The following is a 57,671-nucleotide window of genomic DNA, read 5'->3' as shown; positions in this document are numbered from 1 at the left end:
ACAGGGTTGCAAATTGTTCTGTGCGTGGCATGCGTGCACCTAGTTGGTAGTCTGCTTGATTGGTCGCTGCAGCGAATCGTGTTACTGGGCTTTGTTCTGAGCTTGAGCAGCACAGCTGTAGTGCTTAAATTGATGCAAGACAGCAACGAGTTGCACAGTGAGCAGGGGCAGCACGTGCTAGGCGTGTTACTGGTGCAAGATTTGGCTGTGATCCCCATGGTTATTGTGATTGGCATGATGGATGAAACAGGGGTGCAATCCGATGTGATAGCCATGCAGGTTGGGGCGGGCATAGGTGTATTGTTACTAGTGCGCTGGCTGCTGAATCAAGAATACATTGAATTCACGTGGTTGAATAAGCTTAAGGTGAACCACGAACTTCAAGTTTTTGGCGCACTTTTATGTTGTTTTGGCTTGGCCTTGTTGTCTGGTTTGATGCATTTATCCACTGCACTAGGTGCCTTTGTTGGCGGCATGTTGGTAGCGAAGATGAAAGATTCGATGTGGATCAGAAGCAGTTTACAAGCCTTTCATGTGGTGTTTATTGCGCTATTTTTCATGTCTATCGGAATGTTGCTAGACGTGCAGTTTATCGTGCAAAACAGCACCTTGTTAACGTCACTGCTGCTCATGGTGTTGGTGGGTAACACCTTAATTGCGACCTTTACACTACGCTTATTGCACGTCAGTTGGACAAAAAGCCTTTATGCTGCGGCGATGCTTGCTCAAGTTGGGGAGTTTAGCTTTATATTGGCTACGCTTGGCCGCCAATCAAAGCTTATCAGTGATTATGGTTACCATGTGACCGTGGCGGTGATTGCCCTAAGCTTATTTGCCAGTCCGTTTTGGGTGGCATTAGCACGCAAGATTTTACCAACACCCCTTGTCTCTATTGAGGAACGCCGGAATAAGTAAAAGTAGCGCTTTCACATTTTTTACGTGCAAATGACAGGGAGCAAAGGCTAAACTAGCCCTGTTAGGCCTAGATGATGTTCATTTGCGTCTTGGTGGGCAATCTTCATTTTTATAGCATTAAACGAGTATGTGTATTTCATGAGCCATAAATTTACATCCTACCTTTTGATTGTGTTGCTTCTTGTAGTGTAGTCTTTTGGGGTAAATGGAATGACATGTATCACCATGCAAATGGGCGCTGAAGAAGCTTCTATGACGCGCTTGCATACTCAAAATCAAACGCTAAATGCTTCCCAAAGTGATGACGATACGCCATGTTTGATGCAGATGACGCATAAAATGGCCAAATCAGGCATCGCCACCAATGACCACGCTCAGGCCAGTGATATGCAAATGGCGTGCTGCGACGAAGACACTGCAGATTCTTGCTATTGTCCCGAAGGCGCATGCGGTGCAGGGGCGATGATTGTCTCTAATACTGATATGTCCTTCTCTCGCTCAGACGACAAAATCATCAGTGTTTTGTTCTCTACCGCAACCCCCTTCCAATCGAGAGTAAAACGCCCTCCTATAAGCGGTTAACACAATCTAATTGGGCTTAAATTTGCTCAAGTATTGTTTTAATCGAGAAAGCGAGGTGAATGACTCACTCTTTCTCTTCGAAATAACGCAAGCGATGTGAAACTGACTCTGAGCCCTGTGCTATGCACGGCGTAAAAAGCTCAGAATAAAAGCTCAGAATAAAGAGCTCGGATCGCATCGCTTGAAAATGTTTGTTGAGACACATCATGACGTTGACTATTTTAGTGCACCCTCTACGTTTCAAGGTATTGGGTCAAGTCAAAAACAAAGTGCTGCTTAGGGTTTGCTTGCTATTACCCCTAGTGTTTACATCCCCCTTAAGTTGGGGAATGTCCTTATCCCAAGCCATTTTACAAGCCCAGCAGCAAGACCCATGGTTAGACGGTAGCCAACAAAAAGAATATGCGCTGCGCGCCCAAGGGGAGGCCAGTGATTCTTTACCTAATCCTGAATTGTCATTTGGTTTATTGAACGTACCTAGCGATGGCTTTGCGCTAGGCCAAGAGCCCATGACCCAGTTTAAAGTGGCGGTGAAGCAATCATTCACCCGAGGTCAAAGTCGCCGTATTACCCGCCAGCGGTTCCAGCAACTTGCTGCTGTTCAACCTTTTCTGCGTGACGATCGTTTGAAGCAAGTCGCGTTAACTGTGACTTTGTTATGGTTAAGCTTATATCGAGCAAATCAAGAGATTGCACTCGCTTTGCAGCTGCGAGAGACGTTGCAGCAGCTGATTGATATTAGTCAAGCGAATTACGCGACCACGTTTGGCAATAGCCGCAACAGAACCACCCAAAATGACGTGCTGGTGGCACAACTAGACTTAGCCAAAGTGGACGACAGAATTGTTGAAATCAATACCAGCAAACGTTCAACTCAAGCCAAGTTGTGCCAATGGTTAGCTCCGCAAGACGGATATGATGACAAACCCACTATTGCCCATGACGAAGTGCGGCCGTCGTTGCAGTTACGAGCCTGCCATTTAGATGAGACTGCTAAACAGCACCTGCCATTATTTGCTGCTGTGCCTAGCTTCGTTGAACAAGAGCCCATAAGCGAACAAGCGACGCTGAACACATTACAGCCGCTTGTATCACAACACCCCCGAGCTAAAGCAGCACTGCAATCTATTAGCGCTAGCGAAGGAGGCGTTAAGTTAGCTGCAGCACAATATGATCCTTTGTGGGGCGTAAATATCGGTTACGCCTATCGACAAGACGATGCTTTTAATCAAAGTCGCGCTGACTTCTGGTCAGTGAGTGTAAGTATGGACATGCCGCTTTTTTCTCGTACTAAACAAGATAACGCTTTGGCTGCTGCACATCATCAAAAAGAAGCCTTGCGAACAGAGTATCGCTTGGTCATGCGTGAAATGGTGGGGCAATTAAATGACTTAGCTGTGCAATACCGCCAATACCAAAAGCGCGTAGCCCATTATGAGGAGGTTATTCTGCCGAACATTGCTGAGCAAAAAGAGATAAGTGTTGCGAATTTAAGTCACGACTACGGCAGCTTAGCACAGGCATCAGAGGTATTGATCACACGCAACGAGGCGGAGTTTGAACGTCTTGCCTTAGTGGTAAAACAGCAAAAAGTGCGCGCTAAAATTAACTATTTTCTACCTAGACAGTCATTGCTGTCTTCTCCTTATCAGGAAAATCGCCCATGAGAACGTTTTTCAATGTGACTATTTCGTTTGTTGTCGGTGCAGTTATTGCCCTGGCTATTTACACACAGTTAAACGAGCAAGAATCGAATACCGATATGGGTCACTCAAGTGATGCCGCGCAAAGGCAATCTAAAAAAACGCCTTTGTATTGGGTGGCGCCAATGGACGCAAACTTCCGCCGTGACAAGCCTGGTAAATCCCCCATGGGGATGGATCTTATCCCATTTTTTGGTGCTGGTAGTGGCAATAGCAGTTCGCAAAGTGAGCAGGCAGGAAGGGTCAAAGTGTCACCCAATGTGGTGAACAATTTAGGTGTGCGTACTGACTTTGCGCGCATTGCACCCCTTGAAAACACTATTCAGACCGTGGGTTATGTGGGCTATAACGAAGATAAGATTGTGCATATGCACCCAAGAGTTGAAGGTTGGGTTGATGCTTTGTATGTCAGCACCGCAGGTGAATCTGTTACTAAGGGGCAAAAAGTCTACGGCATCTATTCACCCCAGTTGGTCAGTGCGCAAGAGGAGTATTTGCTAGCGAAAAAACGTAACAACCCAGCTTTGATAAAAGCGGCGCGTCTGCGTTTACAGTCGTTACATATGCCCAAAGAAGCACTACTACAACTTGATAGTCGCAATGAAGTAATGCAAAGCGTGACGTTCTACGCCCCTCAATCTGGGGTGCTGGAACACCTTAAAATACGCCACGGGTTTTATGTGGAGCCGGGTACAACCTTGATGTCGATTGCCAGTTTAGAAGAGGTCTGGGTAGAGGCTGAAGTATTCGAGCATCAAGTTGATTTAATTGAAGAAGGGCTTGGGGTAACGATGAGCGTGGGGTACCTGCCAGGACGACAATGGCAAGGGAAATTGGATTATATTTATCCGTCGTTAGACGAAACAACCCGGGCCTTGCGTGTACGTCTTCGTTTCGAAAATTCCGAACGCCTGCTAAAACCGAATATGTTTGCGAATGTCACTATCGAGGCAAAGCCAAGCCTGCCCGTCGTACTCGTACCACGCAACGCCGTTATTCGAACGGGTGTTCAGGATCGCGTGGTGCTCGCCTTAGGCGATGGCTATTTTAAATCTATAGAAGTCAATCTAGGTCGCATGAACAGAGAGTTCATCGAGATACAAAGCGGGATCCATGCGGGAGACGAGGTGGTAGTTTCAGCGCAGTTTTTATTGGATTCACAGAGCAGTATTTCGTCTGATTTTAAGCGTTATGAGCACCACGGCGCACAAAACATGCAAGGCATGACTGATACGCAAGACATGCCTGATATGAACACCCACTCCAGTGCTAACAAGCCGAATATTCAGCAAGCAAGTGTTCGCGGTGTGATTAATAGCGTTGATGTGACTACCAGACAGGTAAATATCAGTCGCGCCGGGATTGAAAAATGGAACCGCGGGCCTGCGACGATGGACTTTGTGCTAGGTAGCGAGCTTGAGCAGGCAAAAATTAACAGGCTGCAAGAAACCAAGGCGATTCAATTTACCTTCGAAATACGTGACGGTGACTTTGTAATCACTAAGCTGTGTGTAGTCGACGAGGAAACACCATGATTGTCCATGTCATTCGCTGGTCGGTGAACAATCGGCTATTGGTGTTGTTGTTAACTGGGATGATGATTGGCATGGGGCTTTTTAGTCTCAAGCATACGCCTGTGGATGCGATCCCTGATTTATCTGACGTGCAGGTCATCATCAAAACCAGCTACCCCGGTCAAACACCGCAAGTAGTGGAAGACCAAGTAACATATCCACTCACCACGGCTATGTTGTCTGTGCCTGGAGCAACGACCGTTCGAGGCTTTTCATTTTTTGGCGACTCTTATGTATACGTCATTTTTAATGACGATACCGACCCATATTGGGCCCGAACGCGGGTACTGGAATATTTGTCTCAGGTGAGCCCCAATTTACCGTCACAAGCCAAACCGCAATTGGGCCCTGATGCTACAGGCGTGGGCTGGGTGTATGTTTATGCCCTTAAGGATGAAAGCGGGCAACATGATTTAAGCGAGCTGCGGGCATTACAGGATTGGTTTTTAAAATTCGAATTGCAAACCGTACCGGGCATTTCCGAGGTGGCTGCTATTGGCGGCATGATCAAACAATATCAAGTGGTGGTCGACCCCAATAAACTGCGTGCTTACAATATTCCCTTAAGCCTAATACAAACCGCGATACAGCAAGGCAACCAGGAAGTTGGGGCGTCAGTGGTTGAAATGGCCGAAGCTGAGTATTTGGTTTCAACCAATGGTTATGTACAACAACGTGACGACCTTGCTCTCATTCCACTTGGTGTTAACAAGCAGGGAGTACCTGTGTTGTTGCGCGATGTGGCGAGTATTGAGCTAGGCCCTCAGATGCGCCGAGGCATTGCCGAGCTAAACGGTGAAGGGGAGGTCGTTGGCGGTATCGCCGTTATGCGTTTTGGCGAAAATGCGCAAAAGACCATTGAAGCCTTTAAAACAAAACTTGAGGTGCTAAAGCAAGGTTTACCTGAAGGCGTAGAGGTGGTGCCGGTATACGACCGCTCAGAGTTGATTAACAGCGCTGTCACGCATTTATGGTCCAAGCTGCTAGAAGAGCTGTTAATCGTGGGCCTAGTGTGCGCGCTATTTTTATTTCATGTGCGCTCATCTTTAGTGGCAATTGTCAGTTTACCCTTGGGTATACTCGTGGCGTTTGTGATCATGTATTGGCAAGGGATTAACGCCAATATTATGTCCCTTGGAGGGATTGCTATCGCTATAGGGGCGATGACCGATGGGGCGATAGTGATGATAGAGAACATGCATAAACATATGCAAGACACACCACTGACAGACGCCAATCGGTGGGAGATTGTGATCAAGTCTGCTTCTGAAGTCGGGCCCGCATTGTTTTTCAGTCTGTTAATTATCACCGTCAGCTTTTTACCGGTTTTTATGCTTGAAGCACAAGAAGGGCGAATGTTTGCGCCGTTGGCATTTACTAAAACCTACGCGATGGCAGCTTCGGCTGGCCTAGCTATTAGTGTGGTGCCTGTGCTTATGGGGTATGTCATACGAGGAACAGTCATAAGCGAGCACAGAAACCCGATAAATCGCGGCTTAGTTGCCTTGTACATGCCCGCATTAAAAACCGTTCTGGGCTATCCAAAAACAACCCTAGTGACAGCGGGTTTGATTACGGTTGTTGGTTTTTATCCGCTTAAACACATTGGCTCTGAATTTATGCCGCCCCTGGATGAAGGGGATTTGATGTATATGCCCAGCACGTATACCGGTATTTCTATAGGCAAAGCGCGAGAAATATTACAACAAACCGACAAACTCATACGCACCGTGCCAGAGGTAAAAAACGTGTTTGGTAAAATAGGCCGTGCCGATACCGCGACAGACCCTGCGCCGCTGACCATGATTGAAACCTTTATTCAATTTAAACCTAAAAGTGAATGGCGCAAAGGCATGACAAAGGACGATATTCGCCACGCTCTGGATGACGCATTGCAGCTTCCAGGCATTACAAACGCTTGGGTGATGCCGATTAAAACTCGCATAGATATGCTGGCGACCGGTATTAAGACCCCGGTGGGCATCAAAGTCGCCGGTGATGACTTAGACGTCATTCAACGAATAGGGCAAGACATAGAGCGGTTGTTAACGCCTATGCAAGGCTCAGCATCGGTATACGCCGAGCGGGCAGTGGAAGGGCGTTATATCAAGCTTGATATAGATAGAGAAGCCGCTGCCCGATATGGCTTGAGTATCCGCGCTATACAACAGTATGTATCAATGGCGATAGGCGGCGTCAATGTAGGTGAGTCGGTAGAAGGCTTAGCGCGTTATCCTATCAATGTTCGCTACCCAGAGGCCTATCGAGATTCACCAGAGCAAATTAGCTTGCTGCCTATTGTGACAGCAGATGGGCAGCACATAACATTGGGTGAGGTTGCTCGGGTTTATATCGACTATGGTCCAGGGGCAATCAAAAGTGAGAATGCTCGTCTTAATAGCTGGATATTTATCGATATCAACGATATCGACGTCAGCCACTATGTAAAAAACGGTCAGGCATTACTTGCACAGAAGCTAGACTTACCTGCTGGCTACAGCGTCACTTGGGCCGGTCAATACGAATACATTGAGCGCGCAAAAGACAAGCTAAAGTATGTCGTACCGCTGACGTTGGCGATCATCATTTTGCTGTTATATCTTAATTTCAAGCGCTTTGCCGAGGTTGCCATCATCTTAGGTACGTTGCCACTGGCGATGATAGGTGGCGTGTGGCTACTGTATTTAGCGGGGTACAATCTGTCTGTGGCGGTTGGCGTTGGTTTTATTGCGCTGGCCGGGGTGGCGGTTGAAATTGGCGTCATTATGTTGGTGTATCTGAATCAGGCATATGCGCAGTTACAAATAAATGCAGCTCGCGATGCCAAGCATATAACCTTAACGGCTCTGCGTGAGAGTGTTATGCACGGAGCGGGATTAAGAGTACGCCCTGTTATGATGACAGTGGCAACGGTAGTGATTGGTTTACTCCCTGTGATGTATGCCAGTGGCACCGGATCTGAGGTGATGAGTAGAATTGCTGCGCCCATGGTGGGCGGCATGGCAAGTGCGCTGATATTAAGTTTACTGGTGGTGCCGGTCGTGTATTTCTTGTGGCGCAAACACGACCTTAATAAATAACTGCATGGGCGAGTGATTTAGTATCGAGGGGCCTAACGTTGTGCCCTTAGGCAGATAGCTTAAGGGCGCGATGCTGCATCGCCAAGCGCTTAGCGCTTTAAAACAATGCGATATTTCACATCCCCTGTACGCAGGTGATCGAGTGCCTGATTTATCTCATCGAAAGAGTAGGTTTCGATAACGGGCTTAATGTCATGCAGCTTGGCGAATTCGAGCATTTTTGCAATGGTCGCCGGGCTGCCAACGGGCGAGCTGGACACACTACGCTGTTGTGACATCAGTGAAAAAACACTTATGTTTAATGGCTCAGTGATTGCGCCAACAAAATGCAGTCGTCCTCGAGGCGCTAGGGTGCTTATATATGCTTCCCAATCCAGTGTGACTGCCACGGTTGAAATAATAAGGTCGAATTGCCCTGCGGCTTGTTTGATGTCGGTTTTGTCTCGGGAGTTGATAACGTGGTGAGCGCCTAATGACAGCGCTTCTTTTTGCTTTGATTCACTTGAGGTAAACGCGGTGACCTCACAGCCCCACGCGTTCAAAAACTGCAAGGCAAGGTGACCCAAGCCGCCGATACCAATAACCGCCACCTTATCCGTGGGTTTGATATTAAACTCGCTTAGGGGGTTAAAAACCGTAATGCCGCCACAAAATAGTGGGCCCGCTGATGCGAGATCGATTCCATCAGGAATAACCACCACAGCGGTTTCTTGGGCACGAACTTTATCGGCAAATCCGCCGTGATGACCAACGATAGTCGGTCGTGCTTTGGCGCATAAATTGTGATCCCCAGTGTCACATTGCTGACAGTGAGTGCAATAGCCAGCATGCCAGCCTAAGCCCGCAACTTGGCCAACTTTCAAGCCTTTTACCGCACCGCCGATTTGGCGAATTCTCCCCACCACTTCATGTCCACCTACCGCTGGGTATTGACTGATCCCCCATTCGTTATCAATGACGCTTAAATCACTATGACACACGCCGCAATACATAACGTCAAGTTCGACTTCGTTCGGTCTTAGTTCGCCCGGGTCATATTCGTAGGGCTTGAGTTCACCTTTGGGCTCATGTGCAGCGTAAGCAGTTATCATGGGTTATCCTTTTCATTTTTTGATTGATGTTATCCCTACACAGTGTGCTTTACAGCGCAGGGATAACAATCAAAATGTGTATCATAACCATTGATAAACGTTAACCTATGTCACTTATACCTGTGCTTAGCGTCATAAAAACGCCTACTAAGCGGCTTGGTGTTCAGCTTGTTTTACATACTGGCTTACCTGATAAAGGTACTGACTGATTTCAGTGTCTTTTAACCATGAAACTTTGAAGGCATTTTCCACTAAGGTGACCATCTCTTGTGCGCTAAATTGCCCTTCTTTTTGCAGCTCGATAAAGTTTTCATTTAGGTAGGCGCGAAAGTATGCAGGATCATCAGAATTAATGGTGACCAGCAATTCATGCTCAAGCATTTGGCGAACCTCATTAGAGGTTAATGATTGCACCACGAACCGGTTAGAGATAGGGCATACGGTTAAACCTAGTTGCTTTTGCTTAATCTTTTCAAGCAAAGCGGGATCTTGTAGGGCATTTACCCCGTGGTCGATACGGTCAACCTGAATGTCGTCCAAACACTGCTTAATATGTGTCAGGGTATTGTGCTGATTTACGTCACAATGCATCGTTAACTTTAGATCCAACGCTCGGGCATGTTCGAACACTTCGGCAAACTTAGCTGGTGGGTTATCGCGCTCATTAGAATCTAGCCCCACACCGACTAACCACGGAAGATAGGGCATAGCGAGTTTAAGGTGCTCCATTGCTGACTCAGCACTAAGCTCGCGCAAAAAGCACATAATAAGCTGACTTCTAATGCCAAGCTTTTGCTCTGCATCTAACTGCGCTTTATGAATACCTGTAATGATGGTTTCAAAACTCACCCCGCGGCATGTATGTGCTTGGGGATCAAAAAATAGCTCTGCGTAGACGATATTTTCGCTGGCTGCTTTGGTTAAATAGTCCCAAGTAAGCTGGTAAAAATCTTCTTCCTTTATCAGTACATTCATGCCGGCGTAGTAAATTTTTAGAAATGAAGGCAGGTCGTGGAAATCATACGCGGTGATGAGCTGTTCTGGGGTCTCAAACTCCAGGGGAATATGGTTCTTTACGGCTAAGGCAAAACTTAATTCAGGCTCTAGTGTGCCCTCAAGGTGCACGTGCAGTTCTGCTTTTGGCATATCCGAAATGAACTGCTGTATATCAAGTGGTTGTGTTTGCAATGGACTTGTCCTTTTTATCATTTTGAATAAATAGCAAATTAACAATGCGCTAATCTATACAGCAAAGTTCATGCCCGAGAGATATTCGGGTATGACCTTCATTTAAAAGACAATTATAAAGTACGGCTGGGATAAAGCAGTGATACCTGCACCAAATTTGCCAGCAAAGCAGTCAAATGTACAAAAATGGTGCAGTGGTCATGATGAACAACGTTTCTATCTGATTTTGCTGCCCTAGCGATGCATACCATCGCCATGAGTACAGCATTTTAGTTGCTCTCAGGTAGCCAGTTTTTCAACTTTTGCGCATCCGACACGGTCAAGTAAATAGTATCTAACAAGGCATTGTCTACAGTGAGGCTAAGGTGTTTAAGCCGTTGATGGCGCAAAACCGTAACCGTGACATTAGTTTTAGGGGCATATTGATTATAAATTGTCAGTAAGTTAGCAGCGGACACTTGCCAATCATCAAGGCTGATCAGCTGATCGCCCACTTGTAGTCCAGCGTTATAGGCTGGTGTATTTTCACTGACTTGGGTCACTAATACCCCTGTATCTGCTGCTTTAAAAGCTGCACCGAATTGAGTCTTTTGGACACGAGGAGCTGGCTTTCCGCCTACATCGCTGGCGTCAATACGAGGGCGCTTATGTAATGTTACCCCGAAGTCATGCAGTAGCTCGCTGACTGTGAGCTCTTTGGTTGTGTTTAATGCATCCTGCAGGAATGCAGCGAGTGGTAAACCCATTTCGTTGAGTACGATATGTTGAATAATGTCATCTGGCGTACCTATATTCATTTTTCCATGGCGCTGCCATAAGTAACGCATGACATCGTCTAAGCTCTTTGTATGTTGACTCGCTGCGCGTATGTGTAAATCAAGACATAGTGCGATAACGGCCCCTTTGACATAATAACTGACGATGTTGTTGATGGCGCTGGCATCCTGCTGATAGAACTTGGTCCAGGCATCAAAACTTGAGGCTGTAACGGTTTGTTTAAAGCGACCCGCATTACGCTCTAATCGCGTAAGCGTTTGGCCTAGTACTTCTAAGTAGCTCTCATTGTTCGTCACCTGACTGCGGGTAAGGCTTAAATCGTCGTAGTAACTGGTGAAGCCTTCGTAGATCCATAGTTGAGGAGTATACGCTTCATGACTTAGGGTGCTGGCCTGCAAAGCAGCTGGTTTGGTTCGTTTTACATGCCAAGTATGCAGAAATTCGTGGCTGCATAAACTTAGAAAAGTACGATAACCATCAGGCATGTGATCTGCTTGGGCGGTACTGGGTAAATCATCTCTGCTGTATAGTAGTGCTGTAGAAGACATATGCTCAAGACCGCCAAAATCTTTGCCTGTTAGCATAGTGATAAATAGATAGCGCTCAACGGGCGGCGTATCGCCGAACAAAGCGAAATGATGGGCGCATAGTTTACGCAAGTCTGCCGCCATGCGCTGGGTATCGCTGCGATGACCGCCCGCCAGAATTAACTCAAAGTGACAGGTATGTTCAGCGTTTTGTTGCAAAGACGTGCTGGCTATTGGGGTAACAACGTCAAAAGGCACGATATCGTAATTTCCCATTAAAATGGGATGGTCTATCAAGTCATTGTAATTGTCAGCGCAGTAGTCCCCGAAATCGTGATGCTGGGTGGCTTTAGCAAGGGGCAAGGTAGTTGCCACGCGCCAATGTTGGCATTGTGCTAGTTCAGGCTTGATAAGAGTCACTAACACTGGTGCTTCACGATGCTCTTTGATCGCTAGAAAGGTACTTGTGCCGTTAAAAAAGGAAAAATCGTCAAACACGTAAGCGCTGCGTACCGATAAATCAAACGCGTAAACACAGTAGTTTACGGTTATAGGGCCGGAATTTGCTGGCAGCTTCCAGGTTTGTTTATCTAGTTTATGTATCGATAATGGCTGACATTGGGCGTCTTGTGCGGATATTTCAACGATATTTTTCGCGAAATCTCTGATCATGTAACTGCCGGGTATCCAAGCGGGTAACGTCAGTTCATGGCCATCTTTAGAGGGCATATTAATCTGTAATGAGATGTCTAGCGTATGCCCGGCAAGAGAAGAAACGTTGAGGGTGTAGTGGATATCAGCAGAATGTTGAAGCATGAACTAAAACCTTAAAAAACATGGGGATGACTGAAGCCAATTCGAATTGAATAAATTCAATTTGAGGATGAATCTTTACGAAAACACTTTATATTAAAGTAAATTTTACGTTAAATGGACAAAGTACAGTTTACTTTGTTTTTGATAATACAGGATATTTGACTTTTGCCACACAACAGCGGGCTATCAAGTGATGATTTATTTAAGCTGCGATCGATGCGACCGGGCATGATTGTAGACTTACAAATTCACTCGCCAACATTAAAAAGACGGGTAAAAACCGAATTCGTAGGCATAGATGGAAGCCGAAATTTGATCTTCCGTTTTCCGGATAAAAACAAGTGGGCAGGTCTTGATGGCGCAATTTACATGAATAATACCATGATTGTGCGCTGCATTTTAGAAGACGAAACGGGCGAGATAGTCGCATTCAAAGTCAAAATAATCATCGTGATCACCAGACCATCTAAGTTGGTGTTTACTTCATTCCCTGAAAGTATTCAAAGTCACGGTTTACGGGCTGAGCAGAGAGCCCAAACGCGCATCGCTGCTTTGCTAATTGATAGCCAAGAGCGCAGCCACATTGTACCTTGTTTGGTGCGCGATATTTCAAATCAGGGGTGCATGATCAGTATTGGGCGTGACGCAAAAGGGGTCAAGCCGAATGTGGATCAGGAGCTTGAGTTACTGATCCCGAATTCAGAAGGGGATGACATCAGTTTGTCGGGTCATGTGCGAAATAAGAAAGAGGATGATACTCGGCATTATTTCGGGATCCAATTTTGCGATGACGAAAATGACGTGGCCAAGCTGCTGACCCAGCTGTTAATTAATACCGAATAGCCTTGGCAAAAAGGCGAATAGACGAGACATTAGGTTTTAGGTATCCTCAAACCAACTGTTAAATCATTGTTAAAACAAGAGCGAGAGTACCCATGCGCCGCATAGAAGTTCTGTTGAACGAGTATGGTCACAGCCATACCAATAAGCTCAATATCTTGATCCACGCGATTGCCGTGCCGGCAATTTACTTTGTTACGTTAGGGTTACTGTGGTCTATTCCTCGCCCTGAATTGTTGATGCACTTTGATGTGACGTGGGCGCACATAGCGGTCATTCCAATGTTGGTATATTACTTTCGATTATCAGGCCCAATTGGGGCCGCTATGACCCTATTAAGCGTTGTGTCTTTATACGGGATCATGCTGATTGAAAGCTCAATATACGAAGTATGGATTGTCTGTTTGGCTATCTTTGTGGTGATGTGGATCCTGCAGTTTGTGGGTCACAAAATCGAAGGCAAAAGCCCATCTTTTCTCAAGGATGTACAGTTTTTGCTCGTAGGGCCTGCTTGGTGGTGGGTACATTGGCTTAAGCGCATGAATATAGCGTACTAAACACGTCATTCCCGTTTTGAGCAATAATAATCCTCAAGATGCGATAAACGGGGAAGGGCACACGCCCAACAGTCAGCACTTGCTTTTCCTTTCCCGTATAATCGTGATTTCATTGAATTTTAATGGTATTTCTTAAATGAAGTGGCAGGCGTTGTTTGACACCCGTGAACGAATGTTTTGGACTCTACACACGCTTGGGTGGTGTGGTTTCGCGGTAATTTATTATATAGGTTCATTCCTGCACGATATGCGCAGTATTTGGTTGTTCGTGATTATCTTGAATGCCTATGCCGGTTGGTTGTTGACTATTCCGTTGCGTTACATTTACGCCCGGGCTATGAAGCTCAGCCCGTTAAAAATGTTGATGGTGGTGTTAGTTAGCGTGTATATCATTGCGCTGATGTGGGCGTTAGTGAAAAACATCAACTATTGGGAAATCTATAAAAAGGGATATCGTCCTGAAGAATGGTATATGTATTTTACCAATACGGTGAATTCCTTAATCATGATTGGCTGTTGGACTGGGCTGTATTTTGGTATCAAAAACTACCAAATGTTGCTCAAAGAAAAACAAAATAGCTTGAGAGCATCCACCATGGCGCATCAAGCGCATATTAAGATGTTACGCTATCAGCTTAATCCGCATTTTCTATTTAATACCTTAAACGCCATTTCGACCCTGATTTTAATGAAAGACAACAAGACAGCTGAGTCTATGGTGACTCGCCTTAGCGACTTCTTGCGCTATTCCCTTGATAAAGACCCTATTAAAAAAGTGCCATTGCGCCAAGAAATTGAGGCATTGACCCTTTATTTAGCCATCGAAAAAGTGCGCTTTGAAGACCGGCTGACCGTTATTTGGGATATTCAACCCAGTGCAAATGAAGCATTGGTGCCTAGTTTGATACTGCAGCCATTAATCGAAAACTCTATTAAATATGCTATTTCAAAATTAGAAGAGGGTGGCTGTATTGCGGTTTCAGCCAAAGTGTTTGGCCGGGATCTAATGCTAGAAGTGACCGATAATGGGCCGGGGGCGGATATTGAGGAAGGCCAAATGTACCGCGAAAATGGCGTGGGTCTGCAAAACATTCAAGAGCGTTTGGACTCGTTATACAAAAATGATTTCTCATTTAGTATTTCTAATAGCCAGCCTTCTGGTATAAAAGTGTTTATTCGTATCCCATTTGAGACACAAGAAGCACTGCATGAAAATTAACACTATTGTTATCGACGACGAGCCTTTAGCGCGCAAAGGCTTAGCCATGCGCTTGTCTCAGTTCGAAGAAATTAATCTCGTCGCCCAATGTAAAAACGGCCTTGAGGCGGTGACCCTTATTCCGCAGTTACGCCCAGACCTCATCTTCCTTGATATTCAAATGCCGGGCTTGAACGGCTTTCAAGTGATCAACAAGTTGCGTGAGCTTAACCAGCCCGTACCCATGATTATATTTGTGACTGCTTATGATACATACGCAATAAAGGCTTTTGACGCTCATGCATTGGATTATGTGCTCAAACCCGTTGATGAGAAACGTTTACGCGCAGCGGTAGACAAGGTCATCAGTCACGTGACGTTACACAGTGAGTCGGATCATAAACAAACGTTGGCCAAGGTAGTGGCTGATTTTACCGGGGATGATTGCGAGGACATTTTGCGCCGGTTAGCCAGTGGTGAAGCGCTTAATACCACGCAATATGGTGATGTGTTAGCGATTAAAGATGGCACAGAAGTAACGCGTGTCGCCGTCGCTGAAATTCAATGGATAGATGCCGCTGGCGATTACATGTGTGTGCATGCCCTAGAGCAAACGCACATTATGCGCCGCACCATGAAAGAGTTAGAAGAAGAGTTAGACCCTCGCATATTCGTAAGAGTGCATCGCTCAGCCATAGTGAATATCAAATATGTGCAAAAACTAGTGAGTCACATCAGTGGCGAATACCACTTAATTTTATCGAACGGTACCGAGTTAAAGGTCAGCCGAAGCCATAGGGATAACGTTAAGAACATGATTAATAGCTAATATTTAGTAACAATCAGAGCAGAGTGAGTAGACGAAAAGGTCACGACTTCGAGTGACTAAATGGTTATATTCGGGTATTGGTTCACGGGAGTAATGTTTTTCCGGTTTAGTTCACCAGCGTGATTGAGACAGACATGAATAAATTAATTGCGGTAGTTTTTACCCTTAGTATCCTACTTACAGGGTGTAGTTCAAAGTTCGCTTATAACAATATAGATTGGCTAATGTATTGGTACATAGACGACTACGTGGAGCTGGATAAAAGTCAGAAATCGCTGCTAGATGGTCACGTTGAACAGTGGATGCATTGGCACCGTCAAGACGAATTGAGCGAATATAAGACCCACCTAGAAACGGTTTATCAACAGGTTTCTGCGGGTCATGTTAGCAAGGCTCAATGGCTGAACCATTTTGAAGAAGGCAAACAGCATTGGGTGCGCTTTAGAGATCATGTAAGCCCTGAACTGGTTAATTTAGCCCCTAAATTGACCGATGAACAAGTCAACGATTTGTTTGCCAAAATACAGAAACAAAATGAAGAGCGTATCGAAAAACGCGCAGATCGCACATTTGATGAACGATTAGAAAAGAACATTGAAGATACTCAGGATAACGTTAAAGAGTTCATAGGAAAGCTAAGCAAAGCGCAGAAAGAGATAGTGGTGAATTATGCTGATGACTTTAAGAGTAGCTTTGATTTATGGATGGATTATCGTCAACGGATCCAGCTGGCTGCCTATGACATGTTACTCAATTCGCGTCATGAAGAAGGCTTTAAGTCGAGCTTTTTAGCGCTTTTGTCCCACCCTGAGCGCTATCAAAGTGATGAACTGACGGCTATTTCAGCCCATAATAATCAAGTATATGCTTCTATGCTTGAAGCATTAGGCCAATCGCTAAGCCCAAAGCAAAAGAAAAAAGCCCTTAATGAAATCGAAGATTTAATTGAGGACATAAGCGACTTGCAAGAAGATTGATAGCCGTTGCCGTGCGCAGAGATGCTGTGAGTAATACTATAGCGCGCACTGCAATGGCCCATATTGATTTTACTGATTAGCGTTACCGAGATGATTTGTCGCTAAAACATTTCTTCTTGGGGTAACCAAGCGCCAGCATTAACCAGTTCACTTATTAGCTGTACCCAAAAGTGATTGATCGTGAGAGCGGAGCCTTTATCAGTCATCAAGTCATATTGCCACGAAGAACATTGAAGAAGTGCTCGCACTGCTTCGGTATGTTCTGGTGGAGCAAAAAATGCTTGGCCTTCAATAAAAAACTCCAATGATATGTCCTGTCCCGACTGCGCTAAGTAAATAGGGCGTATGCCAGGTTGGCGCTCAAACACTGTTTGTTGTTGGAATAATACTAGTATTTCTTGCAATGAATAATCAGGGTTGTGTTGCTCATCGTAACCTTGATTTAGTTGAGTATCACTGAAGTGTGAAGTCAGCCAACGCGTGAAGTCGGGGGAGTCGATGGCGTCATGCAGCATATTCCTGAAACTGTGTATTTCCTCTTCTGCTAACTCACTGGGATCAGATCGTGGGGTTAATCCTTTGTCTTGGTAGCGTTTTTTGAATAAGCCTAAATCAATACTGTAATCAGCTAGTGAAGAGAGTAAATCTTGTTGTGTTGGGGCGCGAAAGCCTACTGAATAATTCATGCAATCTTCTAAAGCGACGCCATTATGCGGGCAACCTGCAGGGATGTATAGCATATCTCCCGAATGTAGTACCTTATCTATGATGGGGTAAAATCCCTGTATTTGACTGAGATCTGGGTGGGGGTGGTAAGTTGAATACTCGCCTCGTTCTCCCACTTGCCAGCGCCTGCTGCCCTTACCTTGGATAATAAATACATCGTATTGATCCAAATGAGGGCCTACGCCGGCGCCGGCATTTGAAAAGCTCACCATCAGATCGTCTAAGCGCCAATAGGGGATGAAATTAAACATGCGAATAAGGGCGTCAGCTTCATCAACATGTTGATCAACACTTTGCACTAACAGACTCCAGCTGCCTTGACAGGCATTTTCGAAGTCAGTGATTGGTCCGTGTTGAACGTGCCAGTTGGCATTTTCAGCTGACACTACTCGCGAATCTATTCGTGGGTCTTGGGCTAAGCCCGCGAGCTCGTTTTCATCAAGAGGATCTACAAATTGCGAGAATGCCCCTTTGAAAACGGCTGGGCGTTTTTGCCAGTGAGAGTCTAAAAATAGTGTTGGATCAAACTTGTCAAATACGTACATCGTGTGGAAAACCCTTGTGCCTTATAAAATTGTAGTGCGCTGAAAATAGGATGAATGAAGAAGGGGTTATTCGATTTTCCCGACTAGCCAATAGGTTTTAATTTGCCCTAATCCTTTGATCTTGACTTTACCTCGAGGCTCGAAAAAATACTCATGCTTTGCCATTTCGTAGGTAGACTGGGTCACTTGAATCTGGTCGATTCGACCGTGGCTCTCCATTCTGGCTGCTAGGGTAACAGCTTCCCCCCACAAATCGTAACAGAATTTACTGCGGCCAATAACGCCAGCCACCACTTCCCCTGAGCCAATACCAATACGTAACCCAGTGGTTAAGTGATATTTGCGTTGTAGCGCGCTAAAGGCCTCTTTTACCGCTAATGCATAAGCGCAACACTGCACCGCATGAGCGTTGTTGATGTCAGGCACACCAGCTGCTGCCATATAGCCATCGCCAATGGTTTTTATTTTCTCCAGACCATGGTGTTCGCTTAACTGATCGAATTGACTAAATACGTCGTCGAGTAAGTCTACCAATTCGTGGGCCTTAAGGGTTTTTACCAGCAAGCTGAAATTCTCGAGATCGAGGAAGCATATTGAAGCTTGATCATATTGGTCAGCGATTTTACCTTGTACGTTTTTTAAACGTTGAGCGATGGGGCGTGGCAAAATATTAAGCAGTAGCGCATCAGAGCGTTGATTGGCCATGGAAAGCTTTTGCTGAGTTCGCGTCATGTTTCGTCCAATATGCATACTGGCTAAGGTACAGGATAATGCGAGAAAAACGGTGCTGGAGAAACTGACGACCTGATGATATTCAGATAAATATTGTGGGTTAACTTGCCAAATATAAAATCCATCAATCAATAGAAAAACAATGACATGAGACTCAATACATACCCACATGGCGATAGTTTGGGTGTTAAAGATAAAAGGACATATGAACACGCCCAACAGCAAATAGTAATGTACGTTCATATTAGCTTGCCAGACAAAACATGACCACGCGATGTAGCTAATAAAGACACCAACTAAGATGAATTTTGCCTCGCGTTGCAGACCAGTACGATTCAGAAGAGGAACGAGGCAAAAAAGCGCGCTGTGACTCACAACTAAGGTTACTTTATAACCGCCACCGAAGTGCCAATAATAAAGAATAATGGGCACTTGCAACAAAAGTACGAATATCACCATTAAGCTGATGATATTGCTTATCCGCGTCGGATTAATGTCAGCCGTTGTATTATGAGGAATGCCACACCAAATCCATGCGTGCAATAATCGAGTGACCATAAGGTCTTCCATTTGACCGTGAGGAATTGAGTATAGGCTAAAAAGTTGGGGTGTAAATTTCGGCGTTCAGGGGGGGCGTAATAGAGCAGTGGGGCACACAAGAGGGGAATGAATCCCCTCTGATAATCTACATCTTAAATCTGGTTTACAAGCTCAACAGCTTGGCCAATGTAATTGGAAGGCGTCAGTGCTTTGAGCTGCGTTTTCGCTTCGTTTGGCAATTCGAGTCCATCGATAAACTCAGCCATGATTTGCTGATTAACCTTCTTGCCACGGGTTAATTCTTTGAGTTTTTCATATGGTTTTTCAATGCCATAACGACGCATAACGGTTTGAATCGGCTCTGCGAGTAATTCCCAGTTGTTTTCTAATTCATCCAATAAACTTTGCTCATTCACTTGTAGCTTGCTGATCCCTTTAAGGGTGGCTTGATAGGCAATGATCGCATAACCCACACCAACACCTAAGTTTCTTAGCACTGTTGAGTCTGTCAGGTCTCGCTGCCAGCGCGATACAGGGAGTTTAGTGGCTAAGTGACCGAACAAAGCGTTAGCTAAGCCCAAGTTACCTTCGGAGTTTTCAAAGTCGATAGGATTCACTTTATGGGGCATAGTGGAAGAACCAATTTCTCCCGCGATGGTTCTTTGCTTAAAATGACCTAGTGCAATATAACCCCAAACATCACGATTAAAATCAATCAGTATGGTGTTGAAACGTGCGATGGCATCGAATAACTCAGCGATATAATCATGGGGTTCAATTTGCGTGGTGAACGGGTTCAATGTCACGCCTAGGCTAGACACGAACTCTTCTGCAAATTGCGCCCAATCAAGGCTAGGGTAAGCGGACAAATGCGCATTATAGTTACCTACGGCGCCGTTCACTTTACCCAGCACAGCGACGTTAGCAATTTGATTACGTTGGCGCTCTAAACGATACGCAACGTTGGCCATTTCTTTGCCCATAGTGGTGGGTGAAGCGGGTTGACCGTGGGTACGTGCCATCATCGGAATATTCTGATATTCCTTGGCAAGGCGTTTAAGCTCGCTAATTAATTTGTCACTGTAGGGCAAGATAATGCTATCGCGCGCTTCTTTAAGCATCAGTGCGTGTGACATATTGTTGATGTCTTCAGAGGTACACGCAAAATGAATGAATTCATTCACTGCATTAAGCTCTGCGTTATCCGCTACCTGTTCTTTTAGAAAGTATTCAACCGCTTTGACATCATGATTCGTGGTGCGCTCAATTTCTTTGATGCGCCCCGCGTGGCTTTCATCAAACGTGGCCACTATGTTATCGAGTAATGCATTCGCCTCAGCGCTAAACGCTGGTACTTGCTCGATAGATGCAGTTGAGGCTAACTTTTGTAACCAGCGAACTTCAACTTGTACCCGATACTTTAGTAAACCGAACTCACTGAAGATGCTGCGTAACTCTGATGTTTTTTCAGCGTAACGCCCGTCAATGGGGGATACGGCGGTTAATGCGGATAACTGCATGAAATGTGTGCTCCTAACGTGATTGGTTAATTTGCGCTAATGCTTGTTCAGCGCACTCTAAAATGCGCTGTCGGTTGAATAATACTTGTCGTCGTTTCCCGCCGAGCTGTCGCCACAATACGGCCGAGCGCAGACCTGCTAATAACAGAGCCCGCACCTTATGTTGATTATCACTTTGCTTAAGTAACTGTGGGTCGCCAGATACTTGAATTTTAGCGGTAACAGGGCTCACAACATCACTGTATATACTGGCTAAGTTAGACAGCATTTGCCCTTCAAATAAATCTAAGTGAAGTTGTTGGCGTTTTATATGATTTATTCTGTCGCCCAATTCATTCATACGCTTAGCTGAGCGGGCTAACTTGCGTTCAATACTCAGCAAATTAGCGATATAGCGAGTGATTTCTGTGTCTTTTGGGGTTGTGCTATTACCTAGCTGCGCACGTAGCATGTCAAATCCGATTTTTAAATTGCCGATTTCGCCATATACTTGTTCGGTATTATCTGGTTCGGTGATGATGATGCTTTCAATGCTCGCTTTGAATGCTTGCTCGTCGCACATTCCATGTTTAGACACTTGTTTAACTAGTGCTGCCGCTTGGCATACACCTGCTAATGCAAGACTTCTTTCTATTTCACTGGTGTTTAAATTTTTCTTGTTCGAGTTTTGCATTAACGAATATAGCTCTCTATTATCCCGCCACCTAAGCAGACTTCATTTAAGTAAAACACGGCAGATTGCCCTGGAGTCACTGCTTTTTGTGGTTCATCGAACATAACACGCATGTTGCCGTCAGATTCTGGAGTTAGTGTGCAGGCAATGTCTTCTTGGCGATAACGTGTCTTAACACTGCATTTCATTGGCGAAGTGGGGCCCTTTCGGTCGACCCAATGCAATTGATTGGCGATTAAACCGTTAGAGTATAAGCGAGGGTGGTCTGCACCTTGTCCAACAATCAAAACGTTGCGCGTCATGTCTTTGTCAACCACATACCACGGATCATCACCGAACTCTTTCATACCACCTATCATTAGGCCTTTGCGTTGACCCAAGGTGTGATACATCAGCCCCTGATGTTGGCCAATTTCTTGGCCTTCTGGTGTTTCAATAACGCCGGGCTGTGCAGGAAGGTACTGAGATAGAAAATCTGTGAACTTACGCTCGCCAATAAAGCAAATGCCGGTGCTGTCTTTTTTATCGTGAGTGATAAGCCCCTGTTCTTGCGCAATTTCGCGTACTTGTGGTTTTTCTATATCGCCAATTGGGAATAACGTCTGACCAACGTGCTGCTCACCAAGTGTATACAAAAAGTAGCTTTGGTCTTTGTTGTCATCCATACCGCGAAGCATTTGCCAATGGCCATTCACTTCACGGCGGCGCACATAATGCCCTGTCGCGATGTAATCGGCTTCAAGCTCTTCTGCGGCGAATTCAAGGAATGCTTTAAACTTAATTTCTTTGTTGCACATGATATCTGGGTTTGGCGTACGTCCTGATTTGTATTCCTCAAGGAAATATTCAAATACGTTGTCCCAGTACTCTGCGGCAAAGTTAATTTGGTGCAGCTCTATGCCAAGTTTATCTGCAACCGCTTGAGCGTCTTTTAGATCGTCAGCCGCTGCGCAATATTCATCATTGTCGTCTTCTTCCCAATTCTTCATGAAAAGGCCTTCAACTTGATAGCCTTGCTGCAGCAAGATGTAGGCAGAAACAGAAGAATCGACACCACCTGACATACCAACAATAACCTTTTTTTGGCTATTACTGGCTAACTCGGCAGCACTAAGAGAATGAATATAAGGCATGATAAATAGTAAAGTCTCAGTAAAAATGGTGGCGAATTCTAGCAAACAACCGCGCATAGATCATCTGCATTGTAAGCATAATATGTGACATTATGTTGTATGGGAGATGCTAATCGAGTTCCACATATTGACCAGTGTCGATGCCGTCTAGGGTCCAATTTCCAATTCGATATCGAACTAATCTGAGGGTAGGGAAGCCGATATGGGCAGTCATACGCCTAACTTGACGGTTTTTACCTTCGCTAATGGTAATAGATAGCCAGCTTGTGGGAATGGACTGCCGGAAGCGTACAGGCGGTGTGCGAGGCCATAAGTCTGGTTCGGGCATTGATTCAACCTTAGCTGGGCGAGTCAAACCATCTTTTAGCTCTACCCCATCACGCAACGCTTGTAACTGTCCTTCTTGTGGGATCCCTTCTACTTGTACCCAATAGGTTTTTGAGGTTTTCTTTTTAGGATCGGTTAGTTTGCTTTGCAATTTACCGTAGTTAGTGAGGACAAGTAGACCTTCGCTATCTTTATCTAATCGTCCGGCTGCGTAAATATCTGGAATAGGGATAAAATCCTTCAGGGTTTGTCTGCCGGTGGCATCAGTAAATTGGGTTAAGACGTTAAAAGGCTTATTGAATAGGACGATTTTTGAACGACTATCGGTCACTTTTGGCTTTTTATATTGATCAATGTTCATTTCTTGTAACTTATTATGAATAAAACAGCTGAGTTATTTTGCACTCTGGCACGAATTGTTTATTATCTTCGGGCGAAATTTTCAATCTAACCTTACCTGATGTCAGGATCGGATGTGTTAATTCCTGATAAATTTACTAAATGACCGCTATTTAGCAGCAGCCAATGTGCTTTATATCAGTCTACACTAATCCGGTAGCTCTCTACCGCAACATTTGAGGTATATAATGACAACTCAGAAGTCAAAGATTATCTATACGAAAACTGATGAAGCTCCAGCGCTGGCAACATATTCATTGCTGCCAATAGTTGAGTCGTTCGCTTCATCTGCTGACATCGAAATAGAACTTAGCGATATTTCATTAGCAGCGCGTATTTTGGCCAATTTTGCTGATTATTTGAGTGACGAGCAGAAAGTACCTGATGCCCTAGCAGAGTTGGGCGAGCTCACACAAGATGCAGCAACGAATATCATTAAGTTACCTAATATCAGTGCTTCTAAGCCACAACTTAAAGCCGCCATAAAAGAGTTGAACGATAAAGGGTTCAACATACCGGCTTATCCTGAAGACCCAGCGACTGATGAAGAAAGAGACATCGAAGCGCGTTACTCAAAAGTATTAGGCAGTGCCGTAAACCCAGTGCTTCGCGAAGGTAACTCTGACCGCCGTGCCCCTAAAGCAGTAAAAAGCTATGCACGCAAAAATCCTCATTCAATGGGGCCTTGGAGCCAAGCGTCACAAACTCACGTTGCCCATATGCGCGGCGGTGATTTTTACTCAGGTGAAAAGTCTGTAACGGTGAAAAATGCCGGTCATGTGCGCATCGAATTCACTGACAATAATGGTGAAGTAAACGTATTAAAACCACGCGTTGATTTGCTTGCTGGTGAAGTGATTGACGGCATGTTTATGAGTAAGAAAGCCCTTTGTGATTTCTTCGAAGAACAAATTGAGGATGCAAAGCAAACCGGTATCCTTTTCTCGCTGCACGTTAAAGCGACCATGATGAAGGTGTCTCACCCAATTGTATTCGGTCACTGCGTTAAAGTGTTCTACAAGAAATTATTTGAAAAACACGCTGCTTTATTTGAAGAATTAGGTGTTGATGCAAACAATGGGTTGGGCAGTGTTTATGACAAAATAGCCACTTTACCTGAGTCTCAGCGCGCTGAGATTCAAAAAGATATTAATGCCTGCTACGCTGACCGTCCTCCTATTGCGATGGTTAACTCAGATAAAGGTATTTCTAACCTTCACGTACCAAGTGACGTAATTGTTGATGCTTCTATGCCTGCAATGATCCGTTCTTCTGGGCAAATGTGGGGCCCTGATGGAAAACTGCATGATACTAAAGCGGTTATTCCAGAAAGTACTTACGCGACTATCTATCAAGAGATGATCAACTTCTGTAAAACTCACGGTGCATTTGATCCTACCACTATGGGGTCTGTCTCAAACGTTGGTTTGATGGCGCAAAAAGCAGAAGAATACGGCTCTCACGACAAAACATTTGAAATGACAGGTGCTGGTACAGTACGGGTGATTGATCAAGACGAAAACGTGTTGATTGAGCATAACGTTGAAGAGGGTGATATTTGGCGTATGTGTCAGGCGAAAGACGCGCCTATCCAAGATTGGGTTAAATTAGCAGTCAACCGCGCTCGTCAATCTGGCGATCCGGCAATTTTTTGGTTAGATGATGAGCGTGCTCATGATGCTCAGCTAATCGAAAAAGTGAATACCTACTTGAAAGATCATGATACAGAAGGCTTGCACATTGAGATAATGGCGCCGGTACGTGCTATTCGTTATTCAATGGAACGCGCCCTTCGCGGATTAGACACGATTTCAGTAACGGGTAACGTTTTACGCGACTACCTAACAGATTTGTTCCCTATTCTTGAATTGGGTACCAGTGCAAAAATGTTGTCTATTGTGCCTTTGATGGCCGGTGGCGGCTTGTTTGAAACAGGCGCAGGCGGTAGTGCTCCTAAGCACGTTCAGCAGTTTGTTGAAGAAGGTCACCTACGTTGGGATTCACTCGGTGAGTTTTTAGCGATTGCCGTGTCCATTGAAGATTTAGCAATCAAAAATGACAATACGAAAGCGAAAGTATTGGCTAAAGCATTAGACGCAGCAACCGAGAAATTGCTAAACGAAGGTAAATCACCTCAGCGTAAAGCAGGTCAACTAGATAACCGTGGTAGTCATTTCTATCTTGCGATGTACTGGGCAGAAGCGTTGTCAACGCAAACTGAAGATGCGTCACTAGCGGCTAAATTTGCTCCATTGTTCAATGCCCTTAGCAGCAACGAAGCTAAAATTGTTGCTGAAATTGATGCAACTCAGGGTTCGCCAGAAAACATTGGTGGGTATTACTACCCAGATGATGCATTGCTAACCCAAGCAATGTGCCCAAGTGCAACATTGAACACTATCCTAAAAGATTTTAAATAAAAATTTTTAATTAGGCATAAAAAAGCAGACCTTCAGGTCTGCTTTTTTTATGACCAATCTTTTATTGCTCCGGCTCACCGTTAAAGTCGATGTTTTCAGCGTGCAGACCCTTGGGCCCTTGCTGCACATCATACTTAACTTCTTGCCCGGCTTTTAACGAGCGGTAACCTTCCATTTGGATAGTTGAGTAATGAGCAAAAATATCATCACCACCATCTTCTGGAACGATAAAACCAAACCCTTTTGCGTTGTTAAACCATTTTACTTTGCCAACAGCCATACTTCTGCTTCCTTTTAATCCCTTGAACTGACGCGTATTTATCCCCACAATGAACTATGGGAAAGGCGAAAATGTTAAAATAACAGATGTCGCATTAGAAAATGTAGATTTTTTAACCTGTTTTTGTCAAGGGTAAATTGATAAATAAACGAATGTTAATAAAACTGCAAAATTTGCACTAAGGGCACTATTCTTCTTATTATGAGCAAAGACAACACAATAAACATAGAGCGCGAAAAGCAGCTAGACACGGTTAAGCAAAAGTTAGCGCCACCACCCATGTATAAAGTTTTGCTGAATAACGATGATTACACACCGATGGATTTCGTGATCGAAGTATTGGTTAGGTTTTTCAACTTGGACTCAGAAAAAGCCCATCAAATTATGTTGACTGTGCACTATCGAGGTCGAGCAGTCTGCGGGGTTTACACCGCTGAGATTGCTGAAACAAAAGTAATGCAAGTCACCCAGTATGCCAAGAAGCATCAACACCCGTTGATGTGCACTATGGAACAGGTTTAGCGCAGTAAGAGGGTCTAAAAATGTTAAATAAAGAATTAGAACAAACGTTGAATGAAGCGTTTATCTTTGCTCGAGAGCATAGACACGAGTTCATGACAGTCGAGCACCTTTTGTTGGCTTTACTCGATAATAGCTCCGCAACTGAAGCACTACAGGCGTGCGGTGCAAATGTCGATATTATCAAAAAAGAGTTAACCGATTTTGTAAAGGACACTACGCCATTATTACTTGAGGACGCAAATAACGAACGCGAGACTCAGCCCACTTTGGGTTTTCAGCGCGTATTGCAACGTGCCGTATTTCACGTTCAATCTTCGGGTAAAGAGGAGGTGACAGGAGCCAACGTACTGGTTGCTATTTTTAGCGAGCAGGAATCGCAGGCTGTATATATTCTGAAAAAAGCCGATGTTACGCGCCTTGATGTGGTTAACTTTATTTCCCACGGCGTTTCTAAGAATGATGAAGAGACACCGCATTCTATTGAGCAGGACGAAGAGGGGGCAAGTCAAGAATCTGGTTCTTCTATGCTAGATCAGTATTCGACGAATCTAAATGAGCTCGCCAAAGAGGGAAAAATTGACCCTCTGATTGGGCGTGATTTTGAGGTGGAGCGCAGTATTCAAATACTCTGTCGTCGTCGAAAGAACAACCCTTTATTGGTAGGTGAAGCTGGTGTAGGCAAAACAGCGATCGCGGAAGGCTTAGCATTTAGAATTATTCACAATGATGTGCCTGACGTCATCGCTAACGCCGTAATTTATTCTCTGGATATGGGAACACTATTAGCGGGCACTAAATACCGTGGTGACTTCGAGAAGCGGCTTAAAGGGATACTGAAAGAGTTAGCTAAGGATCCTGATGCAATTTTGTTTATCGACGAAATTCACACTATCATTGGCGCGGGTGCAGCATCCGGCGGCGTCATGGATGCATCGAATTTATTAAAGCCTAAACTAAGTAGCGGTGAGTTGCGCTGTATGGGGTCGACCACGTATCAAGAGTACCAAGGTATTTTTGAGAAAGACCGCGCATTAGCGCGTCGCTTCCAGAAAGTGGATGTTATCGAACCGTCAGTGGCTGATACCACAAAAATATTGATGGGCCTTAAGTCCCGGTATGAGGAGCATCACAGCGTGCGCTTCACGCAGAAAGCGATCCGCGCCGCGGCAGAATTGTCAGCGAAATACATTAATGAACGCCACTTACCAGATAAAGCAATTGACGTAATGGACGAGGCTGGGGCAAGTCAGCGCTTATTGCCGCCCTCAAAACGCAAGAAAACTATTGGTGTGACGGATATTGAGCACATCATTTCAAAAATTGCGCGTATCCCTGAAAAATCTGTGTCATCAAGTGATAAAGAATCACTGAAAAACCTTGATAGAGATTTAAAATTGGTGGTGTTTGGTCAAGACCAAGCAATCGATACATTAACTGACGCTATCCGTTTGTCTCGGGCAGGCCTCGGTGCAGAAACCAAGCCAATTGGTAGCTTTTTGTTTGCTGGCCCTACTGGTGTCGGTAAAACAGAAATCACCCAACAGCTTTCAAATATTATGGGCGTGGAGTTATTACGCTTTGATATGTCTGAATACATGGAGCGTCACGCAGTGAGCCGATTAATTGGTGCACCTCCAGGGTATGTAGGCTTTGATCAAGGTGGTTTACTGACGGATGCCGTGATTAAGCACCCTCATTCTGTGGTGCTGTTGGATGAAATTGAAAAAGCCCATTCAGATGTGTTTAACATTCTGTTGCAGGTAATGGATCACGGAACACTGACAGACAACAATGGCCGTAAAGTGGACTTCCGCAATGTTATTTTGGTGATGACCACGAATGCTGGAGTACAGGAAACTATTCGTAAATCCATTGGTTTCAAGCAACAAGATCATAGCCATGATGCAATGTCTGAAATTAATAAAGTGTTTACCCCCGAGTTTAGAAACCGTTTAGACGCGATTGTGTGGTTCAATCACTTGGAGCAAGAAGTGATCTTGCAAGTCGTTGATAAGTTCATAGTTGAGCTGCAAGTTCAGTTGGATAACCAAGGTGTATCTTTGGAAGTAACAAACGAAGCAAGGCAGTGGTTAGCGCAAGAAGGCTATGATAGAGATATGGGTGCGCGTCCTATGTCTCGTGTTATTCAACAACAGGTTAAGAAAGAGCTTGCTAGTGAATTGTTGTTTGGTGAACTAAGTCAGGGCGGAAGCGTCAAGATATCGTTGAAGGACAAGAAACTGGTTTTTACTTTCAAAGCACTGAAAGAAGAGAAATCTGAAGCCTAGGGATCTGAGCAGGTAGTGTTAGGGTCAAATGGGCCCTAAACACTAAATTACAGGCATAGAAAAAGGCCCAATGTTTTAACAACATTGGGCCTTTTCTTTTACTGTATTCTAACGAGCGCGGTAAATAATACGCCCTTTAGATAAATCATATGGCGTCATTTCACATGTTACTTTGTCGCCTGTTAAGATGCGGATATAGTTCTTACGCATCTTTCCTGAAATATGTGCAGTAACAACGTGACCGTTTTCTAATTCGACACGAAACATAGTATTTGGAAGGGTATCCAACACTGTACCTTCCATTTCAATACAATCTTCTTTCGCCATGTAGCTCTGTTACCTCTGTAAATAATAAGTCTCAAAAATGCCGCGCAGATTTTGCCCAATAACGGCGGCCGTGTAAAGCTTTACCAGTCTTTTTTTGAAATTAGCTGCCATTTTTGCTCAATAAAGCGCTCATGGGGCAAAAAATTGCGCTTATACTGCATCTTCTGACAGTTATCGATCTGATAGCCTAAATATAAATGTTGTTTGTTTAAACGCTTGGCTATCGAAATTTGCTGTAATACCGTAAACGTACCTAATGAACGCTCAGCTAAAGATGGTTCAAAAAACGTGTAAACTGCCGAAAGCGCGTTTTCCAATGCGTCTGTTACAGCAACGCCAACTAATTCACCTGCCAAATGTAACTCAATGTACAGTGGGTCTAACCAATCACCATGGGCAAAGCTTGCGTATTGCTCTGGCGTGGCGGGGTACATGCTGCCGTCTTGGTGCCGCGTATTGATGTATTTCTCGTACAAGGCGTAGTAGTGGTCTTTGTCTTGTTCACTGAGCACGACCGTTATATCACTGTTGCGCTTGAGGATACGCTTTTGGCCTTTGGATGGTACGAAGCTAGCTATTGGCACGCGAAGAGCCTGACAAGCACTGCAGGCGCCACAGTGAGGGCGATAAACCTGAGCACCACTTCGGCGAAAACCGGCGGCCATTAACATTTCATAATAGGTGTTATGCTCAGATTCCTCCGCGTATACGAGCAGTGTTTCTTGCTCATCAGGCAAGTAACTGCAAGGAAAACTCTGACTAATTCCAAATTTCATTATGGTTGCGTTAATTCCCTAGGAAGCCACAACGATTGATCCATTGGTTGTTTCACTGCCTCTTTAAGTTTATTTAAAAACTCGGCCCTAGGTATTTCGATGCATCCTAGGCTAGCCAAATGATCATTCTGTAACTGACAATCAATAAATTCACAGCCGTTTTGGCGTAAAAGTTCCACTAAATAAAACATAGCAAGCTTGGACGCATTCGTCGCATAATGAAACATTGATTCACCACAAAATACGTTGCCAGGGATAACGCCATATAAACCGCCAACGAGTTCTCCATCATCCCATACTTCAATTGAGTGCGCGTGACCGCAGCGATGCAATTCTATGTAGGCGTTGATCATTTCATCCGTGATCCAAGTTCCCGAAGATTGTCGTTTTACTTTGGCACATGCATATATGACTCCGTCAAAACGCTTGTTCACAGTCACGCGCAATGATGTTTTCCGAACAAACTTTCTTAAGCTTTTAGACACGCTAAAATTATCTAAAGGCAAAATGCCTCGCGGGTTTGGCGACCACCATAAAATTGGTTCGTTGACACTGAACCAAGGAAATATACCTTGTTGATAAGCATGTAATAAGCGGTTTACCGACAAATCTCCGCCGAAAGCGAGCAGGCCGGGAGGATCAGTTAATGCGTGGGCAGGCGAGGGGAAGTGTAGGGATTTATCTAATTGAAACAGTTCAATCATACTGACTCAGTGAAGTAAAAGGCCTCATGTGAGGCCTTGTCTCTAGAACGTTTATAGAGCGTCTAAGAATTTTTCAGCATCTAGTGCTGCCATACATCCTGTACCCGCTGATGTAATGGCTTGGCGATATACATGGTCACTTACATCACCTGCAGCAAATACACCTTCAACACTGGTTTGCGTAGCATTACCGGCGGTGCCACTGTTCACTTTGATGTATCCGTCTTTCATTTCCAATTGGCCTTCAAATATGCCCGTATTTGGTTGATGACCAATAGCAACAAACAGCCCCATTACATCTAGCTCTTTACTTTCATCAGAGGTGGTCGACTTGATACGCACACCTGTTACGCCCATTTGGTCGCCTAGCACTTCATCAAGCGTGCTATTCAAATGTAGGGTTACGTTACCGTTCTCCGCTTTATCTAATAAGCGTTGTGATAGTATCTTTTCGCTTCTGAAGGTGTCACGTCTATGAATAACATGCACTTCTGATGCGATATTAGATAAGTAAAGTGCTTCTTCAACAGCTGTATTACCGCCGCCAATGACTGCAACTTTTTGGTTACGATAAAAGAAACCATCACAGGTTGCACAGGCCGAAACACCCTTACCCATAAATGCAGTTTCTGATTCCATTCCTAAATATTTTGCGGATGCCCCAGTGCAAATAATCAGTGAATCACAAGTATAGGTTCCTGCATCACCCACTAAGGTGAACGGGCGTTTTGTCAGATCTGTTTTATTGATGTGATCAAAAATGATTTCAGTATCGAATTTTTCAGCGTGCTGCTGCATACGAACCATTAAATCAGGACCTGTTAGCCCTTCAGCATCTCCAGGCCAGTTCTCTACTTCAGTCGTTGTGGTTAATTGCCCACCTTGCTGAATGCCAGTTAACAGTACAGGGTTTAAGTTTGCGCGCGCCGCATAAACAGCAGCCGAGTAACCCGCAGGACCCGAGCCTAAAATAAGTAATTTTACGTGTCTTGATTCAGACATGAATGTCTCCAAAGTAAATTTGTGGGCAATTTTATGCAATAGCGCCAATGAGGTAAAGCGGTTCTCTTTGTATTACGCATAGAAATGCGTCTATACAGGAAACTTTCAATCTTTATGCTATAAAAAAATAACTATAAGTAATATTTCATCGTTATTTAGGCCTAACTAATCCTAAGGATAACTTTCTAAACAGTGATCTTTTCGCTAATATTCAGAGTAACTCTGAACTGGGCATGTAATTTTATTAAGTAGGTTATCATGGCACAAACCGTATTTACTTTATTTAAAGATGGCCAGCAATATATGCAAACTTGGCCAATCAAAAAGGAACTGTATCCGCTGTTTCCTGAATGTCGGGTTATTTCCGCCACTAAACTCGCCATTAAAACCATGCCGCCATTGGCAGTACTAACCGTCGCATCCGCTTATTCAATTACTGGGGTAGAGACCTTGCCTAATGCTGTGGCAATGGGGATTTTCTTTTTATCTATACCTGTACAAGGGCTATTGTGGTTAGGTCATCGGGCCAATCAATGGCTTCCCCCGACAACCTCGAGTTGGTATCGCGATATCCATCAAAAGATGCAACAACAAGGATGCAAAGTGGCGGGTGCTAAATCTCGTCCGAAATACAAAGAGCTTGCTGCCTTACTTAAAACTGCATTTGACGATCTCGATAAGGCCTTTACTCAGCGCTGGTTCTAAGCGCTTTTTGTTTCTGCGCAAATCAGCACGTTATGACATCGGCGACAGATATACTGTTGCTGCCGCCGTTCAACTTTGTTGTGCCGTCTTATACTGAGCTGAACTTCACCACATGCGCATCGATAGGAAAATCGCTTTCCGCTTACTTTAGTCACATCCATTTGATGATAGGTATGGCCTGTTAATCCAAATATTTGTTGCATTATCCCTTGCCACTCTTTGCCATGCGGCTTTACTCGCCCATAGAGGTTAAATGCCACTAAATGCGCGACTTCATGGGGCACTACCTCGTTGATGAATGTAGTGTAATTGTCTGCCAAAAGCACCTGATTAAAACGCAATTCGTTTGATTGCAAGCGTGCACAACCAGCTATTTTACCTCTTTGATTAAAACGTATCTTAGGCATAGCTAGGTTGCTTTGCAGCTGCGTATTTGCTTGCTCCATGCAAATACGCACTCGTTCTGCAACATTACTTTGCATGTCTATCTGACTAAGTGGAGGAGTAGGGATGGAAGCCGTGTTCATTATCGGGCGCTTATTGTGCACTTTGAGTAGGATTGTTTGAGGGATAATGTGCAGGCCAATGCATTATTCACTAAAAATAACACATTGACGCTGCTAAAAGACGTGCTAAATATCGCAGGTTAGGCAAAAAGCGTAAACACCGCGGGGATCATTAAGCTTTGCCACATTATCGAAATCCGCTGTTACCTTGTTGATTAAACTAATCAGCTTACTGTCGCTTTGAGCAAACTGGGTCTTCGCCAACATAACAGAGGCATTTGAGAATAACTCTTTCCAAAATAATTCACTGCTATTTAAAGAGCGCTCAACATAGGTAACGTCATACTCGGACAAATTAGCGCGGGCCGCCGCCGCAGAGACTGCGTCATCAATATAGCCGAGGTGGTCAACCAAGTTTAATTCTAAAGCTGTTTCGCCAATCCACACACGACCTTGCGCTATGTTGTCCACTGTTTCCTTGCTCATTTGGCGCTCATCGGCGACCAACGATATAAATTGATCGTAGCCATGTTCAATACTGCGCTGCAATACTTGACCCATTTTCGGGTCAATACCGCGAGTAATCCCCATGCCAGCAAATTCAGTCGTACCCACGCCATCGGTATGGACTCCCAGATAATCAAGAGTGTTTTCGAAACTAACAAACATACCGAATATACCGATTGAGCCGGTTATCGTGCTGGGCGCTGCCCAAATCTCATCGGCACTGGCTGAAATCCAATAGCCACCTGAAGCAGCATAGGTACTCATAAGTGCAACTACCGGTTTACCCGCTGCCTTGAGATTTTCAATTTCTTGTCGAATGATTTCAGAAGCAAATGCGCTGCCCCCGGGTGAATCGACATATAAAACTACTGATTTTATACTATCGTCTAAACGCGCTTTGCGTAGTAATTCTGCGGTGCTATCACCCCCAACCATACCGGGTTTTTGCTCGCCGTTTAATATCGTTCCTTTGGCAACCACGACACCGACTTTATCAATACCGGTATTCAACTGGGGAAGGGGTGGGTTAACAATGTGTAAGTAATGTTTGAAGGTGATATTGGTGTAACCGAGTTTGGCGTCTTCATCTTTGCCCACGACCGACACAAGCTCTTGCAGTACTTGTTCTCGTGTTTTTAAACCGTCTACCCAGCCGTTGTCTAACGCATACTGGGCGAAATCGCCATTTGCGTTTTCAAACTTAACCATAAACTCATCTACTTTTTCGTCGAAGTCATCGGTAGACAGCCCTCTGGCTTTAGCAACGCTGTTTTTGTATTGTGACCACATACCGTTTAACCATGCCCTGTTGGCTTCTTTAGCGGGTTGTGACATATCGTCCCGAAGAAGAGGTTCAACCGCTGATTTGTACGTGCCTACTTTGAATACATGGGTGGTTGCTTTGATTTTCTCTAGGGCTGATTTGTAATACATGCCGAAACGACCATAACCTTCGAATAACATCCATCCCATTGGATTCATGTAAACGTGGTCAGCACGACTGGCAATGTAATATTGCTCTTGGGTGTAGTAGTCACCGATGGCGTAAACGGGTTTTTCGCTGAGTTTAAAATCGTCTATCGCTTGTGCAACCTGTTCAAGCTTATCAAGACCTGCGCCGCTGAGTTCGTGCAAATCAAGCACGAGAGCTTTAATTCGTCTGTCTTGCTTTGCGTTATCTAAGGTGAGCAATATATCTTGTAACAAAACCTCTGGTTTTTCATTTGCTTGACCTAGCGCTTCTTGCATAAACGCTTCAAAAGGATCAATGGCGTGTTTCTGAATAACAATGTCACCCTTGAGATTCAATACTAAAGCTGAATCTTGTTTCACGCCTATTTGCCCGTTATCCCTGAAAAATAATGAGATTATGCCAATGGCAATAATAAGAAAGATAAGATTAAAGAATAACTTACGGCTAAAATTGAGTACTGACCAGATGCCGCCAAATAGCGCCTTGGTCCAACTTTTATCGGTTGACATATAAAATTTGGTTCACTTACATAAAAACAATAATGCATCCTAACGAAAATCTTTACTCGTTAGAATCTACAAGTGTAAATTAATGTAACTTTTGCTGGTTTTTACTGCAGAGATCTTACCGTTAGCGACATTTTAACGAATTCTACATTTTACTTTACGCTTGAACCTGTGAAAAATATCGTATAGTTAATAGGCAGGCGCACCTGCCAAGCAACAATTGGAGACGAGTGATGTCAATACACCATAAAATTAATTACATCGAAATTCCTGTCAAAGATATAAGTGTCACAAAGGCTTTTTTCAGTGCGGTCTTTGGCTGGGAGTTTGTTGACTATGGTCATGATTACACGGCCTTCACCGGGGCAGGTATTGACGGTGGTATGTTTAGCGCGAAGCAATGTGTATCAACCGACAATGGTAGTGTGTTAGTTGTACTTTATAGCGATGATTTAGCAACGACCCAGGCCGAAATTGAAGCCCATGGAGGAAAGATCGTTCAAGATGTATTTAGTTTTCCTGGCGGGCATCGCTTTCATTTTTGCGACCCTTGCGGTAATGAGTATGCTGTGTGGAGTGATAAATAGCGTATTTAGAAGGAGCCAGTATTGGCTCCTTTGCGCAGAACTAACTATGCACCGCTTATCATTGAAATCCTTCATCGGGTAATAAACTCTTACCAGAGGCTGCATCACGTGCTAATACATCACATCGTTCGTTCATGGGGTGCCCTGAATGGCCTTTTACCCAGTGCCATTTAACATCATGTCGATCAACCTGCTCATCTAAGCGTTTCCATAGATCAACATTCTTAACCGGTTTTTTATCTGATGTACGCCATCCATTCTTGCGCCAGTTCTTTATCCATTGATTTATGCCGTTTTTGACATATTGACTGTCGGTGGTTAAATCAACTTTACATGTCTCTGTTAGGCTAGCTAAAGCCTCAATCGTGGCCAGTAGCTCCATTCGGTTATTAGTGGTGTGAACAAAGCCTTGACTTAATTCTTTACTGTGTTGATTGAATAATAGCACCGCGCCATAACCACCTGGCCCTGGATTACCCAAACAAGAACCGTCAGTATAAATTTCTATGTGTTTCATTTCGCTTATCAATCATTTAAAATTTTTCGCAGTATAATGTAATCAACACTTAACGTCAGCCCGAAACAAATAGAGAAAACATGAGACAAATCGTACTTGATACAGAAACGACCGGCATTGATCCTAGGCAAGGTCATAGAATCATTGAGATAGGCTGCGTGGAGCTTCTAAATCGCCGCTTAACAGGTAACACGTTTCATGTGTACGTTAATCCCCAAAGACTCATTGAACAAGAAGCGATAGAAGTTCACGGTATTACTAACGAGTATCTGTTAGACAAACCGCTTTTTGCCGATATTGCTGCTGATTTTGTCAAGTTTATCAGTGGTGCTCAGCTAGTTATTCATAACGCGCCATTTGATGTGGGCTTTATGGATCACGAGTTTGCCCGAGTTGCTGCGATGGCGGGCAAGAAAACCAGTGATATGTGTACCGTGTTAGATACACTCGAAATGGCGCGGCAAATTCACCCGGGTCAGAAGAACAATCTCGATGCTTTGTGTAAACGCTACGGCATAGATAACTCCCATCGAGAATTGCACGGCGCATTATTGGATTCCGAGATCCTAGCTGACGTTTATCTTATGATGACCGGCGGGCAAACGGATCTTAATTTGTCTGGTAAGTCAAACTCCGAAGGTGGTAGTCAGGTTGAGCGTATTCGCAGGCTTGATCCTCAGTTAAATCAGTTAAAGGTTTTACGCGCCACAGCCGATGAATTAGTAGAGCACGAGAAGCGTTTAGATCTGGTTAATAAAGAAGGCGGTTCTTGTTTGTGGCGTGAATAAGCGCCAATTTTCAACACATTTGGGATGCTATGTTAAAACGTCTGTTATTTAGTGCGCTTATATTACCTGCTTTTGTTAGCGCACAATCGCCTCAAGCAGAACAGCCCGCATCCAATCCGCTTACGTCATTAGGCGATGACTTTCAAAACAGCATAGAGCTATTACAAAACCGCTTTCGAATTGATTTCGAAGTGGATGAAATTACCATGGTCTTTTTTCGCGAATACGGCAGTGTACCTGTTGTATTAGTAAAGCCCGATGGCAGCAAAATCTATCAGTCTCAGGCTGATGGCGAAGATATTTTTTGGTTCGATACTGCAACCTATGACATGGTCAGTATTAAAAAACCGATGCCAGGCCCTTGGCAAGCGATAGGCGAAATTGAGCCGGGTAGCCGAGTGATGGTTATTAGTGATTTATCGCTTCATGCTGAGCCGTTACCCAGTGTTATCTTCTCTGGAGAGATTCTCAAGCAAACCGCTTATCTCACCAATGGCGGCGAGCCAATCAATTACACCGAGTTTAGAGACGTCGTTACGCTCAATATGCAATTCTTCAGCACAAACAATCCAGACAGTAATAATTTTGGTGCTGACTCACAAACTATTGCAACATTTGAAGATAATGGCCAGGGAATGGATGAAATTCCCCTAGATGGCACATTCACTGGCCAGTTTAATTTGTCAGTGGCTGCTGGTGAGTGGATCCCGACCTTTATGGTAAGCACGCCTATGTTCTCACGAGAGCAAGTGGGCGAGCCGGTGATGCTATACCCCAATCCCATCCATATCACGGTTGAGCAAAATGGCGGGGGAGGTGGATATCACAAGCTCATGGTCGATGCAGACCGAGAACATATCGATATGTCTTCGTTGTTGATTGACGGCAAAGTCAAATTTCCAAATGGCGATATTCAAAACTTTTCCATTACTGACGAGTCACCTGATATACGCGAGTACATGATCGTCAATTATGAATATGGTGTTTATCGTGTGAAGTTGACCGCATTTGGCAAGACCATAGACGGCCGTGACCTTATTTTGGACGTGCCCGAATTTAGTTTCTTAACAGAAGAGCCTTTGGTCGAACCAGTGATAGATGAAACTACAGCAGGGGAAGGCACGCAAATTAGGAATGAACAGGGTCGGCCATTGACGGCTCAATCTCAACTCGACGCTGAACCAGAAATGGAAACATCGACCTTGATCATGTTGATAGTTGGTATCAATGTATTTCTATTAATTGTGGGGGGAACGCTGATTTGGTTTGTTACCAGAGAAAAACCGCTCATGGTTAGCGAGGTTTTAAGCGAGAACACAGAACAAAGTGACACGAGCGAGATTAAAACGGGATGGTTTGTAAGGCTTAAATTGCGCTTTGCGCGTAAAAAAGATGATGCAGAAGGGGAAAGTGATAAAGCCGATAAGAAGAAAAAGGAAGCCGCGCAGAAAGACAGCCCTAAGAAAAAAGCCTAATGTTGAATGCATTTTGGTCAAATTGCTCACTGCGTAGGCAAACAAACGAAAATATTGAAATTAAGCGATAAAATCCAGAAAAAGCAGTTGACTCGATACGGGGTTAACCGTATTATCTGCGCCGCGGTTGAGGGGAAGGTCCTAGATTAACTTCTTAACTCGTTGAAAGTATTAAAGAAACTGGAGCGGTAGTTCAGTTGGTTAGAATACCGGCCTGTCACGCCGGGGGTCGCGAGTTCGAGTCTCGTCCGTTCCGCCAATTTCTTTTAATATTTTCGGTTTTGAAACAGCGGAGCGGTAGTTCAGTTGGTTAGAATACCGGCCTGTCACGCCGGGGGTCGCGAGTTCGAGTCTCGTCCGTTCCGCCAATTTCAAAACAACAAAATTATATGGGGAGCGGTAGTTCAGTTGGTTAGAATACCGGCCTGTCACGCCGGGGGTCGCGAGTTCGAGTCTCGTCCGTTCCGCCATTAATTTTTCTTCTTGTTTTATCCTAGTTTTATTCTTTGTTATCTCTGCCAATTCTTGGCAAATATTTGAAACAACTTATCTTGTACAGTGCTTAGCTATGTGGCTGAAATTCATGTCATTACCTTATGCTTGAGGTAAACTGCTTGTTCTGAATTTTACCGTGCTGATGTTATATTTTTGCACGAACGATCGACGAATAGGTGGGTTAGTTTGATCTTACTGATATTTTATATTGTTTTGGCGTTGGGCGTATCTTTTATATGCTCTATTGCAGAAGCCGTGATATTGAGTGTGTCCTCTGCTTATATATCTGTGCTAGAGAAGCAAAAACACAAAAGTGGAGAAATGCTACGCCTGCAAATTCAAAACATTAATAACCCTCTGGCGGCAATTCTTACTTTGAACACAGTGGCTCATACCATGGGGGCGGCGGGGGCAGGAGCCCAAGCGGTTGCCGTCTTTGGCGAAGTTTACATGGGCGTTATCTCTGCTATTTTAACTTTATTCATCCTAGTCTTTTCAGAAATCATCCCAAAAACAATGGGCGCCACCTACTGGCGAAAATTAGCCCCTGCCACAGCGTATTTTCTTAAGTACTTGATTTTGTGTCTCTATCCGTTCGTAATGCTGGCGAACAAGCTGACTGCAGGGTTCAGCGATGACTCTCCGCTAAAAGGGCTGAGTAAAGCCGAGTTAGCCGTGTTAACGGATGAATCCTATCAAGAAGGGCAAATAGCCAAGCAAGAGGCGAATATATTACAGAACTTGCTGGCCCTTGATGAACTCAAAATAAAAAGTGCCATGACACATCGTACGGTTATTTTTTCTGTTCCAGAAAACATGACTGTCGAGGCGTTTTACCATAAGCATGGAACAATTGAGTTTTCCCGTATTCCGATTTACGAGCAATCAGAACCAGAGAAAATAACGGGTTACGTATTAAAAAAAGATATTTTGCTAGCCATGATCCGCAAGAATGAAAAGAACCCGCTGAGCGTATATCGAAAAGACATGGTCACGCTGTTAAGCAGTATGCCACTGTCAGCAGCTTTGCATCCATTACATACCAGGCGCGCTAATATGCTATTGGTAGTGGATGAATATGGCGGACTAGAAGGTATTTTAACGGACGAAGATCTCACGGAATCATTACTGGGTGTAGAAATCGTCGATGAAAACGATAAAAACGTGAGTATGAAAAAATTAGCGAGGTTAATGTGGCGTCGCCGTGAACGCGCAGCTTTGCATAAAACATCACAAACAAAATCATAAACGACAGCTAAAGACTGACATCAAAGGTAAGAACGAATATATGCATGAACTGCTGAAATGTGACCATTTATCTAAACAGTATGACGATGGTAAAGAAAGTGTTCAGATACTAAATAATGTAAATCTAAGCGTTAATACATCTGAACAGCTCGCCATTATCGGCAGTTCAGGCTCAGGAAAAAGTACTTTATTACACTTACTCGGGGCATTGGATCAGCCCACATCGGGCACCGTGCTATTTGAACAACAGGATATCTTTTCCTTCACGAGTGCCGAACAGGCGAAATTTCGTAATCAATCACTCGGCTTTGTCTACCAAGCACATCATTTATTACCTGAATTTAGTGCGCTGGAAAATGTGGCTATGCCTCGCTTAATTGCCAATGAGAAACGCGAAGAAGCGATGCACCATGCACAGAATATGCTTGAAAAAGTCGGTTTAGCCCATCGCTTAACGCACAGGCCAAGCATGTTATCTGGCGGAGAGCGACAGCGCGTGGCGATTGCCAGAGCATTAGTTAATCAGCCGAAATTAGTGTTGGCCGACGAGCCAACTGGTAACTTGGACACCAAAACCGGTGAAGGGATCTATCAGTTGCTAAACGAATTGCGTGATATTAGCCAAACAAGTTTTATTGTGGTCACCCATGATATCCAGTTAGCGAAGCGCCTCGACCGCTCTCTGCGTTTAGTTAATGGGCAACTTAGTCCACAACTCGATTAAAAAGTAGAGATTAAATGAATTTAATTTTTCAAATGGCGTGGCGATTTCGCAGCAGTAAGCAGCAAAATGGCTACATTTCGTTCATCTCCGCTTCGTCTACATTTGGCATAGCCCTAGGCTGTTTTGTATTGATTTTGTTGCTATCTGTTATGAATGGCTTTGAACGTGAGCTTAAAGACCGACTTTTATCGATCATTCCACACGGTGAACTATATGCTGTTAGTAGTCAGGGCATTTCCGAATGGCAAAAAGAAGTAACAGCCTTACAGTCAGATCCGCGCATTGAGTCTGTTCAGCCCTACACAAAAGCCACGGGCATGTTGCAAAAAGGCAAAAAAATGAAAGCCATTGAGTTAGTGGGCATAGATACAAAGTACGCAGAAAATGACGGTATGCTCAGCAGTGTGCCGTCCGAGCAATGGCAAGCGTTTAGCGACAATCAGCAGGGGGTAATGCTGGGAGCTGGAGCGATGGCTAAACTGGGCATTACGTTAGGTGATAAAGTGAAACTATTACTACCTCAGTTGAGTGATGACTTGTCCATTCGCGCCCCGAAAACACTTTGGTTAACCGTGGTCGGTGAAGTTAAAATTGGTGGTGAGTTAGACAACCACATTGGCTATATGCATTTGCCATTGGCTTCAGAAACACTAGGAGTCACTTATGGCGTGCAAGGTCTGCGTTTTCGCTATCACGACCCATTCGCCGCCTCCATGATTACCCGTGAGATCGGTTACGGCTTCTCCCATGAAGTATACATGTCTGATTGGACTCGGACCCAAGGTCACTTATACCAAGATATTCAACTGGTGCGTGTAGTAGTGTATATCACGCTTATCCTTGTGATAGGTGTGGCGTGTTTTAACATTGTGTCGACGTTAGTGATGGCAGTAAATGAAAAGCAATCTGAAATTGCCATGCTCAAAACAATGGGTACAACTGACAGCAGTATTATTCTGATTTTTATGCTTCAGGGCCTGATAAATGGGCTAATAGGCACCTTAATTGGTTTGGTTTGCGGCATTTTAATGGCGTTAAATTTATCTTCGGTCGCGCAGGGTATTGAACGTCTAACAGGTTTTCAATTTCTATCTGGGGATATTTACTTTATCAACTTCTTACCATCTGCCTTGAAATGGCATGAGGTGTATATTACTGGCTTCATCGCTATCGCATTGACTTTGCTGGCAACCCTTTATCCCGCGCGCAAAGCTGCCAAGGTTAATCCTGCAACGGTATTAGGGCATTAGCCGCAAGTACCTTCATCAGTTACAAAAAAAGGCAGTGCGTTTTCAATGCACTGCCTTTTATCATTTTATGTCTCGCATTGTTAGCGGCGGCTCATGAGAGGCAACGGCTAACTCGCTTTCGGCGAATGCAATGTTTCTTCCTCTTTACCTGCCTCAGGATCGTTGTATCTATCAATATCAAACTCTCCCTCACTTTTGGCGACGATACAGGCCACCATACAGTCACCGGTCACGTTTACCGAGGTGCGTGTCATATCGAGTAACCGGTCAACTCCGATAATTAAAGCAATGCCTTCAACCGGCAAGTTCACTTGTTGCAGCACCATGGCCAGCATAATTAAACCAACACCTGGCACCCCCGCTGTACCAACGGATGCTAGCGTGGCTGTTACGATCACCATCATGTAGTCGCCCAAAGATAAATCAATGCCGTAAACCTGCGCGATAAACACCGTTGCCACGCCTTGCATAATGGCTGTGCCGTCCATGTTTATTGTCGCGCCAAGAGGAATGGTGAAAGATGCAACAGAAGGCTTTACGCCCAGTTTGTTGGTTGCCGTTTCTAGCGTAACGGGTAAGGTCGCGCCGCTGCTTGAGGTACTGAAAGCGAAAATGGCTGCGTCACGCATCTTTCGCAGTAAGATGATTGGACTGAGTCCACTTAAGAGTTTTAAAATAATAGGGTATGACACAAACGCATGCACCATTAATACGAACATCACAAGCAAGAAGTATTTGAGTAAACCTGCAATGGTATCAAAGCCGATAGTGGCGAAAAGTTTTGCCATCAAAACAAATACGCCGTAAGGCGCTAGGTTCATTAAAATAGTGACCAGCTTCATCACTACTTCGCTAAGATCTTCAAACATTGACGTTAAACGTTTACCTGCCTCGCCCGCCATCGACATAGCCACACCGAATAATACCGAAAATACGATAATTTGCAGCATGTTACCTTCGGCCATTGCGCTGACTGGGTTTGAAGGCATCATATTGATGATAACTTGACCGAGACTCGGTGCCTCTTTAGCTTGATAGGCAGCGTCCGTGGTCATGCTAATCGATTCACCAGGGGAGACCAAAAGTGCAAAACCAACCGCTAAAGAAATGGCAATGGCAGTAGTGCCAATATAAAGCAGAATAGACTTGCCGCCCAAACGACCTAGTTTACTCGGATCCGACAAACTTGCGGTACCGCAAACCAATGAAACAAACACCAAGGGCACGACGAGCATTTTAAGGCTGGCGATAAAAATTTGCCCGACAACATTAAATATACCATCGACTAAAAGTCCATACGTAGAAACCTCTAACCCAAATACACTAAACGAAAAATCTCCGCTATCATCAAACAGTTGCTGGAGAAGGCCACCGATAATGATACCGGCCAGCATGCCGAAAAATATTCTGGCAGTTAAACTGAATTTTTCGGGGTTGGTGGGGAGGGATTGGCTCATGATTTTCCTGAATTTATTATTATTGCCCATAGGTTAGCAAGTTTGCCCAATAAGCTGAACAATTAATATGTTCATATATGTGACACACAGCATTCGTTAACTGTTAGAAACAAAGGACTATTTGTATGTATCAACGCACAAGATTGCTTTTAAGCAGCTTTATATTGTTTACCTTGTTTGCCTGTGGAGGAGGCGGCTCTGATTCAATCACACGGGGCGACACACCTAACTCAGGTGATAATCCAGGCGACACCACTACCTACTCAATTGCCTTGACCTTAACAGATTCAAATCAGCAAACGGCTTCACAACTAAGCGCGTCTACCCCGTTGACGCTAACTGCTCGGGTAACCGACAATACGGGAGCTATTGCGACAGATAAATTGGTCACCTTTACCTTCAGCCCGGAAGGTCTAGCCGATTTTAATAATGACTCAGGAACTGCTTCAACCGGCACAACGGGTGAGGCCAGCATCGCCTTATTGGTAGGGGAAAACTCAGGCTCAGGAGAGGTCATAGCAACCCTTTCTGGCGGAGAGACTGCCAGTACGACATTTACCTCACAAGGCACTACCCAAGTAAATGAGCAGCCCAGCTCGCTCGACTTATTCGCAGGTGCAGTGCAATTGCCCTCTAGCGGCACAGACAGCATAGAATTAATCGCACTGCTTAAAAATGCGCAAAACGTCTTGATGGAAGGAGTTGATGTGGTGTTCTCAGCTGATGCTGACGCGGCGTTAATGATTACCCAAGGCACAACAGGCAATGATGGCCAAGCAACGGCGTCATTGACGACGCAAAATAACCGCCAGAATCGTGATATTCAAGTGACTGCCACAAGTGGCACGTTAAGCCAGACTTTATTGATATCTGTTATAGGCACCACGGTGAACATCGATGGCCCAAGCTCAGTCATACTAAACGACCCCGTTGATTTAACCATTAGCTTGCTTGACTCAGATGGCAATGGTATAGCCAATCAACAAGTTAACTTATCGGCTGCCAATGGCTTACTAAGCACCACCACACCTATAACAGGCACTAATGGTCAAGTCACCGTTACCTATACAGGCAACACATCTGGGGTAGAGACGATTTCGGCCAGTGCCTTAAATGATGAAAGTGAATTCACTTTGGCGGTCCAAGCGGATAACTTTAGTTTCACCAGTGTGCCTACTGAAGAGGTAAACCTGAACAATGCTCAGTCCCTCGGGTTAACGTGGTTATCGAACAACACCGCGGTATCAGGTGCACAGGTGACGTTAACTACCTCAAGAGGGGCCATAGCCACTAGCACTAAAAACACTGATAGTGATGGCTTGGTGAGTTTTTCTATCTCATCCGATAATGCGGGTTTTGCAACGGTCTCTGCTACGGGCACCGACAGTGACGGCAATCAAGTGACTGCCCGCACTCAAATAGAATTCGTCGCAACGGTAGCGGATAACATCATAGTAGATGCCACGCCAGACTCTATCGGCCCCACAGGTGAAATTAGTACCATTAGCGCTGTGGTGCGCGACGCCCGAGGCAATTTGGTCAAAGGTAAAACCATCAACTTTTTACTGGACGATGTGAGCGGTGGGCAAATTTCACCGAATCAAGCCACAACCGATAGAAGCGGTATTGCGAAAACAGTCTATACCTCTAATGCGCTAAGCACATTTGAAGGGGTAAAAGTGTATGGCACAGTGGATGATACGCAAAGCGTGTCGGCCTTCACTTTGCTGACGGTGGGTGACAAGCCGTTCGATATCGTCTTTGGTACGGGCAATACCATTCAATCACCCACTGAATCATCTTACACAAAAGAGTTCTCCGCATTTGTGACCGACCCTGATTCTAACCCAGTGGAAAATGCCAATGTCACGTTTGCAGCGCCGCCTTGGGCGTTCATTAAAAATGAAATCGAAAATGGTATAGTGTTAAAGGGTACATACTCGAAAGGCAGCTGGCTTTTCAATACTACTACAAATGTTTGGCAACCAAATGAGAGCGTGAAATGCCTGAATGAGGATGTAAATGGCAATGGAATACTCGATGAAGGGGAAGATACCAATAATGACGGGCAACTTACTCCGGGTAATGTTGTATCAATTCAGTCTGATGGCACGACTGACGACAACGGTCAGATTCGCTTTTCACTGCGTTATCCAAAGGCATTTGGGGTTTGGACGAAGGTAACTATTCATGTCAACGGCGAGTCGCAGGGCAGCGAGTCGTCGGAGCAGCACGACTATGTTTTAGGCGTAGCTGCGGATGATTTAACAGATCCAGCCTCATCACCGCCGGCAAATCCTTTTGGTACTTCAGACCAATGTTCTGACTCTCTATAGTAACGAGTTATACGGCATCTAAATTTTAGAACAAGTTTACGAACAAAAAGCCCCGTATCACAATCGTGATACGGGGCTTTTGTTATGTTTTCTTTAATGGATTAAAACAACAAATACAGCTTTAAGTCTACAAAATTTAGGGCAACGTTTTAGACTTTTTGGAACGGATAAACCGATCCGAGTTTCAGTAATTGGGTGAGCTCATCAAGGGCAGTGCGAGACTCATTGAGCAAGGCGACATCGCGCAAATCATCTACCGATAAACGGTCACGATAATGTTTATCCACCCAATTATTTAAACGTTCGAACTGGGCATCATTCATCATAGTGCTTTGATTTACTGCGGCCAATTCGGTGTCGTTCATGGCTACGCGTAACCTCAGGCAGGCAGGCCCACCACCGTTTCGCATGCTTTGTTTAACATCGTAGTAGCGAATGTGTTTTATCGGCGTATTCAGGGTAACCAGCTCATTTAGATAAGCTGAAACCGCAGGATTCTCTTCACAATCGGTAGGGGCAATGATCGCCATATCACCGTTCGCCAGCGTCACCAGTTGGGTATTAAACAAGTAGCTTTTTATTGCATCTTGCAAGCTTACTTGGTCTGTCGTCACTTTGATAAAGTGCAAATCGCCCGTACCGTATTTTTGCTTAATTTCAGCAAATGCTTTATCCGTATCTAGGAAGGCCTGCTCGTGATAGAAAAGCACGTTTTGGTTCCCCACAGAAATCACGTCATTATGGAAAACACCCTGGTCGATCAAATCTGGGTTTTGCTGAATAAACACTACGTTGTCGTCGCTCAGTCCATGTAAGCGGGCAACGGCTTGGCTGGCTTCAAATGTTTGACGAGCGGGGAATTTCACTGGTGCAGGTTTGCTTTTATCAAAGGCATAACGCCCATAAACAAATAACTCGACACCCCGTTCACCGTATTGGCGACATAAACGCGTGTGGTTTGCTGCGCCCTCATCACCAAAATGCTCATTATCGGGTAAATGATTGTGGTGACTGAAATATTGCTGATTAGCAAATGTGGCTTTAAGGATATTGCCAGTGACTTGGGGTTCCAATGAACGATGGTATTTATTGGTCAGATTTGCAGGGGTAAAATGCACTTTACCATCAGCGGTATCAGCACTAGGAGAAACCGTAGCGGCGTTGGCTGTCCACATGCTAGATGCTGAGCAACAGGCTTGAAATATAGCGGGCGCTTGCTTAGCAGCTTGCTGCAAAACGTTGGCGTCAGAGCCAGAAAAGCCTAAACGACGTAACGCATCCACGTCAGGACGCGCCTGAGGAGCCAACACGCCCTGAATCATACCAAGGTCAGCTAGGGCTTTCATTTTCTTTAAGCCCTGCTTAGCGGCTTGTTTAGGGCTACTCTGTGCGCTCGCATTATTTAACGAGGCAACATTACCGTATGATAAACCCGCATAATTGTGGGTTGGTCCAACGAGTCCATCAAAATTCACTTCAAACTGCTTCATTCTATCCTCATGTGCGTATCAGTATCCGCTAAACCAAAAGCGAAAAGGTTGACCTTGAAAATGACCATTCCATCTTCATCTCGGTGTGTCATGGTCGGCATTATACTGGTTTTAAGGTCGCTGCCAATCGAGGCGATTAAATTATGAACAGTGATTTGCGCTTACGTATGACGATTATCGGATAAGTATGAAGAAGAACTTGTTTTCTATTCACTTTGTCGATATATGTTAAAAAGCATTTTATAGAGGTGAACGAACAATTCTTCTACAGTTCATCTAAAAACCCTAATAAATACAAAGGTTAAGACTAATTATATGGCAAAGTCTCTGGTCATTGTCGAATCACCGGCAAAGGCGAAAACAATTAATAAATATCTCGGAAAAGATTTTATTGTTAAATCTAGTGTAGGCCACGTTCGAGACCTTCCAACGAAAGCTTTAGGCAAAGTTCCGCCTAAAAAACCGGCAAAAGAGCTAAAATTATTGTCAGAAAAAAAGCGTGAATCGTATTTACGCGAACATGAATATCGCAAATTAGTTGATCGTATGGGCGTTGATCCAAAAAATGATTGGGAAGCCCATTACGAAGTCCTTAACGGTAAAGAAAAAGTCGTTAATGAACTTAAAAAGTTAGCCAAAAATGCTGACACTATCTATCTCGCAACGGATTTGGATAGAGAAGGGGAAGCCATCGCTTGGCACCTACAAGAATTGATCGATGATCCCACAAAAGATTATCAGCGTGTGGTGTTTAACGAAATCACCAAAAACGCCATTCAAGAAGCCTTCTCTGAACCCGGTAAAGTCAACGTTGAGCGGGTAAATGCGCAGCAAGCTCGTCGATTCCTCGACCGTATTGTGGGCTTTATGGTGTCCCCATTATTATGGAAAAAAGTCGCTCGAGGCTTATCCGCTGGTCGTGTTCAATCTGTTGCTGTACGCCTTGTCGTTGAGCGTGAACGTGAAATTAAGGCCTTTGTACCCGAAGAGTTTTGGGACGTGCATGCCGACCTAGTCACGGCAAAACAAAGTGACCTGCGTATGCAAGTTGCTAAACATAATGACAAAGCATTTAAGCCAGTCAATAAAGCACAAACGGATGCGGCATTATCCGATTTAGAAGGGGCTGATTATAAGGTTGTTAGTCGTGATTCAAAGCCGACTCAATCTCGCCCATCAGCACCTTTTATAACCTCAACCTTGCAACAAGCGGCCAGTACGCGCTTAGGTTTTGGTGTGAAAAAAACCATGATGATGGCTCAGCGCTTATATGAAGCCGGTCACATTACGTATATGCGTACCGACTCAACCAATTTGAGCAAAGAAGCGGTCGATGCTTGTCGTGATTATATTGTTGATAATTTTGGTGATAAGTACTTACCAGAAAATGCCCTGAAGTACGGCAGTAAAGAAGGTGCTCAAGAAGCTCACGAGGCGATACGCCCGTCAAATGTGCTACTTAAATCAGAGTCTTTATCTGAAATGGAACGTGACGCACAGCGCTTATACGAGCTTATCTGGCGTCAGTTTGTCGCTTGTCAAATGACACCTGCAAAATACGACGCGAGCACCATTCGTGTATCAGCCAATGGTTATGAGTTGACTGCAAAAGGCCGCGTGTTGAAGTTCGACGGTTGGACTAAAGTACAAAACCCTCAGCGTAAGAAAGGTGAAGAAGACTTCTTGTTGCCGGATGTAAAAGAAGGCGAAAGTCTTAACCTTAAGCAACTTGAACCGAAGCAGCATTTTACTAAACCTGTGGCTCGCTTCAATGAAGCATCCTTGGTAAAAGAACTGGAAAAACGCGGCATTGGTCGCCCATCAACCTACGCTAGTATCATTTCTACGATTCAAGATCGCGGCTATGTGCGCCTTGAGAGTAAGCGTTTCTATGCTGAAAAAATGGGTGAGATAGTCAATGACCGCTTGCTTGAAAATTTTGATAATCTGCTGAGCTTTGATTTCACCGCCAAGATGGAACAAGAGCTAGACGAAATTGCCAACGGCAAAGTCTCGTGGAAAGACGTACTCAATGATTTTTACGGTGATTTTGAACAAAAGCTGCACCTAGCGGAAAAAGATCCCGAAGACGGCGGTATGCGCTTGAACCAAGCGGTACCAACGGACATTGCATGCCCTAAATGTGGCCGCCCAATGAACGTGCGCACCGCCAGTACCGGTGTGTTCTTAGGTTGCTCTGGTTATAACTTACCGCCTAAAGAGCGCTGCACCGGCACCATGAACCTCACCTCTGGTGACGAAGTTATCAAGGTGGATGACGAAGAAGAGCTTGAGACTGAGTTACTGAGAGCGAAGCGACGTTGTCCAATTTGTGCTACCGCCATGGACAGCTACTTAGTGGATGAAACGCGTAAGTTACACGTGTGCGGTAATACCCCTACGTGCCCTGGTATCGAAGTTGAAGAAGGCACGTTTAAAATCAAAGGTTATGACGGTCCCATTATCGAGTGCGATAAATGTGGTTCAAACATGGAGCTTAAAAACGGTCGCTTCGGAAAGTATTTTGGTTGTACTAACGAAGAATGTAAGAACACCCGTAAGTTATTGCGAAACGGTGAAGCTGCGCCGCCTAAAGAAGACCCAGTGGATTTGCCTGAATTAGAATGTACTAAGTCAGATGCGCACTTTGTATTGCGTGACGGCGCCTCAGGTATTTTCATGGCAGCGCATAACTTTCCTAAATCACGGGAAACTCGTGCGCCGCTTGTGGCTGAATTAGCGCGCTTTAGGGATCGCATTTCACCTAAGTTTTATTACTTGGCGGATGCGCCGGCTAAAGATCCCGACGGTAACGACACGCTCGTGCGCTACAGCCGTAAAACCAAGCAACAATATGTTATGAGTGAAAACGAAGAGGGCAAAGCCACTGGTTGGTCCGCTTGGTACACAGATAATAAATGGACGGTAGAAGATAAGCGTAAAAAAGCAAAATAGCGCTTTTGAAACCCAGTCTTCATTACTTATAATAAAGTACTGATTTCCCATAATAAAAAGCCGGTAACTTATCCTTGCCGGCTTTATGCATTCTACAAAACCAATAGGCACGAGTATGGCATTGTCACTCCAAGAACAACTTTTACAAGCAGGCCTCGCAGATAAGAAAAAAGCGAAGCAAGTGCGCCAGCAAAAACACAAACAAGCAAAAGAGAAAAAAAATCACAACGTTCAACAAACGAACGAAAGTAAAATTGCCGCTGAAAAAGCCGCCGAGCAAAAGAAAGCCCGTGACAGAGAGTTGAACCAAAAGGCCAAAGCTGAAGCAGAGAAAAAAGCGGTCCAAGCACAAATTGTGCAGATGATTAACGTGAACAAACAATCGCGTAAAGTGGGTGATATTGCGTGTAACTTCAGTGACAACAAGGTTATAAAGCGTATGTATGTTGATAAAAACATCCATACCCAAATTACTCAAGGCCAGCTTGCTATCGTCAAACTCAATGACGTTTATGAACTGATCCCCATGCCCGTGGCGGATAAAATCGCTGAGCGTGATGAAAGTTACGTGCTGTATCGCGCCGATATTCTGCCAGAAGAAAAGGCCAAGAACAGTGAAGATGAAGACTGGTACGCCGACTACGAAATCCCAGATGATTTGAGTTGGTAACAGGGGGGAATGCTCAATAGCGCTATCTGTGGATAGCGCTTTTTGGTTATTGTGGGGCAGGTTTGCGCAACAGCAACTTAGTTAAGATGACGTTATGTAAAGTGGTGCGCCGGGAGTCCGTCGCCGGCTTTACTTTACAGTTACTAAATGATTCCTATGACGATATAACAGCCTAGTAGTCTTACTCGTCACGGGTTTTTACCAGCATGATTTTAAAGCCATTAAATTGCTTACCCATGATGTTTTTCATGGCGAAGATGCCAAAAAATATTCCAAGAGCGGCACCGAACCCTTGAATGTAAGGGGTAAAAGGCTCAATAGATAAGCCAAGAAAGGCCAGCGCTAAGCCGATAGAAAAACCGAAGAGTACGGCAGTGGGTACCGTCCAAATCAAAAACCGCCAAGCCCAACTCCACCAAATGCGCGCTGCTTGAACCCAAGTTACTTTCACTTCTTCCATGATCCACCTTTGACTTTAAGAGTGTGTAGGTTAAACGCGATTAGCTAACGGGCTGCCTTCAAATACAATTATTTAAGCTACTTCTTCAAAAAATCGGTCGATCATTGCCAACGCTGATTGGTTATAGCCCACACGAGGCTCAAGCGGCGCGTCTTTGGGGCGAATACCGAGTTTTATACCGACAATCGAGTTCTCCGTTAATGCGTCTCCACAGGCCGCTAGCGAGCGATGGATTTCTTCTTCTGTCAACAATGAATGCTCAGCACCAAATTCAACAGTCGAGTTTTTCGATGCAGGCATGTGGGTGTCTTTCCAAATGCCATAAGGTGATTCCTGGTCTGTGACACCGGAGAACATCAAGCCTTTCAGCAAACCGTGAGCCTTAACGTGTTTAATGTGCGTTAACACGCCTTCAGTGCTCATGCTTTCAATGGCTGAACGCCCCCAGTTAATTAGCAACCCAAGGTTTGCATTCTTTGATGCATTAAGTTCGTTTAAGACCGCTATTTCATCGTCCAGTGACAAAAAGCCCTTCGCGTGCTCGTGCTCAGGTACAAGGGCGTCGCAGTGTTCAATGACGATATCAGCACCGTGCCAATCCCAGCTGAGCATGGTTTCTAGTGAAGCCTGCAAAGATTTCGCCGAGCCCTCGGCTTTGCTTCGATCTGGAGCCGTTTGTATTTCAATGGCTTTAACAGCCTTTCGCCCAAGGCCTTTATTTAACTTGCCAATGGCGCCACAGGCTTTTTGCATAAAGGCGAGGGCGTCTTGGCGACCGGCTTCATCATCTGATGCGATGCCAAAGCGAGGGTTTTTACCCAATGCACCCATGGTGCCCGGTACGCAAGTGAATACAAATTGCCAATCAGGGCTTACGTTAGCAATAAACCAGTCGTCATCATGGGGGTGCAACGAGCCGGTGAACGGGTGTTCTAAACCTTGTACATTTTTAAGCGCTTTTAACTGACTAAAGTAAGCGTGTTCAGCTTCAGCATCCCACTGTTCCCACGCGGGCGAGGTGGCGTAGGAGCCTACAAAATAATTCATGTGAATTCCTTTTTGAAAAGTGAAGGTAAACAGTTATTTATCCCCGACTTTAGCACGAAGCCGCAAGGTTGCGAATAGCCATACGAATAGTAAATGGGTAAATGTTTTAACGCAGTTTCTCGCCTTTTCACTGAAGTTCAGGTGAACAGTATTTGTTGGCTTAGGGTTTGCTAGTGAAGAGTTAATAAACATGTAAAGTAAACCGATTTTTTACTCACATGTAGATTACATAACCGGATTAGCATGGTTAAGAACGGCCATGGTTGAACACTTAGGAATGAATACGATGGAAATTCAACAATCAAAAACATCCTTATTTGATTATCTAAACAACTCCAGCGATGCTGATGCGGCATTACAAAGTGTGGTGGATGCCCAGAAAAATAATATTTCTGCTGGGTTGTCTGATGTGCAAAGTAATCTTGCAAATGGAAACATTGATGATGCGTTAGAGCGTTTGAAATCAGGCGAGAACGGCATAAATCTACAAACGCTAGATAATATGCTTAGCTTTAACATGCGCGGGGTCGCTGAAGATCTCACTAATACTGCGAAAAATTTAGGTCTTACGTTTGATGTTAAGCTCACCCAAGAAGAAGGGGCGTGGGTTGTTAGCAGCGAGCATGAGCCTGAGCACAAGGGCCTCGCCCAGCTTCAACAATACCTCGATAGAAATCCTAGGCTGCAAAGTAAGTTAGATGATGTAAATTCGTTGTCAGAGTTTTACGAACTAGGACAGTCTCAGGAATATGCGAAACAACTGCAAGACGCTGACGTACATGAAGACGACGTAGTCACCTACCTAACACAAAGCCGAGAATATTTATTTTCACTGGACAGTTTTTATCTATCTGACGCGGGGCTATCGATAGCCTCTCGCGGGGAGTCAGAAGGCTTGTTTGAACAGGTGAAGAACTCGCTCGGCATAGGCACTTCCGAGATCTAGCTGTATATTTGTTTTAATTTTAAGCTGATGAGTAAGGAAAGTTCTTGCCGTAAATACCAATTTTTGCCGTTTATTGTTCGCTACAAACTCCAGTCTTTTTAAAATAAATATTGCCCTTCGCGTAATATTTTGACGACGTTGAGTCTCGACACGCATATTGAATTCTGTATGCGCTACTTAAAGCTTATCGCTATTTGTTTTATTTTTAGTCTTCCTTTATCCGCCTATCAGTAACTTAGCAGATCCATAAAAGAAAAATTTATACTTAGGTATATGCTTGATTTTTTTCAAATATGTCTATGCTTTAAGCATGTAATGTTTGATGACTTGAGTTAAGTGTATGTCCGGTAAAAATATCCCTCAAATTCCCCCTAATGAAAATTTACAAGGTTACACGACAAAGTTATCGGCCGTTTTAAATACAGTGATTGACGGCATCATTACAATTGACCATCGCGGGGTCATTGATAGCTTCAATCGTTCGGCCGAAAGAATATTTCAATACGATGCAATTGAGGTCATTGGATGTAATGTGAAGATGCTGATGCCAGATCCTTATCATGGAGAGCATGACATCTATATTGAAAACTACTTGTCTACGGGAGATAAAAACGTGATAGGTGCAATTCGCGAGGTTCAAGCAAAGCGAAAAGATGGCACCGTATTCCCCATGGAGTTGAGCGTAAACGAGATGTCGATTTCAGGGGTTAAGATGTTTGTTGGGACTATTCGCGATATTTCAGATATAAAAAATGCAGAACAATCATCTAAAGACAGCCAAGCTTCACTGCAAGCCATTGTTGATAATACCGTTGATGGACTGATTACGATTGATAGACGCGGCTGCATAGAGACCTTTAACCGAGCTTGTGAGGTACTTTTTGGTTATGAAGCGAAAAATGTTATTGGTAAAAATGTGAAGGTATTAATGCCTGAACCCTACCGCGAAGAACACGATGGATATTTGCAAAATTACTATACCAGTGGTACTCGGAAAGTCATAGGTATTGGTCGCCAGGTTGAGGGTAGAAAGAAAGATGGAACTGTTTTTCCGATGGATCTTTCCGTCAGTGAGGTAGAGGTTAAAGGACGAACTATATACAGCGGTATCATTCGAGATATCTCCGATATCCAAGAAGCGCAACTACGTTTAGCCGCGGTGCTAGATAATACTGTCGATGGTTTGATTACCATCAATGAATATGGAATTATCGAACATTATAACAAAGCGTGCGAGGTTATATTCGGCTTCACAATGATCGAGACGGTAGGCAAAAATGTGAAGATCCTTATGCCTGAGCCTTACCACAGTGAACATGATGAATATTTAAGTAACTACCATAAAACAGGAGTTAAGCGTGTCATAGGAAGTGGCAGAGAAGTGGTAGGCCTAAGAAAGGATGGCAGCACATTCCCCCTCGATTTGTCTGTTAGCGAAGTCAACGTTCATGGGCGCAAGCTTTATAGTGGTATCGTTCGTGATATTTCGGTGCGTAAAAAAACGCAGGCCGATATTAAAAAAGCGAATGCTGAGCTTGAAGAATTCGCCTACAGAACCTCTCATGATCTTAGATCACCGCTCATATCTTCTATTAGAATGTTAGATTTAGTCAACGAGGATCTAAGGGAAGGCCAAACAGATGACTCTTTGGAAAAGATCGCTTTAGTTCAAACTTCACTCGGGAAGCTTGAAACGCTTGTCAAAGATATCCTTGTGTTGACAAAAGTGAGACATGCTCAAGAGGAATTGATAGAGGTGAACGTAAAACAAACGATCCACGAGGCAATTGGCAAAATTAAGGGCATGGATAATTTCGAAAGATTAAAAATTGATTTCGACCTGAGTGCACGTAATACATTGTGTTTACCAAAGACACTTTTTGCACTAATTGTTGAGAACTTATTATCTAACGCAGTTAAATATCAAGATATTGCGAAACCTAAATCGTATATAAAAATTAAGACTTACAACATTTCAAAACGATTTATATTAGAAGTATCGGATAATGGTCTAGGTATACCTAAGAAACATCAAGCAAGTCTTTTTAGTATGTTCAAACGTTTTCATCCTAAAACCTCATTTGGTTCAGGCCTAGGTTTATACATGCTTAAAAATACCATTGAGCGCCTTGAAGGCGAGATAGTATTTACGGATGAGGATATGGATACGAAATTCATCGTAACCTTGCCAATGACAAACTAACCCGATAATAAAACTGCGATATTAAAGAGTGAATAGTGATTATGAAAAAGCCTTCTATTCTCATTGTAGATGATAGTGAAATTGAACAATTCTTACTCAAGAATATGATAGAAAAGTACGATACTGAAATAGCGATACATCAAGCATACGATGGTGAAGAGGCGCTCTCTATTTTAGAAGGGCTAGCTACGCCACCGACTTTGATACTGTTAGATATTAATATGCCGGGTATGAATGGTCACGAATTCCTAGATAACTATGAACTTCAACAGAACCATTGCGATACGATAGTTATGTTATCTTCCTCAGAAGAAGCAAGTGATATTCAGCGGTCTCTTTCACATACCTGTGTTAAAAGATACGTAAGCAAACCCTTAGTCATTGAGGATTTGGAATTCATGGTCAAGACTTTTTGTCAGACGTGACCATTAATATAAAATACTTAGCTGCGTATACACATATTCTATAACTGGGCTTCTTAAGCACAGCTTCTAAGACGCGGTCTAGTGTTATGTTTGTTATAAACAAGCCGGTGAGGTTTTTCTGAGCCTCCACTTATTATTCTTAAGATAACTCCTGAACAACCTAAAACGTTGCTAGCGCAATCCTCGCTCGGTCGTTAAATACGTTGCAAAGCTGCCCAGCCAATGGCTGCCCATATAGTGCATATCGTGAATAACGGAATTTATGCCCGCTTGGTGGTGATTCCGGGCTGCACTTTGGATAGCGGCTACTCGTTTATCGTTTGCTGGCAGCGCAGATGCAATCCCCTCTAGCATCCACGCTCGGCTCAGGTTTAGGCCATCTAAGTGTGCGAGTTTTCCGTCACTTTTATCTACGACAGTGGCTACGCTCATCCAATGGCTGTCTCCGTTTTGCGGAATCGACGGCAAAAATGATGTTAACCAAGTCGCATATTCGCTGGGCGGTAAAATGCGGCGCATTAAATCCGCTTCTGCAATGCAAGGTGATAAGAAATCTTGGCCCGATGGCTCATATGCTAATGGGCAATTAACATCATTGGTGTATAAGCGACTCACGGTGCTTTTAAGCAGCTGATTAAAGACCGTATTGTTCGCTGTTTCACTCCAGTCTAACATTAGGCCAAAGGCAAACGCGGTTTGGCTGTGCTCGCCCACACGGATCGGAAATGACAACTTGGGGAGCCAGTCACCAACGTTCGCGACGATTTTATCTTCCAGCGGCATAAGCGTTGCTAACCATTTTTTCGCCTGGGGGTCGTCCCATTCACGTAATTCACTGGTTAGCTGTAAGAACCACGCCAAGCCATAAGGGCGCTCAAAACTGGTGCCTGTATCTTCACGGTTAAAATAAGCCAGTTCACCCTGAATATTCGCTTGGCTAAAGCTTTTATTCAAACTTGCAATTATATCCTGATAATGCTCTGAGTCTGGGTACTGACTGGCAATACGTGCCAGCAACCAATGGCCATGTACAGATGAATGCCAATCGAAACAACCGTAAAAAGCAGGGTACAACTCTTTTGGCGTTTTAACGTCGTCTTTGCTCGTCATCATGTGCTTAATGATGTTGGGGTACTCTTTGTGTACGCACTCAAGGGCAAGTTCGGCGAAACGATCGGTCACTTGGTCTTTGCTCGGCGCTATTACTTGGTCATTTTGCGCTGCGAAGGCGATGCCACAGTACATAGCAATCGACAAACTCATGGCTTTGATTTTCATAAAGAATCTTATTTTTCTCAAATAGTTAAGCGCAGAATACGCGTTGTGTATGAGGGTTGCAAACCTGCAGCGTTGGCGACTAGCAAAAAAAATTATCAATGAAAGATCACATGAGCAACTCTGCAAAGAACAGCAATGCACTGTGAAATACGATGATGAACCTATAAACCGCTTAAGCGTATAAGCGTTAATTCTTAATGCTGCGCATATGTTCCTACTGGCAAATATGCATTCACAACTTGCGTCAAAACAATAAAGCTGGGTAAAATACTGTATGAACTACTGTATGAAAATATTGGCCTGTTGAAATAGGCGATAAGCAATAGATAATAGAAAGTGAGCGCGTCACCCATGAATCTTTTTAAAATTAATGAAAATGACAGCTGGCAATCGGTAAACGATGGCGTGATGGGTGGTGTATCAAAGTCACAGTTATCCCATGTTGATAAACTCGCCGTGTTTAGCGGGCATGTTTCACTTGAAAACAATGGTGGTTTTGCATCCGTAAACCGGCGAGTATTTGTATCTAACGTGCGCGATGAAACCCAAGTGTCG

Annotated in this window: 49 protein-coding genes and 3 tRNA genes (2 of these 52 cut by a window edge); 30 read left to right on the top strand and 22 right to left on the bottom strand. The window is 44.3% G+C overall.

All coding sequences use genetic code 11. The annotated features are described in order from the left end of the window. The 5 genes from GMES_RS02065 to GMES_RS02045 form a co-directional block, all read left to right on the top strand. Positions 1 to 915: the 3' portion of a cation:proton antiporter gene (locus GMES_RS02065; RefSeq protein WP_006990894.1), read on the top strand. It extends 270 nt beyond the left edge of the window; the window shows 915 of its 1,185 coding nt (coding positions 271–1,185); the start codon falls outside the window, past its left edge; the stop codon is at positions 913 to 915. Positions 916 to 1,125: 210 nt separating this feature from the next. Beyond that, on the top strand, positions 1,126 to 1,497 hold the full coding sequence (locus tag GMES_RS02060; protein WP_226990234.1) for a hypothetical protein: 372 nt from the start codon (positions 1,126 to 1,128) through the stop codon (positions 1,495 to 1,497). A gap of 206 nt (positions 1,498 to 1,703) precedes the next feature. Continuing rightward, positions 1,704 to 3,164, top strand: a complete 1,461-nt coding sequence (locus tag GMES_RS02055; protein ID WP_006990892.1) for a TolC family protein — start codon at positions 1,704 to 1,706, stop codon at positions 3,162 to 3,164. Further along, positions 3,161 to 4,735 carry an efflux RND transporter periplasmic adaptor subunit gene (locus GMES_RS02050; protein WP_006990891.1) on the top strand — a complete coding sequence of 525 codons (1,575 nt, stop codon included), beginning with the start codon at positions 3,161 to 3,163 and terminating at the stop codon, positions 4,733 to 4,735. Before GMES_RS02055 ends, GMES_RS02050 begins: the two co-directional genes overlap by 4 nt. Then, positions 4,732 to 7,854 carry an efflux RND transporter permease subunit gene (locus GMES_RS02045; RefSeq protein WP_006990890.1) on the top strand — a complete coding sequence of 1,041 codons (3,123 nt, stop codon included), beginning with the start codon at positions 4,732 to 4,734 and terminating at the stop codon, positions 7,852 to 7,854. The genes GMES_RS02050 and GMES_RS02045 overlap by 4 nt, the downstream gene beginning before the upstream one ends. An 89-nt stretch (positions 7,855 to 7,943) precedes the next feature. Here GMES_RS02045 and ahr read toward each other — a convergent pair whose 3' ends face one another. The 3 genes from ahr to GMES_RS02030 form a co-directional block, all read right to left on the bottom strand. Beyond that, positions 7,944 to 8,945 carry an NADPH-dependent aldehyde reductase Ahr gene (gene ahr, locus GMES_RS02040; protein ID WP_006990889.1) on the bottom strand — a complete coding sequence of 334 codons (1,002 nt, stop codon included), beginning with the start codon at positions 8,943 to 8,945 and terminating at the stop codon, positions 7,944 to 7,946. 147 nt (positions 8,946 to 9,092) lie between these two features. Beyond that, on the bottom strand, positions 9,093 to 10,133 hold the full coding sequence (gene add / locus GMES_RS02035) for an adenosine deaminase (RefSeq protein WP_006990888.1): 1,041 nt from the start codon (positions 10,131 to 10,133) through the stop codon (positions 9,093 to 9,095). Between the two features lie 269 nt (positions 10,134 to 10,402). After that, a complete protein-coding gene (locus GMES_RS02030) occupies positions 10,403 to 12,253 on the bottom strand; it encodes a M61 family metallopeptidase (RefSeq protein ID WP_006990886.1) in 1,851 nt (616 codons plus the stop codon). Positions 12,254 to 12,481: 228 nt separating this feature from the next. On the opposite strand from GMES_RS02030, the gene GMES_RS02025 reads away from it, so the two are divergent. The 5 genes from GMES_RS02025 (at position 12,482) to GMES_RS02005 (ending at position 16,654) form a co-directional block, all read left to right on the top strand. Next, positions 12,482 to 13,096 (top strand): PilZ domain-containing protein, encoded by a 615-nt coding sequence (locus GMES_RS02025; protein WP_006990884.1) that lies wholly within the window; start codon positions 12,482 to 12,484, stop codon positions 13,094 to 13,096. Positions 13,097 to 13,188: 92 nt separating this feature from the next. Next, positions 13,189 to 13,650 (top strand): Mpo1 family 2-hydroxy fatty acid dioxygenase, encoded by a 462-nt coding sequence (locus tag GMES_RS02020; protein ID WP_006990883.1) that lies wholly within the window; start codon positions 13,189 to 13,191, stop codon positions 13,648 to 13,650. Between the two features lie 136 nt (positions 13,651 to 13,786). After that, positions 13,787 to 14,869 carry a sensor histidine kinase gene (locus GMES_RS02015; protein WP_006990882.1) on the top strand — a complete coding sequence of 361 codons (1,083 nt, stop codon included), beginning with the start codon at positions 13,787 to 13,789 and terminating at the stop codon, positions 14,867 to 14,869. Then, positions 14,859 to 15,677: a LytR/AlgR family response regulator transcription factor gene (locus GMES_RS02010; protein WP_006990881.1), complete on the top strand. Its 819-nt coding sequence runs from the start codon at positions 14,859 to 14,861 to the stop codon at positions 15,675 to 15,677. Before GMES_RS02015 ends, GMES_RS02010 begins: the two co-directional genes overlap by 11 nt. A 134-nt stretch (positions 15,678 to 15,811) precedes the next feature. Then, positions 15,812 to 16,654 carry a DUF6279 family lipoprotein gene (locus tag GMES_RS02005; protein ID WP_006990880.1) on the top strand — a complete coding sequence of 281 codons (843 nt, stop codon included), beginning with the start codon at positions 15,812 to 15,814 and terminating at the stop codon, positions 16,652 to 16,654. Between the two features lie 101 nt (positions 16,655 to 16,755). Here the strand turns inward: GMES_RS02005 and GMES_RS02000 are convergent, their stop codons facing one another. The 6 genes from GMES_RS02000 to GMES_RS01975 form a co-directional block, all read right to left on the bottom strand. Beyond that, on the bottom strand, positions 16,756 to 17,925 hold the full coding sequence (locus tag GMES_RS02000; RefSeq protein WP_006990879.1) for a cupin domain-containing protein: 1,170 nt from the start codon (positions 17,923 to 17,925) through the stop codon (positions 16,756 to 16,758). A gap of 66 nt (positions 17,926 to 17,991) precedes the next feature. After that, positions 17,992 to 19,215 carry an adenylate/guanylate cyclase domain-containing protein gene (locus GMES_RS01995; RefSeq protein ID WP_006990878.1) on the bottom strand — a complete coding sequence of 408 codons (1,224 nt, stop codon included), beginning with the start codon at positions 19,213 to 19,215 and terminating at the stop codon, positions 17,992 to 17,994. 134 nt (positions 19,216 to 19,349) lie between these two features. Further along, positions 19,350 to 20,717: an adenylosuccinate lyase gene (gene purB, locus GMES_RS01990; protein ID WP_006990877.1), complete on the bottom strand. Its 1,368-nt coding sequence runs from the start codon at positions 20,715 to 20,717 to the stop codon at positions 19,350 to 19,352. Positions 20,718 to 20,730: 13 nt separating this feature from the next. Continuing rightward, complete coding sequence (gene hflD / locus GMES_RS01985) at positions 20,731 to 21,390, bottom strand: high frequency lysogenization protein HflD (protein ID WP_006990876.1); 660 nt, start codon at positions 21,388 to 21,390, stop codon at positions 20,731 to 20,733. Next, complete coding sequence (mnmA, locus tag GMES_RS01980; protein ID WP_052013373.1) at positions 21,390 to 22,523, bottom strand: tRNA 2-thiouridine(34) synthase MnmA; 1,134 nt, start codon at positions 22,521 to 22,523, stop codon at positions 21,390 to 21,392. The genes hflD and mnmA overlap by 1 nt, the downstream gene beginning before the upstream one ends. A 109-nt stretch (positions 22,524 to 22,632) precedes the next feature. Then, complete coding sequence (locus tag GMES_RS01975) at positions 22,633 to 23,211, bottom strand: pseudouridine synthase (RefSeq protein WP_006990874.1); 579 nt, start codon at positions 23,209 to 23,211, stop codon at positions 22,633 to 22,635. 226 nt (positions 23,212 to 23,437) lie between these two features. Here GMES_RS01975 and GMES_RS01970 point away from each other — a divergent pair, with 226 nt between their 5' ends. Continuing rightward, positions 23,438 to 25,669, top strand: coding sequence for an NADP-dependent isocitrate dehydrogenase (locus GMES_RS01970; RefSeq protein WP_006990873.1), 2,232 nt, complete (start codon positions 23,438 to 23,440; stop codon positions 25,667 to 25,669). A 61-nt stretch (positions 25,670 to 25,730) separates the two neighbouring features. Here the strand turns inward: GMES_RS01970 and cspD are convergent, their stop codons facing one another. Then, complete coding sequence (gene cspD / locus GMES_RS01965; RefSeq protein ID WP_006990872.1) at positions 25,731 to 25,949, bottom strand: cold shock domain-containing protein CspD; 219 nt, start codon at positions 25,947 to 25,949, stop codon at positions 25,731 to 25,733. A gap of 201 nt (positions 25,950 to 26,150) precedes the next feature. On the opposite strand from cspD, the gene clpS reads away from it, so the two are divergent. Then, positions 26,151 to 26,471, top strand: a complete 321-nt coding sequence (clpS, locus tag GMES_RS01960; RefSeq protein WP_006990871.1) for an ATP-dependent Clp protease adapter ClpS — start codon at positions 26,151 to 26,153, stop codon at positions 26,469 to 26,471. 20 nt (positions 26,472 to 26,491) lie between these two features. Continuing rightward, positions 26,492 to 28,759, top strand: a complete 2,268-nt coding sequence (gene clpA / locus GMES_RS01955; protein WP_006990870.1) for an ATP-dependent Clp protease ATP-binding subunit ClpA — start codon at positions 26,492 to 26,494, stop codon at positions 28,757 to 28,759. 108 nt (positions 28,760 to 28,867) lie between these two features. Here clpA and infA read toward each other — a convergent pair whose 3' ends face one another. The 4 genes from infA to trxB form a co-directional block, all read right to left on the bottom strand. Beyond that, entirely contained in the window at positions 28,868 to 29,086 is a 219-nt protein-coding gene (gene infA, locus GMES_RS01950; protein ID WP_006990869.1) for a translation initiation factor IF-1, read from the bottom strand. A gap of 80 nt (positions 29,087 to 29,166) precedes the next feature. Continuing rightward, positions 29,167 to 29,862, bottom strand: coding sequence for an arginyltransferase (locus GMES_RS01945; protein ID WP_006990868.1), 696 nt, complete (start codon positions 29,860 to 29,862; stop codon positions 29,167 to 29,169). Continuing rightward, on the bottom strand, positions 29,862 to 30,566 hold the full coding sequence (gene aat, locus GMES_RS01940; RefSeq protein ID WP_006990867.1) for a leucyl/phenylalanyl-tRNA--protein transferase: 705 nt from the start codon (positions 30,564 to 30,566) through the stop codon (positions 29,862 to 29,864). Before aat ends, GMES_RS01945 begins: the two co-directional genes overlap by 1 nt. A 51-nt stretch (positions 30,567 to 30,617) precedes the next feature. After that, positions 30,618 to 31,568: a thioredoxin-disulfide reductase gene (trxB, locus tag GMES_RS01935; RefSeq protein ID WP_006990866.1), complete on the bottom strand. Its 951-nt coding sequence runs from the start codon at positions 31,566 to 31,568 to the stop codon at positions 30,618 to 30,620. Positions 31,569 to 31,826: 258 nt separating this feature from the next. Between trxB and yfbV the strand changes: the two genes are divergently transcribed. Further along, the gene (gene yfbV / locus GMES_RS01930; RefSeq protein WP_006990865.1) at positions 31,827 to 32,273 is read left to right on the top strand and encodes a terminus macrodomain insulation protein YfbV; all 447 of its coding nucleotides are present in this window, start codon (positions 31,827 to 31,829) and stop codon (positions 32,271 to 32,273) included. Here yfbV and GMES_RS01925 read toward each other — a convergent pair. After that, the gene (locus GMES_RS01925) at positions 32,270 to 32,800 is read right to left on the bottom strand and encodes a SprT family zinc-dependent metalloprotease (protein ID WP_039986281.1); all 531 of its coding nucleotides are present in this window, start codon (positions 32,798 to 32,800) and stop codon (positions 32,270 to 32,272) included. The two genes, yfbV and GMES_RS01925, sit on opposite strands and share 4 nt — an antisense overlap. Positions 32,801 to 32,905: 105 nt before the next feature. After that, the gene (gene sppA / locus GMES_RS01920) at positions 32,906 to 34,768 is read right to left on the bottom strand and encodes a signal peptide peptidase SppA (RefSeq protein ID WP_006990863.1); all 1,863 of its coding nucleotides are present in this window, start codon (positions 34,766 to 34,768) and stop codon (positions 32,906 to 32,908) included. Positions 34,769 to 34,998: 230 nt separating this feature from the next. On the opposite strand from sppA, the gene GMES_RS01915 reads away from it, so the two are divergent. After that, the gene (locus GMES_RS01915) at positions 34,999 to 35,352 is read left to right on the top strand and encodes a VOC family protein (RefSeq protein ID WP_006990862.1); all 354 of its coding nucleotides are present in this window, start codon (positions 34,999 to 35,001) and stop codon (positions 35,350 to 35,352) included. Between the two features lie 58 nt (positions 35,353 to 35,410). Here the strand turns inward: GMES_RS01915 and rnhA are convergent, their stop codons facing one another. Continuing rightward, positions 35,411 to 35,869 carry a ribonuclease HI gene (gene rnhA, locus GMES_RS01910; RefSeq protein WP_006990861.1) on the bottom strand — a complete coding sequence of 153 codons (459 nt, stop codon included), beginning with the start codon at positions 35,867 to 35,869 and terminating at the stop codon, positions 35,411 to 35,413. Between the two features lie 80 nt (positions 35,870 to 35,949). On the opposite strand from rnhA, the gene dnaQ reads away from it, so the two are divergent. The 8 genes from dnaQ (at position 35,950) to lolE (ending at position 41,849) form a co-directional block, all read left to right on the top strand. Then, positions 35,950 to 36,657: a DNA polymerase III subunit epsilon gene (gene dnaQ / locus GMES_RS01905; RefSeq protein WP_006990860.1), complete on the top strand. Its 708-nt coding sequence runs from the start codon at positions 35,950 to 35,952 to the stop codon at positions 36,655 to 36,657. A gap of 29 nt (positions 36,658 to 36,686) precedes the next feature. Next, on the top strand, positions 36,687 to 38,132 hold the full coding sequence (locus tag GMES_RS01900; protein ID WP_006990859.1) for a TIGR03503 family protein: 1,446 nt from the start codon (positions 36,687 to 36,689) through the stop codon (positions 38,130 to 38,132). A gap of 182 nt (positions 38,133 to 38,314) precedes the next feature. Then, positions 38,315 to 38,391 (top strand) — tRNA-Asp (locus tag GMES_RS01895). Between the two features lie 32 nt (positions 38,392 to 38,423). Beyond that, positions 38,424 to 38,500 (top strand) — tRNA-Asp (locus GMES_RS01890). 25 nt (positions 38,501 to 38,525) lie between these two features. Then, positions 38,526 to 38,602 (top strand) — tRNA-Asp (locus GMES_RS01885). A 211-nt stretch (positions 38,603 to 38,813) separates the two neighbouring features. Further along, on the top strand, positions 38,814 to 39,875 hold the full coding sequence (locus GMES_RS01880; protein ID WP_006990857.1) for a CNNM domain-containing protein: 1,062 nt from the start codon (positions 38,814 to 38,816) through the stop codon (positions 39,873 to 39,875). A gap of 40 nt (positions 39,876 to 39,915) precedes the next feature. Continuing rightward, entirely contained in the window at positions 39,916 to 40,599 is a 684-nt protein-coding gene (lolD, locus tag GMES_RS01875; RefSeq protein WP_006990856.1) for a lipoprotein-releasing ABC transporter ATP-binding protein LolD, read from the top strand. A gap of 14 nt (positions 40,600 to 40,613) precedes the next feature. Continuing rightward, the gene (gene lolE / locus GMES_RS01870) at positions 40,614 to 41,849 is read left to right on the top strand and encodes a lipoprotein-releasing ABC transporter permease subunit LolE (RefSeq protein ID WP_006990855.1); all 1,236 of its coding nucleotides are present in this window, start codon (positions 40,614 to 40,616) and stop codon (positions 41,847 to 41,849) included. Between the two features lie 107 nt (positions 41,850 to 41,956). Here the strand turns inward: lolE and GMES_RS01865 are convergent, their stop codons facing one another. After that, positions 41,957 to 43,306 (bottom strand): dicarboxylate/amino acid:cation symporter, encoded by a 1,350-nt coding sequence (locus GMES_RS01865; RefSeq protein ID WP_006990854.1) that lies wholly within the window; start codon positions 43,304 to 43,306, stop codon positions 41,957 to 41,959. A gap of 125 nt (positions 43,307 to 43,431) precedes the next feature. Between GMES_RS01865 and GMES_RS01860 the strand changes: the two genes are divergently transcribed. Beyond that, complete coding sequence (locus tag GMES_RS01860; RefSeq protein WP_006990853.1) at positions 43,432 to 45,642, top strand: beta strand repeat-containing protein; 2,211 nt, start codon at positions 43,432 to 43,434, stop codon at positions 45,640 to 45,642. A 149-nt stretch (positions 45,643 to 45,791) separates the two neighbouring features. On the opposite strand, the gene astB is transcribed toward GMES_RS01860, so the two are convergent. Then, positions 45,792 to 47,132, bottom strand: a complete 1,341-nt coding sequence (gene astB / locus GMES_RS01855) for an N-succinylarginine dihydrolase (protein WP_006990852.1) — start codon at positions 47,130 to 47,132, stop codon at positions 45,792 to 45,794. Positions 47,133 to 47,447: 315 nt separating this feature from the next. On the opposite strand from astB, the gene topA reads away from it, so the two are divergent. Further along, entirely contained in the window at positions 47,448 to 50,087 is a 2,640-nt protein-coding gene (topA, locus tag GMES_RS01850; protein WP_006990851.1) for a type I DNA topoisomerase, read from the top strand. Positions 50,088 to 50,202: 115 nt separating this feature from the next. Further along, complete coding sequence (locus GMES_RS01845) at positions 50,203 to 50,757, top strand: DUF2058 domain-containing protein (RefSeq protein WP_006990850.1); 555 nt, start codon at positions 50,203 to 50,205, stop codon at positions 50,755 to 50,757. A gap of 181 nt (positions 50,758 to 50,938) precedes the next feature. On the opposite strand, the gene GMES_RS01840 is transcribed toward GMES_RS01845, so the two are convergent. Then, complete coding sequence (locus GMES_RS01840; RefSeq protein WP_006990849.1) at positions 50,939 to 51,217, bottom strand: hypothetical protein; 279 nt, start codon at positions 51,215 to 51,217, stop codon at positions 50,939 to 50,941. Between the two features lie 72 nt (positions 51,218 to 51,289). After that, positions 51,290 to 52,264, bottom strand: coding sequence for a DUF4862 family protein (locus GMES_RS01835; RefSeq protein ID WP_006990848.1), 975 nt, complete (start codon positions 52,262 to 52,264; stop codon positions 51,290 to 51,292). Between the two features lie 286 nt (positions 52,265 to 52,550). Here GMES_RS01835 and GMES_RS01830 point away from each other — a divergent pair, with 286 nt between their 5' ends. From GMES_RS01830 to GMES_RS01820, 3 genes are all read left to right on the top strand, one after another. Then, positions 52,551 to 53,210 (top strand): hypothetical protein, encoded by a 660-nt coding sequence (locus GMES_RS01830; protein ID WP_006990847.1) that lies wholly within the window; start codon positions 52,551 to 52,553, stop codon positions 53,208 to 53,210. 340 nt (positions 53,211 to 53,550) lie between these two features. Further along, positions 53,551 to 55,413 carry a PAS domain-containing sensor histidine kinase gene (locus tag GMES_RS01825; RefSeq protein WP_006990846.1) on the top strand — a complete coding sequence of 621 codons (1,863 nt, stop codon included), beginning with the start codon at positions 53,551 to 53,553 and terminating at the stop codon, positions 55,411 to 55,413. Positions 55,414 to 55,454: 41 nt separating this feature from the next. Beyond that, a complete protein-coding gene (locus GMES_RS01820; protein WP_006990845.1) occupies positions 55,455 to 55,838 on the top strand; it encodes a response regulator in 384 nt (127 codons plus the stop codon). Positions 55,839 to 56,009: 171 nt separating this feature from the next. Here the strand turns inward: GMES_RS01820 and GMES_RS01815 are convergent, their stop codons facing one another. After that, positions 56,010 to 57,116 (bottom strand): DUF2891 domain-containing protein, encoded by a 1,107-nt coding sequence (locus GMES_RS01815; protein WP_006990844.1) that lies wholly within the window; start codon positions 57,114 to 57,116, stop codon positions 56,010 to 56,012. A 351-nt stretch (positions 57,117 to 57,467) separates the two neighbouring features. On the opposite strand from GMES_RS01815, the gene GMES_RS01810 reads away from it, so the two are divergent. Then, positions 57,468 to 57,671 carry the beginning of a CIA30 family protein gene (locus tag GMES_RS01810; RefSeq protein WP_006990841.1) on the top strand. 279 nt of this gene lie beyond the right edge of the window, so only the first 204 of its 483 coding nucleotides appear in the window; its start codon is at positions 57,468 to 57,470; its stop codon lies beyond the right edge, outside the window.

Origin of the sequence: Paraglaciecola mesophila KMM 241 (assembly GCF_000315015.1) — a bacterium.
Classification (GTDB): domain Bacteria; phylum Pseudomonadota; class Gammaproteobacteria; order Enterobacterales; family Alteromonadaceae; genus Paraglaciecola; species Paraglaciecola mesophila.
Note: the sequence above shows the minus strand (reverse complement) of the source record. Positions and strands in the feature narration are given on the sequence as shown.

Bases quoted from the DNA above. Each gene is read 5' to 3' on its own strand.
- purB (WP_006990877.1), bottom strand. From the start codon at position 20,717: ATGCAGTTATCCGCATTAACCGCCGTATCCCCCATTGACGGGCGTTAC.
- GMES_RS01835 (WP_006990848.1), bottom strand. From the start codon at position 52,264: ATGAATTATTTTGTAGGCTCCTACGCCACCTCGCCCGCGTGGGAACAG.
- GMES_RS01995 (WP_006990878.1), bottom strand. From the start codon at position 19,215: ATGGTCACTCGATTATTGCACGCATGGATTTGGTGTGGCATTCCTCAT.
- GMES_RS02060 (WP_226990234.1), top strand. From the start codon at position 1,126: ATGACATGTATCACCATGCAAATGGGCGCTGAAGAAGCTTCTATGACG.
- GMES_RS02000 (WP_006990879.1), bottom strand. From the start codon at position 17,925: ATGTACGTATTTGACAAGTTTGATCCAACACTATTTTTAGACTCTCAC.
- GMES_RS01860 (WP_006990853.1), top strand. From the start codon at position 43,432: ATGTATCAACGCACAAGATTGCTTTTAAGCAGCTTTATATTGTTTACC.
- GMES_RS02015 (WP_006990882.1), top strand. From the start codon at position 13,787: ATGAAGTGGCAGGCGTTGTTTGACACCCGTGAACGAATGTTTTGGACT.
- clpA (WP_006990870.1), top strand. From the start codon at position 26,492: ATGTTAAATAAAGAATTAGAACAAACGTTGAATGAAGCGTTTATCTTT.
- GMES_RS01815 (WP_006990844.1), bottom strand. From the start codon at position 57,116: ATGAAAATCAAAGCCATGAGTTTGTCGATTGCTATGTACTGTGGCATC.
- GMES_RS01975 (WP_006990874.1), bottom strand. From the start codon at position 23,211: ATGAACATTGATCAATATAAAAAGCCAAAAGTGACCGATAGTCGTTCA.
- lolD (WP_006990856.1), top strand. From the start codon at position 39,916: ATGCATGAACTGCTGAAATGTGACCATTTATCTAAACAGTATGACGAT.
- GMES_RS01925 (WP_039986281.1), bottom strand. From the start codon at position 32,800: ATGAACACGGCTTCCATCCCTACTCCTCCACTTAGTCAGATAGACATG.
- GMES_RS02020 (WP_006990883.1), top strand. From the start codon at position 13,189: ATGCGCCGCATAGAAGTTCTGTTGAACGAGTATGGTCACAGCCATACC.
- trxB (WP_006990866.1), bottom strand. From the start codon at position 31,568: ATGTCTGAATCAAGACACGTAAAATTACTTATTTTAGGCTCGGGTCCT.
- GMES_RS02025 (WP_006990884.1), top strand. From the start codon at position 12,482: ATGATTGTAGACTTACAAATTCACTCGCCAACATTAAAAAGACGGGTA.
- hflD (WP_006990876.1), bottom strand. From the start codon at position 21,390: ATGCAAAACTCGAACAAGAAAAATTTAAACACCAGTGAAATAGAAAGA.
- GMES_RS02010 (WP_006990881.1), top strand. From the start codon at position 14,859: ATGAAAATTAACACTATTGTTATCGACGACGAGCCTTTAGCGCGCAAA.
- yfbV (WP_006990865.1), top strand. From the start codon at position 31,827: ATGGCACAAACCGTATTTACTTTATTTAAAGATGGCCAGCAATATATG.
- GMES_RS01900 (WP_006990859.1), top strand. From the start codon at position 36,687: ATGTTAAAACGTCTGTTATTTAGTGCGCTTATATTACCTGCTTTTGTT.
- ahr (WP_006990889.1), bottom strand. From the start codon at position 8,945: ATGATAACTGCTTACGCTGCACATGAGCCCAAAGGTGAACTCAAGCCC.
- GMES_RS02045 (WP_006990890.1), top strand. From the start codon at position 4,732: ATGATTGTCCATGTCATTCGCTGGTCGGTGAACAATCGGCTATTGGTG.
- cspD (WP_006990872.1), bottom strand. From the start codon at position 25,949: ATGGCTGTTGGCAAAGTAAAATGGTTTAACAACGCAAAAGGGTTTGGT.
- GMES_RS01915 (WP_006990862.1), top strand. From the start codon at position 34,999: ATGTCAATACACCATAAAATTAATTACATCGAAATTCCTGTCAAAGAT.
- mnmA (WP_052013373.1), bottom strand. From the start codon at position 22,523: ATGCCTTATATTCATTCTCTTAGTGCTGCCGAGTTAGCCAGTAATAGC.
- rnhA (WP_006990861.1), bottom strand. From the start codon at position 35,869: ATGAAACACATAGAAATTTATACTGACGGTTCTTGTTTGGGTAATCCA.
- GMES_RS02050 (WP_006990891.1), top strand. From the start codon at position 3,161: ATGAGAACGTTTTTCAATGTGACTATTTCGTTTGTTGTCGGTGCAGTT.
- GMES_RS01970 (WP_006990873.1), top strand. From the start codon at position 23,438: ATGACAACTCAGAAGTCAAAGATTATCTATACGAAAACTGATGAAGCT.
- GMES_RS01945 (WP_006990868.1), bottom strand. From the start codon at position 29,862: ATGAAATTTGGAATTAGTCAGAGTTTTCCTTGCAGTTACTTGCCTGAT.
- sppA (WP_006990863.1), bottom strand. From the start codon at position 34,768: ATGTCAACCGATAAAAGTTGGACCAAGGCGCTATTTGGCGGCATCTGG.
- GMES_RS01845 (WP_006990850.1), top strand. From the start codon at position 50,203: ATGGCATTGTCACTCCAAGAACAACTTTTACAAGCAGGCCTCGCAGAT.
- clpS (WP_006990871.1), top strand. From the start codon at position 26,151: ATGAGCAAAGACAACACAATAAACATAGAGCGCGAAAAGCAGCTAGAC.
- GMES_RS02055 (WP_006990892.1), top strand. From the start codon at position 1,704: ATGACGTTGACTATTTTAGTGCACCCTCTACGTTTCAAGGTATTGGGT.
- GMES_RS02005 (WP_006990880.1), top strand. From the start codon at position 15,812: ATGAATAAATTAATTGCGGTAGTTTTTACCCTTAGTATCCTACTTACA.
- aat (WP_006990867.1), bottom strand. From the start codon at position 30,566: ATGATTGAACTGTTTCAATTAGATAAATCCCTACACTTCCCCTCGCCT.
- lolE (WP_006990855.1), top strand. From the start codon at position 40,614: ATGAATTTAATTTTTCAAATGGCGTGGCGATTTCGCAGCAGTAAGCAG.
- infA (WP_006990869.1), bottom strand. From the start codon at position 29,086: ATGGCGAAAGAAGATTGTATTGAAATGGAAGGTACAGTGTTGGATACC.
- GMES_RS01830 (WP_006990847.1), top strand. From the start codon at position 52,551: ATGGAAATTCAACAATCAAAAACATCCTTATTTGATTATCTAAACAAC.
- astB (WP_006990852.1), bottom strand. From the start codon at position 47,132: ATGAAGCAGTTTGAAGTGAATTTTGATGGACTCGTTGGACCAACCCAC.
- GMES_RS01840 (WP_006990849.1), bottom strand. From the start codon at position 51,217: ATGGAAGAAGTGAAAGTAACTTGGGTTCAAGCAGCGCGCATTTGGTGG.
- topA (WP_006990851.1), top strand. From the start codon at position 47,448: ATGGCAAAGTCTCTGGTCATTGTCGAATCACCGGCAAAGGCGAAAACA.
- GMES_RS01825 (WP_006990846.1), top strand. From the start codon at position 53,551: ATGTCCGGTAAAAATATCCCTCAAATTCCCCCTAATGAAAATTTACAA.
- GMES_RS02030 (WP_006990886.1), bottom strand. From the start codon at position 12,253: ATGCTTCAACATTCTGCTGATATCCACTACACCCTCAACGTTTCTTCT.
- dnaQ (WP_006990860.1), top strand. From the start codon at position 35,950: ATGAGACAAATCGTACTTGATACAGAAACGACCGGCATTGATCCTAGG.
- GMES_RS01820 (WP_006990845.1), top strand. From the start codon at position 55,455: ATGAAAAAGCCTTCTATTCTCATTGTAGATGATAGTGAAATTGAACAA.
- GMES_RS01865 (WP_006990854.1), bottom strand. From the start codon at position 43,306: ATGAGCCAATCCCTCCCCACCAACCCCGAAAAATTCAGTTTAACTGCC.